The sequence below is a fragment of the Polaromonas sp. genome (assembly GCF_029945895.1).
In the GTDB taxonomy this organism is placed as follows: Bacteria; Pseudomonadota; Gammaproteobacteria; order Burkholderiales; family Burkholderiaceae_C; genus Polaromonas.
On sequence record NZ_JAQSDL010000043.1, the window covers coordinates 227,937 to 281,252 of the forward strand.

The following is a 53,316-nucleotide window of genomic DNA, read 5'->3' on the forward strand; positions in this document are numbered from 1 at the left end:
CGCCACCCGCGGCAACATCGAAGTAACTATCACCCTGGTCTGAGCCAAGCGATGAACAGGCGTCTGATTCCCCACGCCGCCGTTGCCCTGGTGGCGATTGAACATGTCTATATCCTGATTCTGGAAATGTTCTTCTGGAACAAACCACTCGGGATGAAAACCTTCAATCTCACGCAGGAGTTTGCCGATGCGAGCCAGGCCCTGGCGGCCAACCAGGGGCTGTACAACGGCTTTCTCGCGGCGGGCCTTTTCTTCGGGCTGTTCACGGGCAACCGCACGTTCAAGCTTTTCTTCCTGGCGTGCGTGATCGTGGCTGGCGTCTTTGGGGCAGCCACGGCCGCACCGAAGATCTTCTTTACCCAGGCCCTGCCTGCGATCATCGCGCTGGTATTGGTCCTGTGGCTGGACAGGCCTGCGGCCAGAAATTAGGCGCCCCTGTCGCCAAAGCGGCCCGCCGGTCTTGAACCGGCGGGCTTTTTCGCTTAAGTTGCCGACATGAGCACCACCACCTTTCTTGTTCGCAAAAACGATCTGGCCAACACGCGGCTGGCAACGGCACAAGACACGCCACTGGCCGATGGCCAGGTGCGTGTGCGGGTCGAAGCCTTTGCACTGACGTCCAACAACATCACTTACGCCGCCTTTGGCGACGCGATGAACTACTGGCAGTTCTTCCCCACCGGCGAAGAAGGCTGGGGCACCATCCCGGTCTGGGGTTTTGGCAGTGTGGTGCAGTCGCTGCACCCGGGTGTGGCGGTGGGCGAGCGGCTGTACGGCTACTACCCCATGGCCTCGGCCACCGTGCTCACGCCCGCGCGCCTGAACACCGCCGGTTTTCACGACGGCGCGCCGCACCGGCGCGAACTGCACCCTGTCTACAACCAGTATCTGCGCTGCAGTGCCGACCCGTTTTACACACCCGAGACCGAAGACATCCAGGCCTTGCTGCGGCCGCTGTTCATCACCTCCTTCCTGATTGACGACTTTCTGGCCGACAACGATTTTTTCGGCGCCCGGACCATGCTGCTGTCCAGCGCATCGAGCAAGACCGCTTACGGCACAGCCTTCCAGCTGGCCCAGCGCCCCGGTATCGAAGTCATCGGCCTGACCTCCCCGGGCAATGTCGCCTTTTGCGAAAGCCTGGGTTGCTACAGCCGGGTGCTGACGTATGAGCAGCTCGACCAGATTTCTGCCGATGCGCCGTGCATTTACGTGGACTTTGCCGGCAACGCCGGGCTGCGCCTTGCCATCCACAGCCGCTTTGCGAACCTGAAGTACAGCTGCTCCATAGGCGGCACCCATGTGGCCGAGCTTGGCGGCGCCCGGGATCTGCCGGGTCCGCGCGCCACCCTGTTTTTTGCGCCGGCGCAGATCAAGAAGCGCAGCGCCGACTGGGGCGCGGAGGGTCTGGGCCAGCGCCTGGTGCAGGCGTGGCAGACGTTCAGCCAGCGCGCGACACAATCACCCTCGCCCTGGCTGATCACACAGCACCACCAGGGCGCGGCCGCCGTCGCCGCGGCCTACCAGCAGGTGCTGGCCGGCCAGGGCGACCCGCACATCGGGCATATCCTGACGCTCTGACGCGTCCGGGGGCAAGGTCAGGTCGCTATTATTTCAATAGCTGCTTGCGCATACCCATCAAGGGCTGGAGCCACTTTTTACTTGAAATTTCGGGGCAGATCCGGATTACAACGACAATGGGGGCATGACCGAACAACCCCTGGCCGCGCCGACCCCGGAGGCCGTCCATGCCTACGAAAAACTCACGCCCGACGTGGTGCTGGACGCGCTGGCCAGCGTGGGTCTGTATGGCGACGGCCGGCTGATGGCGCTGTCCAGCTACGAAAACCGCGTCTACCAGGTCCACCTGGAAGCGCCGGCGGGCACGGGCTCTGCGGCGGGTGACATCGTGGTCGTCAAGTTCTACCGGCCCGGGCGCTGGAGCGACCCGCAGATTCTCGAAGAACATGAATTTGCCGCCGAACTGATGGCGGCGGAAATTCCCGTCGTGGGCGCCCTGGCGCTGGGCGGAAGCACCCTGCACCACTTCAACGGCTTCAGCTTCAGCGTCTCGCCGCGCCGCGGCGGCCGGCGGCCCGAGCTGGAGGATTTCAGCGTGCTCGAATGGATTGGCCGCTTCCTGGCGCGCATCCACACGGTCGGCAGCGCCACGCCCTTCAAACACCGGCCCGCGCTGACCCTGCAGACCTTTGGTTTGGCCAGCCGCGACCTGCTGCTGGCGGGCAACCACCTGCCGCTGGACATGGAATCGCGCTGGCTCAAGGCCTTTGAAGAAGCCATGAACGTGGCACAAGCGGTTTTTGAAAGCGTAGGAGACATCCGCACACTGCGCCTGCACGGCGACTGCCACCCCGGCAACATCCTGTGGACGCCCGAGGGCCTGGAAGGCGCCGGCCCGCACTTTGTCGACCTCGACGACGCACGCAGCGGCCCGGCGGTGCAGGACTTGTGGATGTTGCTCTCCGGGGAGCGCGCGCAGTGTCTGCAGCAACTCGGCGCCCTGGTGGATGGGTACGAGGAATTCCGCGAGTTCGATCGCCGCGAGCTGGCGCTGATCGAGCCGCTGCGCACCCTGCGCCTGGTGCACTACAGCGCCTGGCTGGCCCAGCGCTGGCACGACCCGATCTTCCCGATCAACTTCCCCTGGTTCGGCTCCAGCGACTACTGGAAAGGCCAGGTCAACATGCTGGAAGAACAGACGGAAGCCATGCAGGAAGCGCCGCTGGTGGCGTAATAATTTTCCAGATCCATTTTCGGGAGAAACCATGTCCGCCGAATCCTCTGCCCACACCATTCGCCGCCTGAAAACCGTCACCGACAGCCAGTTGCAGTCGCTGGCCAGGCTGCTGATCGATTGTGTGGAAGGTGGCGCCTCCGTGAGTTTCATGCATCCCCTGCCCATGTCCAGGGCTCTGGCCTTCTGGCGCGGTGTGGCGGACAGCGCAGCCCGGAGTGAACGGGCGCTGCTGGTGGCCGAAGATGGCGCAGGCATCGTGGGTACCGTGCAGGTGGTGCTGGATCAGCCCGAGAATCAACCGCACCGCGCCGACGTGGCAAAAATGCTGGTGCATCGCCGGGCGCGGCGCCAGGGTCTGGGTGAAGCACTGATGCAGGCTGCCGAGCAGGTGGCGCGCGAATATGGCAAAACCCTGCTGGTGCTGGACACTGCCAGCGATGATGCCGAGCGACTCTATGCGCGGCTGGGCTGGCAACGCTGCGGGGTGATTCCGGGTTACGCGCTTTTCCCGAACGGCGAGCCGTGCGATACGACTTACTTCTACCGCTCGCTCAACCACTGAATTCGGCCCATCGCTGCCCATGCCAGAGAGCAAAACGGAATCCGCCCCAGACCGACCACTCTGGAAGACCTTTCTGGTTTTCCTCAGCCCGCTGATCCTGACCAACATGCTGAACGCCCTGTCGGGCACGCTCAACAACATTTATGTGGGGCAGATGCTGGGTGTCGGTGCACTGGCGGCCGTCGCCAGTTTCTTCCCCCTGCTGCTGTTTTTCATTTCCTTCGTGATCGGCCTGGGTGCAGGCGCATCCGTTCTGACCGGCCAAGCCTGGGGCGCCAGGGATGTCGACAAGGTGCGTGCCATTGCCGGCACGGTACTTTGCGCAGGCTTTTTGCTTGGCGTGGTGGTCGGGCTGTGCGGCATGCTGCTGGCCGAGCCCATCATGCGCCTGCTGGGCACGCCGGCGGATGTGCTGCCCCAGGCCATCGCCTATGCCCGGGTGATGATGGCTGCCTTGCCGCTGATGTTTGTCTCCATGCTGACAGCAGCGGTGCTCCGCGGCGTGGGCGATACCGTCACCCCCCTGTTGTCGCTGGCGGTCTCCTCGAGCATCATTCTCATGCTGACCCCGGCCCTGATCCAGGGATGGTTCGGCCTGCCGGCACTGGGCGTGACCGGCGGTGCCTGGGCCACGCTGGTGTCGATGGCGCTGGCCCTGCTCTGGGTGGCCTGGTACCTGAAGCGGCGCGGCCGGACCATTGCACCGGACAAGGATTTCTGGCGGCATGTGCGTCTTCAAAGGAAATTCCTGAAGCCCGTCGTCCGGCTGGGCTTTCCCACCGGGCTGTTCTTCATCACCGGCTCAGTGGCAGACCTCGCCCTGTTGCGCCTGGTCAACGGCTATGGCTCCCATGCCACGGCCGCCTGGGGAGCCGTCAGCCAGGTCATGGCCTATGTCCAGTTTCCCGCCATGTCGATCGCGATTGCGGCGTCGGTGCTGGCGGCGCAGGCCATCGGTGCGGGACGGCTGCACCAGATCGACAGCGTGACCCGCGTCGGGCTGGGCATGAACATCGCCATCACCGGCGGTCTGGCAGTGGGCGTGCTGGTGTTTGCGAGGACCATCGTCGGGCTGTTCATCACCGACCCGGCGGTGGTCACCCTGGCGGCCGGGCTGCTGCACATCACCGTGTGGGCCAGCCTGATTTTCGGCCTGGCCAGTGTGTTCACGTCCGTCATGCGCGCCAGCGGCACGGTGCTGGTGCCCACGCTCATCTCGCTGGGCTGCCTGAGCCTGTTGCTGTTCCCGCTGGGCTGGGCGTTCAGCCAGACTTTCGGGCTGCGCGGCATCTGGATGAGTTACCCAGCCACCTACGCGGTAGCACTGCTGCTGCAGACGGCCTACTTCTTCGTGGTGTGGAAGAAGAAATCGATTCGAAAAATGGTGTGAGCTGTCCGCCGCGGCGCTAACGGATGCGCGGCGGCGCCTGCAACTGCCCGGGCGTGGTGAAGTAGGCGGCGGTGCTGCCCGCGCGCGCCTTCGCCTGCGCCAGTTCGTGCCGAGCCACGGTGCGCAAATGCACCTCGTCGGGCCCGTCCATCAGGTGCAGGGCCCGGCCCCAGGTCCAGAAATAGGCCAGCGGGGTATCGGGTGACAGGCCCATGGCACCGAAGGCCTGCATGGCACGGTCTACCACCCGCGTCTGCAGCCGCGCTGCCACCACCTTGATCGCAGCCACGCGTGCGCGCAGTTGCGCCGCGTCATCCTTGCCTTCGTCAAGCGCCCAGGCCGCGTGAAGAATCAGCAGGCGCGCCTGGTCGATCTCGATGCGCGACTCGGCCATCCACTCCTGCACGTTGGAAAAATCCGAAAGGTATTTCCCGAAGGCCTGGCGCTCCAGCGTGCGCTCCGTGGCCAGCTCCAGTGCCAGCTCGCACTGGCCGATGGTGCGCATGCAGTGGTGCACCCGCCCGGGCCCGAGCCGTGCCTGCGCCATGGCAAAACCCTCGCCCCAGCCGCCCAGCAGGTGGTCCAGTGGTACGCGCACGTCGCGCAGCAGAATTTCACAATGCCCTTCAGGCGCATGGTGGTGAACCACGGAAATATTGCGCAACACCTGTAGACCCGGCGTGTTCATGGGCACCAGCACCATGCTGTGCCGGTGGTGCGCGCCGGCCGGCTCACCCTCGCCTTGCGCTTCGTCATTACGGCACATGACGACCAGCAACCGGCAGTTCGGGTGCGCAGCACCCGTGATGAACCACTTGCGGCCGTTGAGTACCAGTTGGCCACCCTCGCGCCGCACGGTGGTCTGCAGATTGGTCGGGTCGGACGAAGCCACGTCGGGCTCGGACATCGCAAAGGCAGACCGGATGCGGCCCTCCAGCAGCGGCCTCAGCCACTGAGCGCGCTGGCCGGGCGTGGCAAAGCGGTGCAGCAGTTCCATGTTGCCGGTGTCGGGGGCGCTGCAATTGAACACCTCCGCGGCCCAGGGCAGTCGGCCCATGGTCTCCGCCAGTGGCGCATAGTCAAGGTGGCCCAGGCGCGTGCCGGGCTCGTCCTCCTGCAGGCCGGGCAAAAACAGGTTCCACAAGCCCGCCTCGCGTGCCAGAGCCTTGAGGCCTTCGAGAAAAAGCGGCGGATAAATCCCCTCCTGCACCGAGCGATGCCAGGCTGCGTTGTAGGGCAGCAGGTATTGCTGCATGAAGGCTTCGAGCTGTTGACGCAGCGCCAGCGCCCTGGGAGAGTGATTGAAGTCCATGAGGCATTGTGCGATTCGGGTCATCCGCTGTCAGAACGCAGGCGACACCGCGCCCTTCACAGCCCCAGGGACTGAAAGATCCCGTCCATGCGCGCCTGCACCGCCGGGTCCATGACGATGGGACGACCCCATTCGCGCTGGGTTTCGCCGGGCCATTTGTTCGTCGCGTCCAGTCCCATCTTGCTGCCCAGACCGCTCACTGGCGAGGCGAAGTCCAGGTAGTCGATAGGGGTGTTTTCTATCAACATGGTGTCGCGCGCCGGGTCCATGCGGGTGGTCAGGGCCCAGACCACCTCGCGCCAGTCGCGCACATCCACGTCATCGTCCACCACGACCACCAACTTGGTGTACATGAACTGGCGCAAATGGCTCCACACGCCCATCATCACGCGCCGTGCGTGGCCAGGGTAGGCCTTCTTGATGCGCACCAGGGCCATGCGGTAGCTGCAGCCTTCCGGCGGCAGGTAGAAGTCGGTGATTTCGGGAAACTGTCTCTGCAGCAGGGGAATGAACAGCTCGTTCAGGGCCATGCCGAGCACGGCAGGCTCGTCCGGTGGTTTGCCGGTGTAGGTGGAGTGGTAAATCGGGTCGCGCCGCAAGGTGATGCGGTCCACCGTGAACACCGGAAACGAGGCCTGCTCGTTGTAATACCCCGTGTGGTCGCCGAAGGGGCCTTCCAGCGCGTGCTGGTAGCCGGTGGCGTGGCCGGCATCCGGATAGATGTGGCCCTCGAGCACGATCTCGGCGGTGGCCGGAACACGCAAACCGCTGCCCAGCGCCTGCACGACGTCGGTGCGTGCGCCGCGCAGCAGGCCGGCGAACTGGTACTCGGACAGGCTGTCGGGGACCGGGGTCACCGCGCCGAGGATGGTGGCCGGATCAGCTCCCAGGGCAACGGCCACGGGATAAGGCTGGCCCGGGTTCGCCGCCCCATGGTCGCGAAAATCGAGTGCGCCGCCGCGGTGCGCCAGCCAGCGCATGATGAGCTGGTTGCGTGAGAGCACCTGCTGGCGGTAAATGCCCAGGTTCTGCCGTGGCTTGTGCGGCCCCTGGGTGATCACCAGGCCCCAGGTGATCAGGGGTGCGATGTCGCCGGGCCAACAGTGTTGCACCGGCAGGCGCGCCAGATCGACATCAGCACCTTCCCAGACCACATCCTGGCAGGGCGCTGAACGCAATTCACGCGGCGCCATGTGCCACAGGGTTTTGAGCAGCCCGCCCAGGCCGAGCATGTCTTTCAGCCCTTTGGGCGCCTCAGGCTCCTTGAGGGCGGCAAGCACCTCGCCAAAGGAACGCAGCGCGCGCAGGTCGCTCACACCCATGGCGCGCGCCACACGCGCAGGCGTGCCGAACAGGTTGGCCAGCACCGGCATGTGATGTCCGGTGGGTTGTTCGAACAACAGGGCCGGTCCGCCAGCGCGCAGGACGCGGTCGCACAGTACCGTCATTTCCAGGTGCGGCGACACTGGCTCGGCCACGCGGCGCAGGTCGCCTGTCTGCTCGAGCTGGGCCATGAAATCGCGCAGGTCGCGGTAGCGCATGGGTCAGGTTCCGGCCGTGGCCGGAGACCGTCCGTCCCAGCGCGGGGCCAGGTCGTGCGGCAGGTCCAGCAGGTCCAGCACACGCGCCACGCTGCCGTCCACCAACTCCGCCACCGACTGCGGGCGCTGGTAGAACGCCGGCATGGGCGGACAGATAATGGCGCCCATTTCGGTCGCGCTGACCATGTTGCGCAGGTGACCCAGGTGCAGCGGTGATTCGCGCACCATCAGCACCAGCCGTCGGCGCTCCTTTAGCACCACATCGGCGGCGCGCGTGATGAGGTTGTCCGCCAGCCCGTGCGCCACGGCGGCCAGCGTACGCATTGAACACGGCGCCACCACCATGGCACTGCATAAAAAAGAGCCGCTGGCAATGGAGGCGCCCACATCGTACGCATCGTGCACCTGGTCGGCCAGGGCTTCGACGGCGACGCGGTTCATGCCCTGTTCCTGGTCGAGGTTGCGCCAGCCCGCGTCGGACACCACCAGGTGGGCTTCGATCTCCGCCATGGCATGAAGCACCTGCAGCAGGCGCGTGCCGTACACCGCGCCGCTGGCCCCGGAAATCGCCACAATGATCCGGCGGGGTGAAAGTGCGCGGTCACCGGGGGTCATGCTCGCCCGTTCCTGTGGCGGCAGCCCCGCTACCGGGAGGGGCCGCACGCAGCGGCGCCGCCAGCAGGTCGGCCGCCACCCGCTCGAGCACCAGCGCCGCCTGCGCGGGATCGAAGTCCTCATGCGTGCGTTTTTTGACACCGTATTGCTGAAGCGGGTAATGCCGGTCAGCCGTGATGCCATGGCGCGCCAGCACACTTTTCACGCAGGCCAGCGGGCAGCCGTCGAGTGCGATGACGGGCCGCCCGGATCGCACGATTTTCATCAGATGCGGCACGTCGCCACCCACCCCGGCAATGCAGGACATCTCGGCGACGCCGCGCCTGTCCAGCTGCAGCGCCACCTGGTTGGCCAGCTGCGCGGCGCTGGAGCATCCCGAACAGGAATAGACCAGCGGCAAACTGCGCCTATCCTCAGTCATGGTTTTTTCCTGCATGCTGACGCGGGCCGACACCGGCCGACCGTTGCCGTGGCCCCAGGCGTGCCAGCAGCTGGAGCGGCGCCCACTGCTGCAGGTCGAGCACCGGCAACTCCAGGGCATCGAGCGCGTTCTTGACGACCAGGCCCAGTTCGGTGTCGCCCTCCATGGCAAGGCGGCGGCTGAAAAAGAGCGTGTCCGGGTCTTCCTGGCGCTGCGCCAGGCGCATGAAATCGTGGGCGCTGGCACTGATAGCCAGGTCGGTGATCTGCTGCCGGGGACAGGCGGCAAAGCGCTGCCCTGTCCAGGAAAAATCAAACGTCAGGCGCGCGTCACGCACGTGGATGCGAAGCTTCTTGTGCAGCAGCAGGCGGCCCACATCGGCCGGCAGCTGGTGCGCCAGGCCCAGGTTCAGCGCGCTCACCAGGAGAACCGAGCCGGGATAAGCCGGCAGGCGCTGCAGCAGCGAACCGAGGGCTGGCGGCAAAACAAGGGGAGGAGATGAGGAAAGGGGTTTCATGGTGGTCCGCAGAGTCAGGCCACATACAGCAGCACGGTGATGAAGTGGCAGATGCTGCCGCCCAGCACAAACAGGTGCCACCAGCCGTGGCCGTGGCGCAGCTTGTGGTCAGTGGCGTAAAAACCAATGCCTATGGTGTAGCAAGCGCCGCCCGCGGCCAGCCAGGCAAAGCCCGAAGGCGTCAGGGCGGTCCACAAGGGCGACACCGCCACCAGCGCCAGCCAGCCCATCAGCACATAGATGACCAGGGACAGCACACGCGCGCCCTTGGCCAGCCAGATTTCCTGCACGATGCCCAGCAGCGCCAGGCTCCACACCACGCCCAGCAAGGACCAGCCCCAGGCGCCGCGCAGCGACACCAGCGCAAATGGCGTGTAGCTGCCTGCAATCAGCAGGTAGATCGAGCAGTGGTCAAACTTGCGCAGCACGTTTTTGGCGCGGCCGCGCACGCTGTGATACAGCGTGGAAAAAACGTACAGCGCGACGAGCATGGCACCGTAGATGCTGAAGCTCACAATTTTCCAGGGGTCACCCACGAAGCCGGCGGGCACGATCAGTGCGGCCGAACCCGCCACCGCCAATCCGGCACCGACGAGGTGGCTGATGCTGTTGAAACGTTCACCGTGGTACATCGTTGTCAGCCCTCAGCCCGTCACCGCGAAAGCCACCTGCTCCAGACCGGGGCGGCCGTGCCAGTAGCCATTGCAGCCCTTCTCCGGCATGAGGGCCTGCATGCGCGCCAGCGCCTCCTGCGGCGTCAGCACCTGCTTGCGTGCTGCATCGAACAGGGCGATCACCTCTGCCATGTGCTGCGCCTGCGGACTCAGGCGGATCACATCCACGTCCGCAGCACGCATGTCCTCCAGCGCATCGACCAGGTTGTAGACGCGGGCCGACTGGGTCTGCGTGCCGTTGAGCACCAGGAACTCCTCGCTCTCGCGGGTTCTGAGCATCAGGCCGTCCGGGTGGTCGAGGCAACTGAAGCGGCAGTCGTCCTTGGGCAGGTTGCGTTGCCGCGCGGTAAAGCAGCGCGCCGAGTAGGCCAGCGGCATGCGTCCATAGGCAAACACCTCGGTCTCCAGTCCGGACGGGCGGTCCTGCTGCAACAGCGCAAGATCACCTTGCTTCATCTCCAGCGGCATGACCCAGCGGCTCGCGCCCAGCGACGCCATCCATTGCAGCGAAGCCTGGTTGTACAGGTTGAGATGCGGGCCGGCCACAAACGGCAACTTGCCCGCCAGGCGGTGGACGGCACCCATGTCATTGGCCTCGACCCGAAAATCGCCATTGGCCGTGATCCTGTGCATGGTGCCCACATCGCTGCCCGACTCCAGCAGCACCTGGGTTGAAAGCACCACCTCCTTGCCAGCAGAGCGCAGGCGGGCCGCGATGTCCAGCCAGTCGGCCAGGCGCAACTCATGACGCCGCGAACACACGGTCTCGCCGAGGTAGACCACGTCCACCGGCGTCCCAGCGATGGCGTCGTAGAAATTGAAGACAGTCTGCCGCTGCCAGTAGTACAGCAATGGCCCCAGAGCGATTTTCATGGTGCGGATTTCCATCATTTCCAGGGTCGGTGGTAAGCGCCCAGCGTGTGTTGCTGCCCTTCGGCGACCTGGTCGAGGCTGGCCATCCAGCTGGTTTTTGGTGCGTAACGATGCGGGTTGGCAACACAATGGTCGATCGCCTCGCGCCAGACTCGCGTTACCTGCGCCACATAAGCAAGGCTGCGCTGGCGACCCTCGATCTTGATGGCGCGCACACCCATCTTCATGAGCTGGGGTAGCAGTTCGAGCGTGTTCAGGCTGGCAGGCTCCTCAATGGCGTAATAACTCTCGTCATCACCCACGTCGAAGCGTCCTTTGCACAGCGTGGGATAGCCGGCATTCTCACCGCCGGCATATCGGTCTATCAGCACACCGCCCAGACGCGATTCCAGGCCCTGCGGTGTTTCCTGCCAGCGCACGGACCTGGCCGGCGAACATACGCCGTGCGTGTTGGGAGATTCGCCCGTCACATAGGACGAAAGCGCGCAGCGCCCCTCCACCATCACACACAGGCTGCCAAACCCAAACACCTCGATCTCCACCGGTGTCTTGTCAATGACCTGCCGCACCTGTTCCAGCGACAACACACGCGGCAACACCGCGCGAACGACGCCGAACTGCTCGCGGTAGAAGTTGATGGCCTCGTAGTTGGTGGCCGAACCCTGCACCGAGAGATGCAGGCGCAGCGCCGGATAACGCAAGGCGGCGTACTGCATGAGCCCGGGGTCCGCCAGGATCACGGCATCCACCCCCAGGTCCACAGCCTGATCCAGCGCCGCGCGCCAGGGACCGGGGTTGGCGGCCTGCGGATAGGTGTTGAGCGCCATGAAGACCTTGCAGCCGCGCTCGTGGGCATACCGGACGCCCGTGGCAATGGCGGCCTCGTCGAAATTGAGGCCGGCGAAATTGCGCGCATTGGTCGCGTCGCGCAGGCCCAGATAGACACAGCTGGCGCCGTTGTCCACCGCGGCCTTCAGGGCCGGCAGGCTGCCGGCCGGGCAGACCAGTTCCGGCGCGATGGAATGAGACAGGGCAGATTCGGCGAGAGGTGTGGAGTGGGTCATGCAGGCAGCGATCGGACGTCGGCCCCGAACGGAGCCGTCACAGCGCACGACCATACGTCAATCCTTCCAGATACTTTCTGATCCCCGTCAAGAAATGGGCTCAAGACCTTCAAGGCGGGAAGCAGCGCCGCACGCCGGGATAAAACCTGTTGGTAGACAGGGGTGAGTTGATCAGTCGTGCATTTGACCTGAATCAACAGGGGAATTGTCATTGCTCGAACTTATAGATGTATTATAGATGCACCTTATAAATCGTCCTTGTTTTTACTTGTTATCGAATGGAGTCTCCATGAGCCATACCTCTGCCCCTGCCGCGCTAGACATCCGCACTCTCCCGCCCCGCGAGCGCCATTCCCTGATCTTCTCGACCTTCAGCCAGCTCAGCGCCGGCCAGGCCATGGAATTGATCAACGACCATGACCCCCAGCCGCTTCGTCACCAGTTCCAGGCCGAATGGCCAGGCAAGTTCAGCTGGTCCTACCTGGAACAGGGACCGGCCACCTGGCGCGTGGCCATCACCCGGCTGGCACCTGCGCACAGCGACGGTCAATGCTGCGGATCCTGCGGCGGCGCCTGATCCCCTTAAAGAAACCAGAAGGAATATGCGATGAAAAACAACAACATGCTGTGGCGCTGGCTCGGCTTCATCTTTGTCCTGTCGTTTGGGGCCCTGGGTTACCTTGGCGTACAGATCTACCTGACAGCCCCTCCCATCCCCAAGGCCGTCGTCACCACCTCGGGGGAGGTACTTTTTACCGGCGAGCAGGTCCAGAAAGGCCAGCAGGTCTGGCTGGCCAGCGGCGGCCAGCAGCAAGGCAGCGTCTGGGGCCACGGCGCCTACCTGGCGCCGGACTGGTCGGCCGACTGGCTGCACCGCGAAGCCGTGGCGCTCCAGACCATCCATACGCAGGCATTGCGCAAGGATCCGGCGGCCATCACGGCGTCGGATCGAGGCGCGGTCGATGCTGCGCTGAAGGAGGAAATGCGGCGCAACACCTATGACCCCACCAGCGAAACCGTCACCGTGTCACGCGACCGTGCACAGGCAATCCGTGAAGTGGCGAGTCACTACAGCGCACTGTTCGGCAGCGATGTTCTGCTGGACAAGCTGCGTGACCAGTATGCAATGACGGGCAACCTGCTACCCGACGCGGCGGATCGCCACGCGCTCGCCGCCTTCTTTTTCTGGACGTCCTGGGCCGCGACCACCGACCGGCCGGGCGAGGAGAACCTGTCTTACACCAGCAACTGGCCACACGAGCCGCTGGTCGGCAACAAGATGACCGACTCTGCCGCGATCTGGTCGATGGTCAGCATCGTCCTGCTGCTCGGTGCGATCGCCGCCATGTTGTGGCTGCACGGCAGCCAGCGCCATGAGCCGGAGGCTCTGCCGCCCAAGGCCGATCCTTTGCTGGGCGCCGTCGCCACACCCTCGATGAAGGCGACGCGCAAGTACTTCTTTGCCGTGGTCGGTCTCATGCTGCTGCAGATTGCCATGGGCGTGGTCACGGCGCACTACGCCGTTGAAGGCCAGTCCTTCTTTGGCTTCCCGCTCGCGGAAGTGCTGCCCTATGTCGTGAGCCGTACCGTGCATACGCAAATCGGCATCTTCTGGATCGCCACCGCCTGGCTGGCCACCGGTCTCTACATCGCCCCACTGCTGGCGGGACGGGAACCCAAGATGCAAAAGCTCGGCGTGGACGTTCTGTTCTGGGCCCTGATTGCCATCGTGGTCGGGTCGACCGTGACCGGCTGGCTGGGCACGCTGCAGCACCGCGGCGTGGACTTCAGTTTCTGGATCGGCAATCAGGGGCTGGAATTCACCAGCATGGGCCGTGTCTGGCAAATCCTGCTGTTCGTGGGCCTGCTGTTCTGGGTGTTTCTGCTCGGCCGCGCGCTCTGGCCTGCGCTGAAGAAGCCTTCGGAAACCCGCGGTCTGATCGCCATGGTCTTCCTGTCGGCCACCTGCATCGGCGGCTTCTATGCAACGTCGCTGACCTGGGGACAGAACACGCATTACTCGATGGTCGAGTACTGGCGCTGGTGGCTGGTTCACCTGTGGGTGGAAGGCTTCTTTGAAGTGTTCGCCACCGCGGTGGTTGCGCTGATCTTCACCAAGCTGGGACTGGTTCGCACCGAAAGCGCCAACCGCGCCATCATCGCCGAGACCATCGTGTTCCTGTTCGGCGGCATCCTGGGCACGCTCCATCACCTCTATTTCACCGGTACGCCCACTTCGGTGATCGCCGTCGGTGCGGTGTTCTCGGCGCTTGAAGTCGTCCCCCTGACGCTGATCGGCCTGGAAGCCCTGCAGACCTACCGCCGTTCCAACGCCCTGCCGTGGCTGGCCGCCTACAAGTGGCCTGTCATGTGTTTTGTTGCAGTCGGCTTCTGGAACACCGTCGGTGCCGGCCTGCTCGGCTTCGCCATCAACCCGCCCGCCTCGCTCTACTATGTACAGGGTCTGAACATGACTGCAGCCCACGGCCACGCCGCTCTGTTCGGTGTCTACGGCATGCTTGGCATCGGCCTCATGCTGTTCTGCCTGCGCGGCCTGTATGCGCGCCATCTGCACGCCGACAACATCCTCAAGCCGGCCTTCTGGAGCCTCAACATCGGCCTGGCGATGATGGTCTTCCTGTCGCTGCTGCCGGCCGGTATTTACCAGGCCTGGGCCAGCGTGAGCAAAGGCCTGTGGTACGCCCGCTCGCCGGAAATCATCCACTCACCCGTGATGGAAACCCTGGTCTGGATGCGGGTGCCGGGCGACATCCTGTTCGCCATCGGCGCAGTCCTGCTGGCCTGGTATGCCGTCCGCCTTCTGCGGCGTCCAGCGGCTCAACCTGCCAACGCCCTTACCGCCAAGGCAGTGGCCGGTCTCTGACCTCCCTCGAAAGGCCGGCCGCACCGGCCTTTCGTCTCTTTCTACTTTTTTTATAGGAGCTTTCACCATGAGCGAGATCCAGACCCTCCACAACGTCTACCCCTTCGACGCCCGCGGTGTCGCCAAACGGTTCCGCCACGCGGCCATTTTCGGCGCACTGGAAAGCCTGCACCCCGGCGAAACCATGCGTTTCGTCAACGACCACGATCCCCTGCCCCTGCTGGGCCAGCTGCAACAGGCCTTCGGTGAAAAACTGGGCATCGACTACGTGCGGCGCGAACCAGGGGAAATCGTGATCGACTTCCAGGTACGCGGCTGAGGCCTTACATTCACCCTATGAAACTTACCGCCTTTACCGACTACAGCTTGCGTGTGCTGATCTATCTGGCCGCGCAGCCCGAGAAACGCGCCACGATTGCCGAAATTGCGACCTCGTTCGACGTGTCGGAAAATCATCTGACCAAGGTGGTGCATCTGCTCGGCAAAAAAGGCTGGCTGGCCAATGTGCGCGGCAAGGGCGGCGGGCTCGAACTGGCCATGCCGCCCGAACTGGTCGGTGTTGGCGCGGTGGTGCGCCAGACCGAGGGCGCGGCTGTGGTGGCCGAATGTTTTTCCGATGAGACCAACCATTGCGCGATCACCCGCATCTGCCGGCTGCGTGGTGTGCTCGGTGAAGCGGTCGAGGCTTTCTACGCCGTGCTGGACCGCTACACCCTGGCCGACCTGGTCCAGAACCGTCAGTCGCTGGCCAAGGTGCTGTTTATTGACAGGAATGCACCCAGCCCGGCCACCAAGCGCGCCGCTTGAGTGCTGATACCGGAGCTGCCATGACTGAGCCCAAAGCGCCGTTTCCCTACGAAGGTCCAGAAGCGCTTCGGCAGCCCCTGCTGGAGGCACTGACGCGGGTGGTCGACCCGGAAGTCGCCATGAGCATCGTCGATGTCGGGCTGATCTATGGCGTCACCGTGACCGACGGGAAACTGCATGTCCGGTTGACCATGACATCGGCCGCGTGCCCGGTTGCCGATCTCATCATCGACGAGGTCGAAACAGAGCTGGACCGGGTGGCACCGCCGGAATTGCTGATTGAAGTTGAACTGGTATGGGAACCGCCCTGGTCCGCCGACCGGATGAGCGAGCGCGCAAAGCGCTTCATGCAGTGGTGACCACGTCGCGTCGCACCGGGCAAACGCAACGCCAGACGGCGCCCCGGTGGATCACCCTGGCCATGCGGCCGCTGCTGCTGGGCCTGGTCGCGCTGTCGCTGCTGGCCGGTATCACAGGCGGCCTGCTGCGCGTGGGCGTGGCCCTTCCCGCCCTGCCGGAGGCTGTCTGGCCCGGTCAGGCCGCGCTGTCCCATGCAGCTCTCATGATCTGCGGCTTTCTCGGCACTGTCATCGGCATCGAACGGGCTGTGGCCGTCAAGCTGCGCGCCGCTTTCCTCGCACCGCTGGCCTCGGGGGCAGGGGGCGCATTCCTGCTGCTGGGTCAGACCGGGCCAGGCGCGTGGCTGGGTGTGGGTGCTGCCGCGATTTTTACCGCGGTCAACATTGTGATCGTGCGGCGCCAGCGCGTCGCCCACACCTGGCTGTTGCTGGTCGCGGCAGCAGCGTGGCTGGCCGGCAATCTGCTTTTCGCCACGGGCCAGGGCAGCGTGGCGACGCTGCCCTGGTGGTTCGCCTTTCTCGTGATGACCATTGCCGCCGAGCGCCTGGAAATGACGCGGTTGATGCGCCGGCGCCCGGCAGCGGAATGGTCACTGAAGGCTGTGCTGGCGGCGTTGCTCGCGGGCGCTGCCTGGTCAGCCCTGGCGCCGGTCGCTGGCGGGCTGTTGTACGGCGCAGCGTTGACCCTGCTGGCGCTGTGGCTGGGAATGTTTGACATCGCCCGGCACACCGTCCACGCGCACGGACTCAGCCGTTACATGGCGGTTTGCCTCCTCGGCGGCTATGCCTGGCTGGCCGTGGCTGGCCTAGCGTGGGCCGCCACCGCTCTGGGGCTGCCTTTGCGCGATGCCGCACTGCATGCCCTCGGCCTGGGCTTCATCGTCAGCATGATGATGGGCCATGCACCGGTCATCCTTCCGGCCATTGCGCGCATCAGGCTGCAGTTCGGCAACTTTTTCTATGTGCCGCTGGCCGTGCTGCACTTGTCCCTGCTGATACGCCTGGTCGCTGGAATGGCGGGTAACCCGCTGCGCAGCACCGGCGCACTCTTCAATGCTGTCGCGATGGCACTGTTTGCGGCCACCATCGCCGGCGCTGCCGTGGCCTGGCGTATCCAGCATGGCAGGCCCGACGTCCTGCCCACTCGAAAGACATTTCCATGAAACCGATCACCAAAATCGCGGAGCCCCCCCGCCCATCGCCAGCACCCGCCGGCTGGGCCCTCTGGGACCTCGGCTTTCGCCCGTTTTACCTGCTGGCCAGCGTCTTCGCTGCCTTGTCCATAGGCCTGTGGGCCTTGCAATTCTCCGGTTGGCTGGGCCTGCCTTACCTGAGGGGCCCAATGTGGCACGCCCACGAGATGCTGTTCGGCTTCGCACTGGCCGTGGTGGTCGGTTTCCTTTTCACGGCCGGTCGCAACTGGTCAAACCGGCCGACCCCCACCGGCTGGCCCCTGGCCGCGCTGGCCGCCCTCTGGGTGGCGGGCCGGGTGCTGGTACTCACGCCATTCGGCTGGGCGGCGCTACTGGCCAATGTCGCTTTCCCGCTTGCAGCCGCCATCGCGCTGGCGATTCCTTTCATCGCCGCGCGAAATCGCCGTAACTACTTTTTCGTCGGTTTGTTGCTGCTGATGTCGGCAGCCGTGCTCGGCATTCACCTGGCACAACTTGGCGTCGTACAGCTTCCGGGTTGGGTCGGCATCCAGTTCGCGCTGGACATCATGCTGTTCATCATGGCCGTGATGGGCGGTCGCGTGATTCCCATGTTCACCAACAACGGCGTCCCGGGAGCCCATGCGACGCGCCAGCCAATGCTGGAGAAGGCCGCACTGGGCAGCGTGCTGGTGCTGTTGCTGGCCGACGTCGTGCAACTGCATGGCGCGTGGCTGGCCGCCGTAGCCGGCGTCTGCGCGCTGGTCCACCTTGCCCGCTGGAGCCTGTGGCGCCCCTGGAAGACAGGGCGTGCGCCGCTGGTCTGGGTGCTGCAGGTCGCCTACTTCTGGATCCCGGTGCATCTCGCGCTGCGCGCTTTGGCAGCAGCGGGATGGGTCGCGCCCTCGCTGGCCACGCACGCACTGACGGTAGGCGCCATCGGCGGCCTCATCATCGGCATGATGACGCGTACCGCACGCGGTCACACCGGCCGGCCGTTACGGGCCGACCGCAGCGACGTGGCCTGTTATGTCCTTATCCTGCTCGCGGCGGTGGTGCGCGTGTTCGTGCCGCTCGCCGACCCGGCCTGGATCATCCAGGCGACACTGGGGTCGGCCGCGCTGTGGTCTGCCGGCTTCGCGCTTTATGCCGTGCGCTACTGGCCGGTGCTGACACGACCGCGTATTGACGGGCAGGCTGGTTGACCGCTGACGCTTTAGCCGCAGGGCGCAAAATGGGGCCATGAAACCACCCAAGCGACTGCAGTCATTGATCGAAGAAGGCCTGATTGACACCGTGGTGCGGCAGTTGATGAGCGGCAAGGAGGCCATGGTCTATGTCGTGCGCTGCGGTGACGAAACCCGCTGCGCCAAGATTTACAAAGAGGCCGACCAGCGCAGCTTCCGCCAGGCCGTGGACTACACCGAAAACCGCAAGGTCAAGAACACCCGTCAGGCACGTGCAATGGCCAAAGGGACCCGCTTTGGCCGGCAGGCGGCCGAGGCGGCCTGGCAAAGCGCCGAAGTCGACGCGCTTTACCGCCTCGCCGCCGCCGGTGTTCGCGTGCCCACACCGCACAACTTCTGCGACGGCGTGCTGCTGATGGAGCTGATCACCGACGCGCATGGCGACGCGGCCCCGCGTCTGAACGACGTGGAATTCACGCCGGAGGAGGCGCGCCAACACCATGCCACGCTGCTCAAGGAAGTAGTGCGCATGTTGTGTGCCGGCGTCGTGCACGGCGACCTGTCCGAGTTCAATGTGCTGCTGGCCGCGGACGGCCCGGTGATCATTGACCTGCCGCAGGCGGTCGATGCAGCCGGCAACAACCACGCCAGCCGCATGTTGCTGCGCGATGTGGCCAACCTGCGCAGCTTTTTCGGCCGCTTCGCGCCTGACCTGCTGAGCACCGACTACGGCCATGAAATCTGGGACCTGTACCAGCGCGGCGTGTTGCGACCCGAGACGGTGCTCACCGGCCGCTTCACGCACAAGCTCGGGCCGGTGGACATGGGCGCCGTGATGGGCGAGATCGACGATGCGCGGGCCGAAGAGGCGGCGCGCCGCCTGCGCATGCAGGCGCCCTAGGCCCACGGGGCCAGTTGTCGGACAGACAGGCGCACCCTTTTCGTGTACGGTGGTTCTCAAGGGTGCACATCCCGCGCACCCGAAGGCCCCCATGAACAATCCCCATTACACGCCCCGTACCTTTGGCGACCGCTTCGCCTATGGCTTTGTGCGCTTCCTGCGCTTTTTTGCCGACCTGTTTTTTGCCAAGCGCTACGGTCACCGTGCCATCGTGCTGGAAACCGTCGCCGCCGTTCCCGGCATGGTGGGCGCCACGCTGACGCACCTGCGCTGCCTGCGCCGCATTGAGGACGACAGGGGCTGGATACGCACGTTGATGGACGAGGCCGAGAACGAACGCATGCACCTGATGACGTTCATCAAAATTGCGCAACCCAACTGGTTCGAACGCGGTCTGGTCATCCTCGTGCAGGGCTTCTTCTACAACGCCTACTTCCTGCTGTATCTGATCGCTCCGGGGGTTGCGCATCGGGTGGTCGGGTACTTCGAGGAGGAGGCCTACACCAGCTACACCAATTACCTGGAGCTCATCGACTCGGGCGCTCATGCCAACGTCGCCGCCCCGCAGATCGCCAAGGACTACTGGAAACTTCCCGCCAACGCCACCTTGCGTGACGTGGTGCTGGCGGTTCGGGAAGACGAGGCAGGTCACCGCGACGTGAACCACGGCTTTGCCAACGAGCTTCATGGCGGCGGCGAGCCGCGCCCCGCGTCAAGCTGAAAACGCCCGCAAGCGGAACTCCAGCGCGCCAGTCGGCACGCGTTGCATTCTGTCTGTGAGGCCGAATGGCCGAGGACGGAAAATCGCGGTTCAAGTCGCGCCGTTCAACGACCAGGTAACAGGGTGTTCGCTGACACGGCCCCCACCCGCGCATGCCCAGCATGGAAAGTCTCACGCACATCCGGATCCCTCCAATGCTCACGAACACTCTTCTTGCCCGGCGTCACCTGCTCTGCTGGCTGGCCGCAGGGGTTGCCCTGCCCGCCTCCGCAGCCACCAGCATCCGACGGAGCGCACCGGCCGCCGCCAAAGGCACCAGCGGTGCGACGCTCATGGAGCGGATGAATGCGGCCACTGACAGCCCCGTTCTGGGTTCGGGCGCACGCGGCGAAGCTGTCTTGCGCGCGCAGATCCTGCTCGACCGCGCATGGTTTTCCCCGGGGGAAATTGATGGCGCCTTCGGGACCAACATGCGCCGCATGGTGGTCGCCTTCCAGACCGCCAACGCCCTGAAATCAACCGGCCGCGTGGACTCGGAAACCTGGAAAATGCTGGTTGGTGAAACGTCGGTACCGGTACTGAAGCAATACACCATCACCAAGGAAGACGCCGCGGGTCCGTTCACAAAAACGCCTGCGGACATGATGGAACGAGCCAAACTGAAATCGCTGGACTATGAAACCATCCAGGAGGCGCTCGCCGAGAAATTTCACTGCAGTGCGAAGTGGCTGCGCGACGCCAATCGGGCAAGCAAGTTCGAGCCCGGAGACAACATCATCGTTCCCGCCACGAGCGTTGACAAATCACCGGCTCTGGCAACATCCATTCGTATCGACAAATCGGAACGCGTGCTTTATCTGCTCGACAAGGCCGATCTTCCTGTTGCGGCCTTTCCGGCCAGCATAGGTGGCGCTTCGGACCCGCTGCCCCTGGGTCGCATGGAAATCAGGAATGCGGCGAAGAACCCGGTGTTCACCTACGATCCGGTGTTGCTCAAAAATGCCCGGCAGACCAATGCCAAAACCGACATTCCCGCGGGACCCAACAATCCGGTGGGTGTGTACTGGCTGGGTCTGAGCAAGCCGCACTGGGGCATCCACGGCACACCCGATCCCTCCCGGGTGGGGACGGCCGAAACCAACGGCTGCATTCACCTGACCAACTGGGACGTGCTGCGCCTGGCACAAGTTGTGAAGCCAGGGTTTGCCGTCGACGTCCATGCCTGATCGGCCTGTCCGGAAGTATTGGGGAGGCTGGTTCGCTGCGGCGGCCTTTCTCATGGGCGTCCTTTGGGTGCTCATGCGCCCCGCCTCATCACCCGAGCTGGCGCAGGCAACGCTTCCCGCCCCTGAGGCATCGGCGGCCACCCGGCCAGGGCGTGCAGATCCGACATCTCCCCCCGCAGCGACGGCACCGGCATCGGCGCAAGCTTCCGTTTCCCTGACTGGCATACCGGCGTTGCTGCTGCCCGTGCAGGAAGTTTCCGCGCGAGACCTGCGAGACACCTTCGCCGATGGGCGCGACAGCAACCAGCGTGGTCACGAAGCCATTGACATTCACGCGCCGCGCGGCACGCCCGTACTTGCCGTGGACGACGGGCGCATCGTCAAACTTTTTCTCAGCAAACCTGGCGGCATCACCATTTACCAGTTTGACGCGACCGACAAGCTCGCCTACTACTATGCCCATCTCGACAGATACGCAGAAGGCCTGGCAGAAGGCCAAACGGTGCGCCGTGGCAATGTGATCGGCTATGTCGGCTCCAGCGGCAATGCCAGCCCGGAAGCGCCCCATCTGCACTTTGCCATCTTCCACCTGGGCCCCGAAAAGCAGTGGTGGAAAGGCGAACCGGTCAACCCGTTTGAGCCGCTGGGCGGTACCCGGCGCTGAGCCAGGTCCGCACCGGACGCAAGGTCAAACCAGCAGGGCGTTGACGCGTTTCACGTAAGCCGAGGGGTCATCCGGCAAGCCGCCTTCTGCCAGCAGGGCCTGATCGAACAGGATGTGGGCGAGATCGTCGAAGTGGTCACTTCCTTCGAGCTTCTTGACCAGGGGGTGCTGGGCATTGATTTCCAGAATCGGCTTGACCTCGGGCGCGGCCTGACCGGCCTGCTTGAGCATGCGCGCCAGTTGCGTGGACATGTCGCCTTCCTGCACCACCAGGCAAGCCGGCGAGTCGACCAGCCTTGTCGTGGCGCGCACATCGGAGGCTTTGTCCTTCAAGGCTTCCTTGAGTCTGTCGAGCATGGGCTTGAACTGGGTCTGCGCTTCCTCGGCGGCTTTTTTCTCGTCCTCGTCCTGCAGCTTGCCGAGGTCCACCGCGCCCTTGGCGACCGACTGCAACGGTGTGCCGTCAAACTCGTGCAGGTAGTTGAGCGCCCATTCATCCACCCGGTCGGTCATCAGCAGCACCTCGATGCCCTTCTTGCGGAAGATCTCGAGCTGTGGGCTGTTCTTGCCCGCCGCCTGGGTGTCGGCGGTGATGTAATAAATGGCGTCCTGGCCTTCCTTCATGCGCCCCTTGTAGTCGGCGAAACCCACACTGACGGTGTCGGTCGTTGAGCTGGCAAAACGCAGCAGCTTGGCCAGGCGCTCGCGGTTGGCGAAATCTTCGCCCAGGCCTTCCTTGAGCACGGCGCCGAACTCGCCGTAGAAGGCGGCGAACTTTTCCGGCTCGTTGGCGGCCAGGTCCTCGATCATGGACAACACGCGTTTCGTGCAGCCTTCCCGGATGGCCTTGACGGCCCGGCTTTCCTGCAGCAGCTCGCGCGAGACGTTGAGCGGCAGATCGGACGAATCGACCACACCCTTGACGAAACGCAGGTAGACCGGCAGCAGCGCCTGGGCGTCGTCCATGATGAAGACGCGTTTGACATACAGCTTGACGCCGGCGGCCTTGTCGCGGTTGAACAGGTCCATGGGCGCCTTGGCCGGGATGTAGAGCAGCTGCGTGTATTCGGTGGCGCCTTCGACGCGGTTGTGGGTGCTGGCCAGGGGGCTCTGGCTGTCGTAGCTGATCTGCTTGTAGAACTCGTCGTACTGCTCTTGCGTGATGTCTTTTTTGGCGCGTGTCCACAAAGCCGCCGCCTGGTTCACGGTTTCCCACTCGTCGCTGATGATCATCTCGCCGGGCTGGTCGTTTTCGCCCTCCTTCCACGCTTCCTTTTTCATCAGGATGGGCAGCGAGATATGGTCGGAGTACTTGCTGATGATGCTTTTGAGTTTCCAGGTGTTGAGATACTCGCCGGCGTCGTCCTTCAAATGCAGGATGACACTGGTGCCGCGTTCTGCGCGCTCTATGGTCTCGACCTCGAAGTCCCCGGTACCGGCGCTGCTCCAGCGCACACCTTCAGACGCCGGCAGCCCCGCGCGGCGGCTTTCGACGGTGATCTTGTCGGCGACGATGAAGCCCGAATAAAAGCCGACGCCGAACTGACCGATCAGTTGGGCATCGTTTTTCTGGTCGCCCGAGAGTTTGGCCATGAAGTCGCGCGTACCGCTCTTGGCGATCGTGCCCAGGTGCTCCACGGCTTCGATCTGCGACAGGCCGATGCCGTTGTCGGTGATGGTCAGGGTTTTCGCCGCCTTGTCGAAGCTGACACGCACTTCAAGGTTGGGCGCATCCTCGTACAACTCGGCATTGTTCAGACCCTCAAAACGCAACTTGTCGCAGGCATCCGAGGCATTGGAGACCAGCTCGCGAAGGAAAATATCGGGGTTGGAGTACAGGGAGTGGGTGACCAGCTTGAGCAGCTGGGCGACTTCGGCCTGGAAGGAAAGGGTTTGCTTGCTCATGTGTGGGGTTCTTGAAAATCAGGGGGAATAAACAAACGCCCCTGGAGTTAGGGGCGTCGTCGCATATTTCAAGACCTGATTATCGCGGGTCCGGGATGCGCCCCGGGCCCGCGACCGATGGCGGGCTCAGCCTTCCAGGCCGGTCAGCTCGCCACTCTTGATCTTGCCCAGACGCAGAGCCTGCGCGGCCTCACCACGCACGATGGCGGTGGGCACGGCAGACTTCACGGGCGCGGCCACACGCGAACCGGAGGGAATATTGCTGTAGGTCTTGACTGTGGTGACGGCCTCGGCCACAACTTCAGCGCGGGTGCGGCTGCCCTCGGACTGCAGCGCGAACTGCGAAGCGGGATCGGGCGTTTCTGCGCGCACACCGGTGGAAGCGATGGCGGCAAACGTAGCGACGGCGATAAGGGCGTAAGACTTGTTCATGATGATCTTTCAGTGAGTGGTTGAAACCGGAAAATTCGGTTGGGTCCGTCTCTCGCAAGCTCAAACTTCAACCGTGATCTCACTGTATTTGCGGCAAATTAGGCGATCATGAGCGGAGTCTTAGCTGGCAATGAGCGCCCCGTCTCACAGCGTCTCTACACGCGCCACCAGGCCGCTACGGCCTTCGCGGTTGCGCAGGGTGATGCGCAGGCCGCAACGCCTGGCCGCCGCCTGTGCAATGGCCAGCCCCAGACCGCTGCCACCCGCGTCACTTCCCGGTACCCGGAAAAAGCGGTCGAACACGCGGCCCTGCAGCTCGGGCGGAATACCGGGGCCGGCATCTTCCACTTCGATGAGCAGACGCCCCTGCGCACTCGCGACGCGCACATCCACCACGCTGCCTTGGGGGGCATGGCGCAAGGCATTCTCGATCAGGTTGTCCACAACGCTGCGCAGATCACTCGCGGGACAGTGCAGCATGGCGCCCTCGGCGGATAGCCCGGAGGCGTCCAGCCCCAGATCCATGTTGCGCTGGTCGGCCAGCGTGATCAGCTGGTTGATGCTTTCGTGCAGCACCTGGTGCACATTGACCGGCCCCAAGGCCGGTTCGGCGCCGGCCGACTCATGGCGTGAAAGCTTGAGCAACTGGTCCACCAGCCGCTGCGCCCGCTGGATGCCCGCCTCGAGCTGGGCGAAACGCTGCGCCGGCGCGCCGGTGCACAGGTCGCCGCGCAGGTTTTCGAGCTGCAGGCCGACGGCGGTGATGGGCGTGCGCAACTCATGGGCCGCATCCTGCACAAACCGGCGCTGCGTGGCAAATGCATCGCGCAGCCGCGTCAGCAGGCTGTTGAAGGAAATGACCAGCGGCGCAATTTCACGCGGCACCCGGTCCAGCGGCAGCTCGGCGATGTTGTGTTCGTCCTGCGCCGAGGTCTGGCGGGCGATCGTGCCCACCTCGCGCGAGACCATGGCCACCACGCCCCACAGGATGAGCATCGACAGCGGCAGCAGCAGGATCACGGGCGCGATGGCAGCACCGGCCTGGCCGACGGCGACGTGACGGCGAAACTCGCCGCTTTGCAGCACCTGGATGCGGCGCGATGCCTCGGCCTTGCCCGGCCCGGTGGTGTAGACGCGCCAGCGCTCACCGCCTGTCCTGACGTCCTGAAAACCCGGTGTTGCCAGCAGCGCCATGGCCGATTCCGGCCACGAGTTGAAGCGGGGCTGGCCGGCAGCATCAAACACCTGCACCACATAAGTCCCCAGCTTGTGCACCCGCTCGCGTGTGAGCGGGGGCAACGCGATGTCCTGCTCCTGCGCCGCCATGGACTCGGCCAGCAACTCCATCTGGTTGTCCATGAAGGTGCTGGCCATGCGCAGATAGCTCCAGTAGGCAAAACCCGCCGAAGCGGCGCCCACCAGCAAGAACACCGGCACCAGCCAGAGCAGCAGCGCCCGGCGCAACGAGCACAGCCGCCCAGCGGGGAAAACGTGAAACATCATGCCGGGTCTCCGGAGGCTGTGGTTGCGGCCTGTGGCGCCGCCGCCAGCGCAGGTGAGGCTGCCGGTGGAGCGGCCGCAATGCGCCAGCCGAGCCCGCGCACGTTGCGGATGGTGTCCGCGCCCAGTTTCTTGCGCATGCCGTGGATCAGCACGTCCACCGCATTGCTCATGACTTCTTCGCCCCAGCCGTAAATCCGGTTTTCAAGCTGGTCGCGCGACAGGATGGCGCCCGGCCGTTCCAGCAAGGCGTGAAGCAGCGCGTACTCGCGCGCCGACAGCGCCGAGGCTTCGCCGTTGACCAGCACCTCGCGGGTGGTCAGGTCCAGTTGCACCACGGCGTTGCCGATCACCGAATGCGCGCTGCCGTCACGCCGCCGGATGACCGCACGCATGCGCGCCAGCAGCTCGCGAAACTCGTAGGGCTTGAGAAGGTAGTCGTCGGCCCCCAGATCCAGCCCGGCAATGCGGTCGTCCAGGCCATCACGCGCGGTGAGCACCAGCACCGGCGTGGCATCCCCGCGGACACGGGCCTGGCGCAACACCTCGAGACCATCGCGCCTGGGCAGGCCCAGGTCCAGCAACACACAGGCGTAAGCGCCATCGGCCAGCGCGCTTTGCGCCAGCAGGCCGTCACGCACCCAGTCCACCGACCAGCCATTGGTCTCCAGCGCCTGCTGCAGGCTGCGGCCGATCATGTCGTCGTCTTCCACCAGCAGAACGCGCATCAGGCCTCCCCGTGCCGCGGCGTCAGGCCTTCCCAGCGCGCCTGCCGTCTGGCCGCATGCAGCAGCAGGACGCCGGCACACAACAGGGCGGCCATGCCGGCCAGGTTCAGGTAGAAGGCGGTGGTCGCGCTGAAGCCGGGCATGGCCAGCGCAATCCCGACAAAACCGGCCTGGCTGAGCAGCCCCGTCGCCACCACGGCCGGCCGGAGGGCCCGCACCAGCACGGCGCCCATCAGCGCAGCGGCCAGCACGGCAATCAGGAACCGGTGGTGCAGAAGCAGCGGCAGCGCCGCGCCGTCTGCTGGCGGCAAGGCGAGCAGGACCCACACGGCGCTCACACCGGCGGCTAGCAGAATGGCGCGGGCAACACGTTCGGCAAAGGTGTCCATGGCGGGCAGAGGGTGGTGGTGGAGTGGGTATCTTCGCCGGACTGAATTAGCCTTGAATTAGCGCGGCACGCGGATGAGGAGGCGGACGCGGGCGGCGACCTGAAGGCTCACGTCAGCCAGCGCCTGAGCTGCTGGTAAACCGGCTGGCTGTGCAACAGGGCGATGTGGCCGGTGGCGGCCACCACCCATTGCCGGTCCGCCGGGAAATCCAGGCAGCGCGCCGGTTCCGCATGCTGGCCCAGCGCGCTGGCCACCGGCACCAGGCCGTCGCCGAGGGCGGCGTCAAGCCTGCGCCCTGTGGTTGCCGCCGCCGGAAGCTCAGCCAATGTGGCGGCCACCGCAAAACAGGCGACGCCGGAAGGCAGCGGCAAGGGCTGGCGCGTGTCTGACCCGCCGGCAAACCGGTCAACGCCCTGCCAGTCGGCCGGCAATACATTGCCGTGCCGCAAATCGGTGATGCCCGCGCTGCGGAGCTGCCCAATTTTTGCAAACGGGCGGGTCAGCGGATTGCTGCCAAGCACGGTGTCCACCCAGCTCCCGACTTTTTCCAGCGGCGCGCCATGGTGCGGCGTGCCCAGAAAAACCAGGTGTCGCAGCCGGCCCGGCCAGTGCATGCCCTGCGCCGTTGCGCTGTGGCAGGCACTGCGTGCCACCAGGCCGCCCATGCTGTGCGTCAGCAGGCTCAGGGTCTCGACCTCCTGCGGCCAGGCCTGCAGCAATTGCTCCATCAACGCAGCGAGTTGCCCGCCATTGACCGAGGTGTGCAGGCCGGTGTTGTAGTGCAGGTAGACCGGGGTGTAGCCGAGCTCCTGTGCGAGCCCCGTCCCGTAGTCCTGGCTGTGGCCCTGCAGCGCATCGGCCGGGTGGTCCGCGCGCCACTGCAGGTCGTTCATGCACAGGCCGTGCACCAGCAGCAGGATCTTGCCGGTCGCGCGCGGCAGGCGCTGCGCCAGTTCGAGTTTGTCCATGGGCAACGACCGGCCATCATGGCGCACGCTCATGGGGATCGCCAGCGGGTTGGCGGTGTCCAGCAACTGGTCGCCGAGCACGCCATTGAGCGCCGAAAGCAGGGCTTCGCGCTGCGGCGACGAAGTTTGCTGCCCCTGCCTGGGCCCGACCCTCGACAACAGGGCATTGACCGTGCCGCCCGCCAGACGCGTCACACCCCTGACGCTGCCGTAGACCAGGCCGGTGATGCCGCTTTTGCGAACACCCGAGGTACCCGCCGCGCGGTCCACAAACTTCTGCCCGGCGGCGCCAAAGGGTGCGGCGACCGCCTTGTAGACATTGCCCTGCACCTTCTCGACCAGCTCGGTGATGCCCAACGTGCCCTGGGTGGCGAGCTGGGCAAGACCCCGGATGTCGGACAGGTGCAGGTGGTGGCGCCAATCGGCCAGAAGGGCCCGCGCGAGGCGGGGCGACGATGGGGTGGTCATGCGGCCATTGTCGCGGTCGCCGCTGACGGCGTCCACCCGCATCGTTTTTGATTCGTTTGATGAATAAAAACAGGCTTGAGCCCAACAGGGACGGGCGCAAGCAGCTCCTGAAACAGGAGCAATTCAGACTCAAAACCGTTCGTGCGGCGCCAGGTAGCGCCACTGGCCGACCGGCAGATGGCCGAGGTTGACCATGCCGATGCGCACCCGTTTGAGGCCTGTCACAAACAGCCCGACCTGCTCGCACATGCGGCGGATCTGGCGCTTCTTGCCTTCCTTGAGCACGAAGCGCAGCTGCTCCGGGTTTTGCCATTCGACGCGCGCCGGCCTCAAAGGCTCGCCATCCAGGCTCAGGCCGTGGCGCAACAAGGCGAGTTTTTCCGGTGGAAACACGGCCTGGACGTTGACGGTCTCGGCGCCTTGTTCAGCCTGGTAAGTGACACGCACCAGGTATTCCTTTTCGATCTCCGAGTCCTCGCCGATCAGCTGCCGCGCGACGCGGCCGTCCTGCGTGAGCACCAGCAGCCCGATCGAGTCGATGTCAAGCCGGCCGGCCGGCGCCAGGCCGCGCAGTTGTTCATGGCCCCAGCGCATGCGGCTGTTGCATTCGCGCCAGCGGTTTTGCGGCTGTACCAGCACCACGGCGGGTTCGTGCCCGTCTTCGGCCTGGCCACTGACATAACCGACCGGCTTGTTGATCAGGATGGTGACCTGCTGGCGCTGGTACTGCTCGGCTTCACGTGCCACCTCGATGCGGGCGTTGGCCGCCACCGGCTGGCCCATGACCGCCGGCTGGCCGTCCACGCGGACCCAGCCGCGCGAAATCCAGTCGTCGGCCTCGCGGCGTGAACACAGGCCGAGTTCGGCCATGCGTTTATTCAGGCGGACCGTCAGCGCAGGGGCGCCCGGGGCGGCCACGGCCTTGGGAATGCGCACCGCCGCGCCGGGGGCAGGGGGTTTAGGGGGTGGGGGGGAAGTGGGTTCAGCCATGACGAGCCCATTTTAGGGCGGTATCGCCCGGGCCAGTGCCGCCGGCCGTTCAGTACCGATTGCAGGGAGGCAATTTTTTGCTATGGAATCAATAGCTGCCTGCGCAATAGGGAAAAGGGCCAGGGCCCGTATTTACTGAATAACGCTGTTACGCAGCGCCTCCAGGTCCAGCACACGCAAACCGCCGTATTCAATACGGATCGTGCCCTGCGTCTGCAGGTTGGACAGCGCCTCGTTCACGCGCTGACGCGACAACCCCACGAGGTAGGCCATTTCCTGCTGGGTAATGCGCAGGATTTCGCCGACGCCCGGGTACAGCACCGGGTTGAAGAGCGCCGCCAGGCTGCGGGCGACACGCAGATCAGGGTTGGCCAGGCGATCAATTTCGCGCGCGGCAATGAACTGCCCCAGACGCTCGTTGAGCTGGTTCATCACGAAGCGGTTGAAGCCGATCGAGTGGTCCAGCAGCCAGTGAAAGGCGTCGACCGGCAGGCCGGCCACCACGCTTTTTCGCAGCGCCTGGATGTTGTAGCGGTAGGGCTCGCGCTTGAGCGCCGTCCCCTCCCCAAACCATCCGCCCGGCGGCAATCCGGCAAAAGTCATGGTGATCCCCTGGGCGTTGTCGCTGCTCATCTTGAGCAGGCCTTCAACCACGCCGAACCAGTAGGTCACCGGCTTGCCGACACGGCACACATAGTCGCCGGCTGCGGCGTCGCCCACCTGCAGCTGCGCGACCGCGCGCGCGCGCTCATCGGGCAACAACTGCCACAGCCAGGGAATGCCCTCCTGCTCTTCGGGGGTGGGCGTCCTGCGGCGCTGGTGGAGGGTCAGGTCAGTAGACACGGGTCACCAAGGTGGGGTGAAGAAATCCCCCCGGGAAACTCCGGAGGGGGCACACCCTTGAATTGTCGTCGAACAGACATTTTATTGTCAATCTGCCGCCTAGCATCTGGCCACTCAAATTTCAACCTCCAGCCAGGACCCCCCATGACCCTCACTCCCCCCTCCACGTCCCCTCACGGGCATGCTGCGACATGCGCCCCACGGGCCAACCCACTGACACGCCGCAGCGTGCTGGGCGCGCTCGCGGCGCTGCCCGCGGCCTTTCATGCATCCCTGCGTGCCGACAACACCGCCCCCCTGAAAATTGCGCAGTCCACGGCGCTCAGCGGCCCGCTCGGGGAACTGGGCCAGGCCATGCACCAGGGCGCCAAGGCATGTTTTGCGGCGATCAATGCCAAAGGCGGTGTGAACGGCCGGCCCATCGAACTCGCCGCGGTCGATGACGGCTACGACGTCAAGCGCGCGCTCGCCAATGTGAAGGGGTTCATTGAAGACCGCAACAACTTCGCGCTCTTCAATTGCATGGGCACACCCATGATCGAGGCCATGCTGCCTCAAGTGATTGAATCGGGCATTCCGTTTTTTGCCCCCTTTTCTGGCGCCCTGTCAGCGCGCCCCAAAAATGCCCGCAATGTGTTCAACATCCGCGCCAGTTATGCGGATGAGGCCGAGCAGCTGGTGCAGCACCTCGCAACCATCGGCATCAAGCGCATCGCGATCGTCTACCAGAACAACTCCTTCGGCAAGGAAGTGTTCGATGCCACCCAGCGCTCCATGACACGGCACAAGCTCGATGCCACCGCCATCGTGACCGTGGAGAACAATTCCTCGGATGCCGGCGCAGCCGCGGCCAAGGTCGCCACCTCGAACCCGGAGGCGGTGCTGGTCGGCCTGGCGGGCAAACCCACCGTCGACTTTGTCAAGGCGATGCGCATGCACCGAAAGGGGCTGCCGCTGTATGCCCTCTCCATCATGGGTGCGGCCGCCACCCTCAAGGCCATGGGAGACGATGCGACCGGCATCGCCATTTCCCAGGTCGTGCCCCTGCCGAACGCCACCGTGGTGCCCGTCGTTCGCGATTTCCAGCAAGCCTGGAAGGCTGCCGGCGTGACACTGGCGCCGTCGCATCTGGCGCTGGAGGGGTATATCAATGCCCGGGTCTTCGCCGAGGCCCTCCGGCTTGCGGGACGCAACCCGACACGCAGCGGCTTTATAGACAGCACCTGGAACCTCAAACGCTACGACCTGGGCGGTTTCGAAGTGAGCTTCAGCGATTCGGCGACGAACGCTTCTCGCTTCGTCGAACTCACCATGGTTTCGCGCGACGGCCGCTTTATCCGATAACAGGGCCGCCCCCGGGGACACCCCACTAGGACTTACCCGGAAATTGTCGTCGCAATGACACCGTAACGTCAAAGGCAGTCCTACTATTCATTTCAACCGACGGCTTTGCCTGAACGGGAAGCCGCACTGAACACTGGAGACAAGGTACCGAATGCAGACCACCTTCCCCCGATTGCTGCTGAAACACGCCGCAGAGCGCCCCACGGCGCCGGCCATGCGCGAGAAGGAATACGGCATCTGGCAGGCGCACAGCTGGGCCGACATGGCCGCGCTGGTGGAACACATCGCCTGCGGCCTGCACCAGGCCGGCCTGCAGCGCGGTGAACACATGGTCGTGGTGGGCGCGAATCGGCCCCGGCTGTACGCCACCATGCTGGCGGCGCAGTCGCTGGGCGCGATTGCCGTGCCACTTTACCAGGACGCCGTCGGTGCCGAATGTGTGTTTCCCATCAACAATGCGGAAGTGCGCTTTGCGATGGTCGAAGACCAGGAACAGGTCGACAAACTCATGGACATCCGCGAGCAGTGCCCGCAGTTGGCCCACATCATTTACGACGACCCGCGCGGACTGCGCAACTACAACGAGCCGGGCCTGGTCGCCCTCGACGCGCTGATCGCTTCGGGCCAGGCCCTGGCCGCCAGCCAGCCGGCGTTTTTCAGGGACCAGGTCGAACAGGCGCATCCGGACGACGTGGCCGCCATGTTCTTCACCTCGGGCACCACCGGCAACCCCAAGGGCGTGGTGCACACGCACAACACCCTGCTCGACCGCGCCGAAGCCGGCGCAGAGTTCGACAAGCTGACCAGCCACGAGGAAGTGCTGGCCTACCTGCCGCCGGCCTGGATCGGCCAGAACATCTTCAGCTACGCCCAGTGGCTGTGCTGCGGTTATGTGGTCAATTGCCCCGAAAACGCGAGCACCGTCACCATCGACCTGAAGGAAGTCGGCCCAACCTACTATTTCGCGCCGCCGCGGGTGTTTGAGGGCCTGCTGACCAGCGTGATGATCCGCATGGAAGACGCAGGCCTGCTCAAGCGCAAGATGTTTCACTTCTTCATGGATGTGGCCAAACGCGTGGGCCCGGCCCTGATGGACGGCCAGCCGGTGGGCGCCGGCGACCGGCTGCTCTACGCGCTGGGCCAGGTTTTGGCTTACGGTCCGCTGCGCAACAACCTGGGCTTCAGCCGGGTGCGTGTGGCCTACACGGCCGGTGAAGCGATTGGCCCGGACCTGTTCACCTTCTACCGCTCCATCGGCATCAACCTCAAGCAGCTTTACGGCTCGACCGAAACGGCCGTGTTTGTCTGCCTGCAGCCGGACAACCAGGCGCGCGCCGACACGGTGGGCGTGCCGATCAAGGGTGTGGAAATCAAGGTGGCCGACAACGGCGAAATCCTCGTCAAGTCCGCCGGCCTGCTCAAGGGTTATTACAAGAACCCGGCCGCCACGGCCGAGGTGCTGACGGCCGACGGCTGGTACCACACCAGCGATGCGGGCTTTCTCGATGCCAGCGGCCACCTCAAGATCATCGACCGCGTCAAGGACGTGGGCCGCATCCGGGGCGGCGCCAACGACGGCGCCATGTTTGCACCCAAGTACGTCGAGAACAAGCTGAAATTTTTTCCGCATATCAAGGAAGTGGTGGCCTATGGCGACGGCCGCGAAAAAGTCTGCGTCATGATCAACATCGACTTCGACGCGGTCGGCAACTGGGCCGAGCGGCGCAACCTGCCTTATGCCGGTTATACCGACCTGGCGCAAAAGCCCGAGGTCTACCAGCTGATCAAGGAATGTGTCGAAAAGGTCAACGCCGACCTGAGCGCCGACGTCCTGCTCGCGGGCTCGCAGATCAGCCGCTTTCTGGTGCTGCACAAAGAGCTCGACGCCGACGATGGCGAGCTGACCCGTACCAACAAGGTACGCCGCGGCTTCATCGGCGACAAATACCAGCCGCTGGTCGATGCCCTCTACAGCGGAAAGACCGAGCAATTCATTGAAACCGTCGTCAAGTTTGAGGACGGCCGCAGCGGCAGCGTCAGCGCCACACTCAAGATCAGCGACACCCAGACCTTTGCACCGGTGAAGGCAGCAGCATGACTACCAGCCGAAAGACCAGTTCAAGCCGCGGAACCGGCTTTGCCGGGCCGCAGGCGGGCGGCCCCCTCGGGGGGCAGCGCAGTACACGCAGTGACAGGCGTGGGGGCACACAATGACCAAAAAAATCGGCGACGTCATTCTCGACGTTCACAACATCAGTTTGAGCTTCGGCGGCGTGAAAGCCCTCTCTGATATTTCCTTCAACGTGAAGGAGCACGAGATCCGCGCCATCATTGGCCCCAACGGCGCCGGTAAAAGCTCCATGCTCAACTGCATCAACGGCGTCTACACGCCGCAGCAGGGCTCGATCACTTTTCGCGGCCAGACCTTCAAACACATGAACAGCCACCAGGTGGCCGTCATGGGTGTGGCGCGCACCTTCCAGAACCTGGCACTGTTCAAGGGCATGAGTGTGCTCGACAACATCATGACCGGGCGCAACCTGAAGATCAAAAGCAACCTGCTGCTGCAGGCGCTGCGCATCGGCCCGGCCCAGAAGGAAGAGTTCAGACACCGCGAAGCCGTGGAAAAGATCATCGACTTCCTGGAAATCCAGGCCTATCGCAAGACGCCGGTCGGGCAACTTCCCTACGGCCTGCAAAAACGCGTGGACCTGGGCCGTGCACTGGCGATGGAGCCGCAGGTGCTGTTGCTCGACGAACCGATGGCCGGCATGAACGTGGAAGAAAAACAGGACATGTGCCGCTTCGTGCTCGACGTCAACGACGAGTTCGGCACCACCGTGGTCCTGATCGAACACGACATGGGGGTGGTGATGGACATTTCCGACCGTGTCGTGGTGCTCGACTACGGCAAGAAGATCGGCGACGGCACCCCCGACGAAGTCCGCAACAACCCGGACGTGATCAAGGCTTACCTCGGAACCAGCCACTAACCATGTACAACAAGCAACACGCAGACTCTTTCTTTTCCAGCGGCCGCGACGGAACCGGCTTTGCCGGACCGAATGCGGCGTCCCCTGGAAGGGGAGAAGCAGCTACGCGCAGCGAGCCCGCAACAGGGGTGAGGTAAATCTGATGGCTTTTTTCTTAGAGACTCTTCTTGGCGGCCTGATGGTCGGCATGCTTTATTCCCTGGTCGCGCTGGGCTTTGTGCTGATCTACAAGGCTTCGGGCGTGTTCAACTTCGCGCAGGGCGCGATGGTGCTGTTTGCCGCACTGGCCATGGCCCGCCTGTCCGAGTGGATTCCACAATGGACCGGCATAGACAACAAGTGGCTGGGCAATATCCTGGCCTTTGCTGTGGCCGGCCTGCTGATGTTTGCCGTGGCCTGGCTGATCGAACGCCTGGTGCTGCGCCACCTGGTCAATCAGGAGGCGGCCACCCTGCTGATGGCAACACTGGGCATTGCCTACTTCCTCGACGGCCTGGGCCAGACCATGTTCGGCAGCAATGTCTACAACCTGGACATCGGCATGCCCAAAGATCCGATCTTCGTGTTCGATTCGGTGTTCCCCGGCGGACTCCTGATCAACAAGGAAGACCTGATCGCCGCGGCGATTGCGACCGGGCTGGTGGCACTGCTGAGCCTGTTCTTTCAGAAAACCTCCACCGGGCGCGCGCTGCGCGCCGTGGCCGACGACCACCAGGCGGCCCAGTCCATCGGCATCCCGCTCAACCGCATCTGGGTCATCGTCTGGTGCGTGGCCGGCGTGGTGGCCCTGGTGGCCGGCATGATCTGGGGCAGCAAGCTCGGCGTGCAGTTTTCGCTGACCACCCTGGCGCTGCGGGCCCTGCCGGTGGTCATTCTGGGGGGGCTGACCTCGGTGCCCGGCGCCATCATTGGCGGACTGATCATTGGCGTCGGCGAAAAACTCTCGGAAGTGTTCCTCGGCCCCTACGTCGGCGGCGGCATCGAGATCTGGTTCGCCTATGTGCTGGCGCTGGTCTTCCTGCTGTTCCGCCCGCAAGGCCTGTTCGGTGAAAAGATCATCGATCGCGTATGACTATGAAGCCCCCACGGTCGTTCGCTTCGCGTAACTCCCTGCCCCCCGAGGGGGCCGCTGCGCCTGCGGCCCGGCAAAGCCGGTTCCGCGGCCCCCGCTTGAATAAAGCCCCAGTACGTCCTTACCGTTAAAGCATCCTATGTTCTACAGAGAAAACGGCCAATTCAGAACCAGCTACCAGGCTGACCAGCAGATCTTTCCGATCCTGCAGGACCGCATAGCCATTGCGCTGCTGCTGGCCGTGGCCTTTGTCGCCGTGCCGCTGCTGGCCAGCGACTACCTGATGCGGGCCATTCTGATCCCCTTCCTGATTTTCTCGCTGGCCGCCGTCGGCGTGAACATCCTCGTCGGTTACTGCGGGCAGATCTCGCTGGGCTCGGGCGCCTTCATGGCCGTAGGCGCCTACGGTGCCTACAACTTCTTCGTGCGGATTCCAGGCCTGCCCCTGATCCCGGCGCTGATCCTCGGCGGTCTCTGCGCCATGTTCTTCGGCATTCTTTTCGGCCTGCCCAGCCTGCGCGTACGCGGCCTGTACCTGGCCGTGGCCACGCTGGCAGCCCAGTTTTTCGCAGACTGGATGTTTCTGCGCATCAAATGGTTCACGCTGGACACGCCTTCGGGCTCGGTGGCGGTCTCGAACCTGCAGGTGTTCGGCCTGCCGCTGGAAAGCGCCGTGAGCAAGTACCTGTTCTGCCTGGCCATCCTGGCCGTGGTGGCGCTGCTGGCCAAGAACCTGGTGCGCGGCGCGATCGGCCGTGAATGGATGGCGATCCGTGACATGGACGTGGCGGCGGCAGTGATCGGCATCCGGCCCATGTACGCCAAGCTCAGCGCCTTCGCGGTCAGCTCCTTCATCATTGGTGTCGCGGGCGCGCTGTGGGCCTTCATCTACCTGGGCGCCTGGGAGCCCTCGGCTTTCTCGGTGGACTACTCGTTCCGCCTGCTGTTCATGGTGATCATCGGCGGGCTGGGCTCCATCATGGGCGCTTTCTTCGGCGCGGCCTTCATCACGGTGCTGCCGATTGCGCTGAACCAGTTCCTGCCTTTTGTTGCCGGTCTGATAGGCATCAGCATCACCACCACAGCGGTATCCCATGCGGAACTGATGATTTTCGGCGGGCTGATCGTCTGGTTCCTGATCGTCGAGCCGCATGGACTGGCCAAGTTGTGGTCAACCGGCAAGCAGAAGATGCGGCTGTGGCCCTTTCCGCACTGAAGGGTGGCAGCGAACCAGACATGGGGCCTGCGCCGTCCGAATGTTTAACGAGGTGTCCGTTTTTTCAGGTGTTTTTTTAATTTTTAGGAGACAACAATGAAAGTTCGCAATTTGTTACTGGCAGCGGCAGTTCTTGCCACTGGCGCATCGTCCGTCGTGACGACCAGCGCATGGGCCCAGGCCAAGGAACAGTACCTGCCGGTGCTGTCCTATCGCACGGGTCCCTACGCCCCCAATGGCACACCCACCGCCAACGGCATCGTCGATTACTACAAGCTCGTCAACGCGCGCGGCGGCATCAACGGCGTGAAGCTGATCTTCGAGGAATGCGAGACCGGCTATGACACAGCCCGCAGCGTCGAATGTTATGAACGCCTGAAGGGCAAAAACGGCGGTGCCGCACTGATCCACCCCTGGTCTACTGGCGCAACCTTTGCACTCACGGAAAAGGCCCCCACCGACAAGATCCCGCTCATCACCACCGGTTACGGCCGCAGCGAGAGCGCAGACGGCACCGTGTTCAAGTGGAACTTCCCGTTGCTGGGCACCTACTGGGTGGCTGCGGACGCCATCATCCAGGCCATCGGCAAGAAGGAGGGGGGCCTGGACAAACTCAAGGGCAAGAAGATCGCCCTCGTCTACCACGACAGTCCGTTCGGCAAGGAGCCGATTCCTCTGCTGCAGGAGCGCAGCAAGATGCATGGCTTCGAGCTGCAGCTGCTGCCCGTGACGGCACCTGGCGTCGAGCAAAAGGCCACCTGGCTGCAGATCCGGCAGGCCAAGCCCGACTACACACTGCTGTGGGGCTGGGGCGTGATGAACTCCACCGCGCTCAAGGAAGCACAGGCCACCGGCTACCCGCGCGAGAAGATGTACGGTGTGTGGTGGTCCGGTGCCGAACCCGATGTCAAGGACGTCGGCCAGGGCGCCAAGGGCTACAACGCCGTCACGCTGCAGCATGGCGCCGACAAGAACGCACCCATCGTCAAGGAAATCCTCGCCAAACTGCATGACAAGGGTCAGGGCACGGGACCCAGGGACGAAGTGGGCGAGGTGCTGTACCTGCGCGGCGTGGTCAGCGCAGCCGTGGGTATCGAAGGCATACGCGCCGCACAGGAGCGTTACGGCAAGGGCAAGGTCATGACCGGCGAACAAGTGCGCTGGGGACTGGAGAACCTGAACCTGACGCAGGCCAAGCTCGACGCGCTGGGCTTCAAGGGTGTCCTGCGCCCGATCAGCACCTCGTGTGCCGATCACGTGGGTGCAGGTGCGGCCCGCATCCACACCTGGAATGGCAGCAAGTGGGAATTCACCACCGACTGGCTGGAAGCCGACCAGCAGATCATCAAGCCCCTGGTGAAAGCCACGGCCAGCAAGTACGCCGCCGAAAAGAAGCTGACACCCCGCACGCCGGCGGATTGCCAGTCCTGATCTGAAGAAACCGCCCTTTCCTGCAAAGGAAAGGGCAGCGGCTCACCGGAGCCGCCAATCGACAGACCTGCCTGCAGGCCTGTCGATTGGTAGAGAGAGAAACAAACATGAACACACCCAACATCGTTCTCAACGTCAATGGCATCGAGGTCATCTACAACCACGTGATCCTGGTGCTCAAGGGCGTGTCCCTGCAAGTCCCGGAAGGACGCATCGTGGCCATCCTGGGCGGCAATGGCGCTGGCAAGACCACCACTCTGCGGGCCATCTCCAACCTGCTGCAGGGCGAGCGCGGTGCGGTCACCAAGGGCTCGATCGAGCTGCGCGGCGAACGCATCGAAAACCTGTCTCCAGCCGACCTGGTGCAACGCGGTGTCGTTCAGGTCATGGAAGGCCGGCACTGCTTCGCTCACCTGACGATTGAGGAAAACCTGCTGACCGGCGCCTACACGCGCAAAAGCAAGGCCGAAGTGGCGGCCAACCTCGAGAAGGTCTACAACTATTTCCCGCGCCTGAAAACACGGCGTACCTCACAGGCGGCCTACACCTCGGGCGGCGAGCAGCAGATGTGTGCCATCGGCCGTGCGCTGATGGCCAACCCCAGCATGGTGCTGCTCGACGAGCCCTCGATGGGACTGGCGCCGCAGATCGTCGAGGAAGTCTTCAACATTGTGAAAGACCTCAACCAGAAGGAAAAAGTGACCTTCCTGCTGGCCGAGCAGAACACCAACATGGCCCTGAAATACGCCGATTACGGCTACATCATGGAAAGCGGCCGTATCGTGATGGACGGTCAGGCCAGTGATCTGGCGAACAACGAAGACGTCAAGGAGTTTTACCTGGGCGTCGGCGGCGGCGAACGCAAGAGCTTCAAGGACGTCAAGAGCTACAAGCGCCGCAAGCGCTGGCTGGCATGAAGCCCCCACGGTTGCTCACTGCGTGTAGCGCCCTGCCCCCCGCAGGGGCGCTGCGCCTGCGGTCCGGCAAAGCCGGTCCCGCGGCCCCTGCTGGTAAAGAGGGGAGCCCAACGCTCCCTCGGAGATCTTATGACTGAGTATTACGACGCCCTGGAGACACGGGAACCGGCCGCCCGCGAGACCCAGCTGATGGCAGCGCTGCCGACGCAGGTGGCGCATGCGCAAAAAGCAGCACCGGCATTCGGCGCCATTCTGGCGGGGATTGAAGCAGGTGAAGTCATCTCGCGCCAGGCGCTGGCGCGGCTGCCGGTCACACGCAAGCACGAGCTGCTGGCGCGGCAGCAGGCGTCCCGCAGCACCGACGCGTTTGGCGGTTTTTCCACGCTGCTGCGCGGCCCCAGGATGCCGCGCATTTTTTCCTCCCCTGGTCCGATCTATGAGCCCGACGGCACCGCCCCCGACTATTGGCGTGCCGCCCGCGCCCTGTTCGCCGCAGGTTTTCGCGCCGGCGAGCTGGCCCACAACGCGTTCAGTTACCACATGACCCCGGGTGCCTTCATCATGGAATCCGGTGCGCATGCGATTGGCTGCAGCGTTTTTCCGGCCGGCGTGGGGCAGACCGAACAGCAGCTCCAGGCGATTGCCGAACTCCGGCCCGATGCCTACATGGGAACGCCCAGTTTCCTGCGCATCCTGGTCGAGAAAGCGATTGAGACCGGCAGCGACATTTCCAGCCTCCGCAAGGGCCTGACGGGTGGTGAGGCGCTTCCACCCAGCCTGCGCGACTGGTTTGCCGGGCACGGCCTGGCGGTCTACCAGAGCTACGCCACCGCCGACCTGGGGCTGATCGCCTACGAAACTTCCGCGCGGGAAGGCCTGGTGCTGGACGAGGGCGTGATCGTGGAAATTGTCCGTCCCGGCACCGGCGACCCCGTGCCTGAAGGAGAGGTCGGCGAGCTGGTGGTCACCACCCTGAACCCCGACTACCCGCTGATCCGCTTCGGCACAGGCGACCTGTCGGCGATACTGCCTGGCGCCTGTCCCACCGGGCGAACCAACACCCGTATCAAGGGCTGGATGGGCCGGGCCGACCAGACCACAAAAATCCGGGGCATGTTTGTGCATCCGGGCCAGGTGGCCGACATCACCCGGCGTTTTCCCGAGGTTCTCAAGGCGCGCCTGGTCGTCACGGGTGAGATGGCCAGCGACAGCATGACGCTCAAGGTGGAAGCGGCCGCCATACCGCAAGGGCTGGAAGGCCGGATCAGCGAGGCGATCCGCGAGGTGACCAAGTTGCGCGGTGACGTCGAGCTGATGGCGCCGGGCAGTCTGCCCAACGATGGCAAGGTCATTGAGGACGCCCGGAGTTACAAGTAGAGCCCCCACGTTCGCGCACTGCGTGTCGCTCTCTGCCCCCCGAGGGGGCTGCGTGCTGCGGCTCCGAGCCTGCAGGCGCAGGCTTGGACGGCACGCAGAGGGGATGCGTCTCGCGTCCCGGCGGCCTGCAAGGCCTGCGCCTGCGGGCCGGCAAAGCCGGACCCGCGGCCCCTGCTTGAAAAGAGAGCCTCTCCCTCGGTGCTTCGTGCTTCCTGGGACTTGGCGAGGGATGCCCCCCAAAGGTGCGTCGCGGAGCGCGTGAGGACTTGCCCTTACGTAGTTCCCGCGATGGAAGCGACCCCGTCGGGTTCTACACTCTCTGGGTACATTTCCAAGGAGACTTTGATGAAACGCCTGTTAGTCCTCGCCGCTGCTGCGACGGCACTGTTCGCCAACGCCCAGACCTACCCCGGCTCCAAACCGGTGTCCATTGTGGTGCCTTTTGCAGCCGGCGGTCCGACCGACCGGGTGGCGCGCGACCTGGCCGAAGCCATGCGCAAGAACATGCCCGGCTCCAATTTCGTCGTCGAGAACGTCAACGGCGCCGGCGGCACGATTGCCGCCACCAAGGTCGCCAAAGCCACCCCGGACGGCCACACCCTGCTGCTGCACCATATCGGCATGGCTTCGGCCCCCGCGCTGTACCGCAAGCTGCAATACAAGCCGCTGGAGGACTTCGAGTACCTGGGCATGATCAATGAGGTGCCGATGACGCTCATTGGCAAGCCCCAGTTGCCGGCCAACACCTACCGTGACTTCGAGAACTACATCAAGGCCAACGCCGGCAAGCTCAACATTGCCCATGCCGGCCTGGGTTCAGCCTCGCACCTGTGCGGCCTGATGTGGCAAGCGGCGATCAACGCCAAGGAAGCCATGACCACCATTCCCTTCGGCGGCACCGGCCCGGCCATGAATGCGCTGGTGGGCGGCCAGGTCGACCTGATGTGTGACCAGACCACCAACACCACCGGCCAGATCGAGGCCGGACGTGTCAAGGCCTTTGCGGTCACCACCGCCAAGCCATTGAGCAAACACAAGCTGCTCAAGGACTATCCGTCCCTGCAGGACATGGGCCTGAAGGGTTTCAACCTGACCATCTGGCATGGCCTGTACGCGCCCAAAGGCACGCCACCGGCCATTCAGGCCCAGCTGAACACGGCGCTCAAACTCGCATTGAAAGACCCCGACTTCATCAAGAAGCAGGAAGGTCTGGGCGCAATCGTTGTCACCGACAATCGCGTCGAACCCGCCGCACACAAGGCCTTTGTGGCCTCGGAAATCGCCAAGCTCAAGCCGGTGATCGAAGCCGCCGGCAAGTTCGCCGACTGATTTCGGCACCACCGCCTGAAACAAAAGGCCGCCGGGCGCAAGCCAGGCGGCTTTTTTGTTGCGGGCCGGGATTGCACCGATTGAAGCACCCGAGTTGTCGCGCTAAGGTAAGACCCATCCCTTTGACCTACTGCAACAGGAACCCCGCATCATGCCAATCTTCAAGAAAAATCGCCGTCTGGCCCTTTCCAGCATTGCGCTGGCAGCTACTATTTTTATAGCACTTCCGGTGGCCGCACAAACCACCTGGCCGACCAAGCCGGTGCGCATCGTCGTGCCGTTTGCGCCCGGTGGCACCACCGACATCCTGGCCCGCGCAGTGGCGCCCGAGTTGACAAAAGCTTTCGGTCAGCCCTTCATCGTGGACAACCGGGCCGGTGCCGGCGGCAATGTCGGCGCCGACCTCGTCGCCAAATCACCTGGCGACGGCTACACCCTGCTGATGGGCACGGTGGGCACCCACGGCATCAACAAATCCATCTACGCGAAGATGCCGTTTGATCCGCAAAAGGACTTTGCACCGATCACGCTGGTGGCCGGCGTGCCCAATGTGATGGTGATGAATACCGAGAAGGCCGCGAAGCTGGGCATCAACAGCGTGGCTGATTTTGTGAAATACGCCAAGGCCCATCCCGGCCAGTTCAGCATGGCGTCCAGCGGCAACGGTACCTCCATTCACCTGGCCGGCGAACTTTTCAAGTCACAGACCGGAATTTTCATGACGCACATTCCCTACCGCGGTTCCGGCCCCGCCCTGCTGGACCTGATCGGCGGCAACGTCGATGTGATGTTCGACAACCTGCCCTCGGCCATGCCACAAATCAAGGGCGGCAAGCTCAAGGCCTTTGCCGTGACCAGCGCCCAGCGCTCGACGGCCATGCCCGAGTTGCCCACGGTGGAAGAAGCCGGCAAGCTCAAGGGGTTTGAGGCCAGCAGCTGGTTTGGCCTGCTGGCGCCGGCAGGCACGCCCCCCGACGTGGTCAGCCGCATCCAGCAGGAGGTGGCCAAGGCCCTGGCAACACCGGCCATCAAGGAAAAAATGCTGGCCCAGGGCGCCATCCCCAGCGGCAACACCCCACAGGAATTCGCCAAACTGATCGACACCGAAATCACCAAGTGGGCTCTGGTGGTGAAAGCGTCCGGAGCCAAGGTCGATTAACGAGGGGCGCGTGCCCCGGGAGGAAAACTCTTTTCAAGCAGGGGCCGCGGATCTGGCTTTGCCAGTCCGCAGGCGCAGGCCTTGCAGGCCGCCGGGACGCGAGACGCATCCCCTCTGCGTGCCGTCCAAGCCTGCACCTGCAGGCTCGGAGCCGCAGCACGCAGCCCCCTCGGGGGGGGCAGCGCAGTACGCGAAGCGAAAAGCGTGGGGGCAGTATTTCTAGACCCCCCAGACCACTTCGTGACCCGCCTTGTGGTTGCGCTCCAGCATGTCGATGAAGGGCACGACGCGCTGGCGCAGGCCCAGCCCCTCTCCGGGAACCGGGGCTTCGGCCTGCTGGTCGTGCGATTCCTCGAGCGCGACAGCGGCGTGCAAGGCCGCGATGGCCGCCGGCATCTGCTCCGGCAGGATGATGCCCTTGGGACCGGCCTCCTTGCCGATGATCTCCAGCATGCGCCGGCCATTGGCCTCCAGCATGATCAGGTCACCGGACGCCTTGGACTTGAACTTGTACAGCATGGCAGCTCCTTTTTTTGCATGAACAGGAATGATTATGAGCGCGTCTGCGAAGCGCGGCTGTAGGCAGCCAGCCCGTTCATGCGCCGGCCCCGTGACGCAAAATAGGCGGCTATGTTCAATATCCCCACTGTTCAAAAGCCCGCCGCTCAGGGACTGAGCCAGGACGGCCTGAGTTTGCTTTCTGCCGCCGACCTGCCAGGCACACTGTCCCTTCCGTCTGGCTGGGACGGTCAATGGTCCAGCCTGGCCGCCTCCTGGGACAAGCTGCCGCCCGATGCCCATCTCAAGGATGGCGGCCACTACCGCCGGCGCCGGCACAGCTGCTTTGTTCAAGAGCTGCCCGGTGGGCAGTTGCAACAGACGCCGCACCGCGCCCACTGGCAGCCCGTCGACTACAACGCCCTGCACGGCGGCTTTGAGCGCTGGTTCGAACCGGTCGAGCCGGCCGTCGCCGCCGCGCCGGCGTGGACGGCCCTGCTGGGCGCCCTGGGGCAGCTGTTCGCCGAGGTTCGCCCGGTGCCGCGCTGGTACATCGAAGCCCACCAGTTCCGCATCGACACCGCAGGCGGTGTGGGCCGTCCGACGCCGGAAGGTGCGCACCGCGACGGCGTGGACTTCGTGGTGGTGATGCTGGTGGCGCGCCGTGGCGTCAAGGGCGGCGAGAGCCGGGTGTTCGACGCCAACGGTCCGCACGGCTTGCGTTTTGTCATGCAGGAGCCGCTGACCACGCTGTTGCTGGACGACGCCCGGGTGATCCATGAAACCACGCCCATCCTGCCGCTCGATGGTGCGGCGCGGGACGGCTACCGCGACACCCTGGTGCTGACATACCGGGCGGGTGACTTTCAGTCCCCCTGGAAATAGAGCCCCCACGTTCGCTCACTGCGTGTAGCTCTCTGCCCCGCGAGGGGGCGCTGCGCCTGCGGGCCGGCAAAGCAGGACCCGCGGCCCCTGCTGGTGAAGAGGGATCCCCACGTTCGTTCACTGCGTGTACTTCGCTGCCCCCGAGGGGGCTGCGTGCCGCGGCTCCGAGCCTGCAGGTGCAGGCTTGGACGGCACGCAGGGGGGATGCGTCTCGCATCCCGGCGGCCTGCAAGGCCTGCGCCTGCGGCCCGGCAAAGCCGGACCCGCGGCCCCTGCTTGAAAAAGAGCGGCCTCGCCTGCGGCGGTTGCGGCCGCACGCAGACCTTCGGGGTCAGCGTTAACCATGACGCCCTGCAGCACAAAATCGCTTGACGAAAATAGTTTAAACCTAAACAATTAAGACTCGATCAATCAACGTGAACGGTCTTTTCCATGCGCATCCTTTGCCTGGGCGGCGGACCCGCCGGTTTGTACTTTGCGGTGCTGATGAAGCTGCAGAATCCGGCCAACCAGATCACGGTGGTGGAACGCAACCGCCCGTTTGACACTTTCGGCTGGGGCGTGGTGTTGTCGGACCAGACGCTGGGCAACCTGCAGGTGGCCGACCCCGTCAGCGCGCAGCTGATTGGTGACGCGTTCAACCACTGGGATGACATCGAAGTGTTTTTCAAGGGCCGCTCGGTGCGCTCGGGCGGTCACGGCTTTTGCGGCATAGGCCGCAAGCGCCTGCTCAATATCCTGCAGGATCGTTGCATCGAGCTGGGTGTCGATCTGGTGTTTGAAACCGATGTGCAGGACGACCAGGCCATCACGGAAAAGTACCAGGCTGATCTGGTGATCGCCAGCGACGGCCTGAACAGCCGCATCCGCAACCGCTACGCCGACACCTTCAAGCCCGATATCGACCTGCGCGCCTGCCGTTTTGTCTGGCTGGGCACCCACAAAACCTTCGACGCCTTCACCTTTGCCTTCGAGCAGACCGAACACGGCTGGTTCGCCGCGCACGCCTACAAGTTCGATGACAACACCTCCACCTTCATCGTCGAGACGCCCGAGGCGGTCTGGAAGGCCCATGGGCTGGACCAGATGAGCCAGGAAGAAGGCATTGCCTTCTGCGAAAAGCTGTTCGCGAAATACCTGGACGGCAACGCCCTGATGAACAACGCCACCCATGTGCGCGGGTCGGCGATCTGGATCCGCTTTCCGCGCGTGGTCTGCGAGCACTGGGTGCACCACGAAACCATTGCCGGCAAGGACGTGCCCATCGTGTTGATGGGCGACGCCGCGCACACAGCGCATTTCTCGATCGGCAGCGGCACCAAGCTGGCGCTGGAAGATGCGATCGAGCTGAGCCGCTGCTTTGCGCAACACCCGGCTGCGGACCAAGCCCTGCAGGCCTATGAAGCCGTGCGCTCGGTCGAAGTCCTGAAAATCCAGAACGCGGCGCGCAACTCGACCGAGTGGTTTGAAAACGTCGACCGCTACAGCGGCCTGGACGCCGAACAGTTCTTTTACTCGCTGCTGACGCGTTCGCAGCGCATCAGCCACGAGAACCTGCGCGTGCGCGATGCCTCCTGGCTGCAGGGTTACGAGCAGTGGCTGGCCAATTCGGGCCGCGCCGCGAAGGGCCGCCCCGAGCAAGCGACGGCTCCCTCGGGGGGCAGCGCAGCACACGCAGTGGCCAGCGTGGGGGCCACATCTGCGCCACCACCGATGTTGCTGCCGCTCAAGGTGCGAGAACTGACCCTGAAAAACCGCATCGTGGTATCCCCCATGGCCACCTACAGCGCCGAGGGCGGCCTGCCGCAGGACTTCCATCTGGTGCACCTGGGCGCGCGCGCACTGGGCGGTGCGGCCATGGTGTTTGCCGAAATGACCGCCCCCTGCCCCGAGGGCCGCATCACGCCGGGCTGTCCGGGCTTGTGGAATGAAGCGCAGATGCTGGCCTGGAAACGCATTGTCGATTTTGCGCATCGCTCGGGCGAAGGCGTGGCCATGGGCATGCAGCTGGGCCACAGCGGGCCCAAAGGCTCGACGCAGCTGGGTTGGGAGGCGCCCGACGAGCCCCTGCCCGCAGGCAACTGGCCGCTGCTGGCGGCCAGTGCCGTGCCGTACGGACCGACCAACGCCACGCCGGCGGCCATGACGCGGGACGACATGGACCGCATCAAGGCGCAGTTTGTGGCTTCGACGCGGTATGCCGCGCAGGCCGGTTTCGACTGGCTGGAGCTGCATTGCGCGCACGGCTACCTGTTGTCGAGTTTCATCACGCCACTGACCAACCAGCGCGGCGACGAGTACGGCGGCTCGCTGGAAAACCGCTGCCGCTATCCGCTGGAAGTTTTTGCGGCCATGCGTGCTGTCTGGCCCGCAGATCGGCCGATGAGCGTGCGCATTTCGGCCCATGACTGGGCACCGGGCGGCAACACGGCCGACGACGCAGTGGCGATTGCGCGCCTGTTCAAGGCGGCAGGTTGCGACTTCATCGACGTTTCCTCGGGCCAGACCACGCGCGCGGCCAAGCCGGTGTACGGCCGCATGTACCAGACGCCGTTTGCAGACCGCATCCGCAACGAGGTCGGCATCCAGACGATTGCCGTCGGCGCGATTTCCGAGGTGGACCACGTCAACAGCATCATTGCCGCCGGGCGCGCGGACCTGTGCGCCATTGCGCGACCGCATCTGGCCGACCCGGCCTGGACCCTGCACGAAGCGGCCAAGCTGCAGAGCCGCGCAGTGGACTGGCCGAAACCCTACCTCAGCGGGCGGGACCAGATGTACCGCGAACTTTCAAAGCAAAAGCAGGCCTGAGCCCTTGTCTGGAAAGCGCCAGCAGCTATCAAATCAATAGTGAATCAGGAGAGATGCCATGGACATGGAAGCACGAGGCCACCGCGAACACCCGGAAGCGCTGCGCCTGTGGTTGCGCCTGCTGACCTGCACACAGCTGATTGAAAAGCATGTGCGCGGCCAACTGCGCGAACAGTTCGACACCACCCTGCCGCGCTTCGATCTGATGGCGCAGCTCGAGCGCAATCCCGACGGGCTGAAGATGAACGAGCTGTCGCGCCGCATGATGGTCACTGGCGGCAACGTCACCGGCATCACCGACCAGCTGGTGGCCGAAGGGCTGGTGGAACGCATGGACGTCGAAGGCGACCGCCGCGCCTACCGCGTGCGCCTGACCACACGCGGCCGCAAGACCTTTGACGAGATGGCTCGCCAGCATGAAGGCTGGATCGTCCAGGCCTTTGGCGGCCTGTCGCCGCGCGAAATCGACACCCTGCACAAGCTGCTGGGCAAAGTCAAACAGCACCAGACCGATCTGAACCAGGAAATGGAAAACGCATGAAACACTACATTGGCCCCAGCAACCCCATGCACGCGCAGTTCAATGCGCTGGCCGGCTACCAGGCACGCCACTTTGCCTATGCTTTTGATGCCGGTGTGGCCACCCTGAGCCTGAACCGGCCGGAGCGCAAGAACCCGCTGACGTTTGACTCCTATGCCGAGCTGCGCGACCTGTTTCGCGCACTGAACAGCGCCACCGACGTCAAGGTGATTGTGCTGACCGGCGCCGGGGGCAACTTCTGCTCGGGCGGTGATGTGCATGAAATCATCGGTCCGCTGACCAGGATGGCCATGCCGGAACTGCTGGAATTCACCCGCATGACCGGCGACCTGGTCAAGGCCATGCGCCTGTGTCCACAGCCCATCGTCGCCGCGATCGACGGCATCTGCGCGGGGGCCGGTGCGATGATGGCGCTGGCCGCCGACATGCGCCTGGGCACCGCGCAGGCCAAAACCGCTTTCCTGTTCACGCGCGTGGGACTGGCCGGCGCCGACATGGGTGCCTGCGCGCTGCTGCCGCGCCTGATCGGCCAGGGCCGTGCGTCCGAACTGCTGTTCACCGGCCGTGCCATGACGGCGCAGGAAGGCCTGCAGTGGGGCTTTTTCAACGCCCTGCATGAACCCGCCGAGCTGCTGGGCAAGGCGCAGGCACTGGCCGCCGATCTGGCCGCCGGCCCGACCTTTGCCCACGGCATGACCAAAACCATGCTGCACCAGGAGTGGGCCATGACCCTGGACCAGGCGATTGAAGCCGAAGCCCAGGCGCAGGCGATCTGCATGCAGACGAAAGACTTCACGCGCGCCTATGAAGCCTTTGCCGGCAAACAGAAACCGGTGTTCCAGGGAGACTGATGTGAAAGCCGACACCCGACACCTGGCAATGCCATTTTTTGGCGATGCGCATCGCGCCCTGGGCGAGCAACTCGCGGCCTGGGTACCCGCCCAGCAAGTTGACGAAAGTGACGACAGACGCGCCTGCAAGGAGTGGGTGCGCCTGCTCGGAGACGGCGGCTGGCTGCGCTACTGCGTTCCCGCCAGTGCCGGCGGTGCCATGGACAAGCTCGATTCGCGCGCGCTGGTGATCCTGCGCGAAACCCTGGCGTTTCACTCGCCCCTGGCCGACTTTGCGTTTGCCATGCAGGGCCTGGGCAGCGGCGCCATCACCCTGGCCGGCACACCGGCGCAGCAGGCGGCCTACCTGCCCGCAGTCGCACGCGGCGACAAGATCGCCGCCTTTGCGCTGAGTGAACCCGACGCGGGGTCGGACGCCGGCGCCATGACGACCAGCGCCGACCCGTCTGACGGCGGCTGGGCTCTCAATGGCAGCAAGACCTGGATCAGTAACGGCGACATCGCCGACTTTTACGTGACCTTCGCCAAGACCGACCGCGAAGCCGGCACTCGCGGCATCACCGCCTTCATCGTGGACGCCGGCAACCTCGGCCTGGACAGCAGCGAACACATCGCGGTGATGGCGCCGCATCCGCTGGCCACACTGAAGTTTGCGCATTGCAGGCTTCCCGGCGAGGCGCAACTGGGCGCGCTCAATGGCGGCTTCAAGCTGGCGATGCAGACGCTGGACATCTTCCGCGCTTCGGTCGCCGCTGCCGCGCTGGGCATGGCGCGCCGCGCGCTGGCGGAGGCCGTCCGCTTTTCGCGCGAGCGCAAGATGTTCGGCCAGACCCTGGCCGACTTTCAGCTCACGCAGGCCAAGATCGGCGAGATGGCAGCACTGATCGATGCTGCCGCCCTGCTGACCTACCGCGCCGCCTGGCTGCGCGACGACAGCGAAGCCAGCGGTGCCGGCAAACGTGTCACCGCAGAGGCGGCGATGGCCAAGATGACTGCGACTGAAAACGCCCAGCGCGTGATTGACATGGCCCTGCAGATGCACGGCGGCCTGGGAGTGAAAGTCGGCACCAAGGTGGAAAGCCTGTACCGCGACATCCGCTCTCTGCGCATTTACGAAGGTGCGACCGAGGTCCAGCAATTGATCATTGGAAAGGCGGTCTTGCAGTCATGAGCATCCCCTCCCACCCTTCCGTGCAGACCGACCGCTTTGTGCACGACCGCCTGCCGCCTGCGGACCAGTGGCCGCAGATGCGCTACGACTTGCCCGAGCTGCAGATTTCCGCGCAGGCCAACCTGGTCGATGTGCTGTTCGAGCGTGCTGACCAGCGCGGCCTGTCGGACCGACCCTTCCTGCGCTCCGACAAGATCGTCCTGAGTTATGCCGACGCCCACGACCGGGTCAGGCACATCGCCCAGGTCCTGACCGAAGACCTGCAGCTGGTGCCCGGCAACCGCGTGTTGCTGCGCGGCGGCAACACCATCGGCATGGCGCTGGCCTGGCTGGGGGTGGTCAAGGCCGGGCTGGTGGCCGTGGCCACCATGCCGTTGCTGCGCGCCAAGGAGCTCGGCGAAATCATCGCCAAGTCCCAGGCCACGGTGGCCCTGTGTGATGCCAGCCTGCTGGCCGAGTTGCAGGCCGCGCGGGACCTGAACCCGACGCTCGCCACCATTGTTCCCTTCAACCTGAACGAACCCGGCTCGCTCGCCGTGCGTGCCGCCGGCAAGAACGGCGACTTCGCGCCCAGCCGGACCTCGGCGGACGACATCGCGATGATGGCCTTCACCTCCGGCACCACGGGCACGCCAAAAGCCGCGGTGCACACGCACCGCGACGTACTCGCCGCCTGCGAGGCCTGGCCGCGCCATGTGCTCCAGGCCACCCCGGACGACATCGTGATGGGCTCGCCGCCGCTGGCCTTCACCTTCGGCCTGGGCGGCATGCTGATCTTCCCGATGTGGGCGGGCGCCTCGGTCTATTACCCCGGCATTGCCTACACGCCGGAGGCCATGGTCAAGCTCATCAACGAAGTGGGCGCCACCATCTGCTACACCGCGCCCACCTTCTACCGCCAGATGGCCGCCTTCGCGAAGCAGCATGGCGTACCGACGCTGCGCATCTGCGTCAGCGCCGGCGAGGGCCTGCCCGACGCCACGCGCCAGCTCTGGAAAGACGCGACCGGCATCGAGATGACGGACGGCATAGGCGCAACCGAAATGTTCCACATCTTCATTTCCGCCGCGCCGGAGGAAGTTCGTCGTGGTGCCATCGGCAAGGTCGTGCCCGGTTACACGGCGAAGGTCGTGGATGACGAGGGCCATGAAGTCCCGCGCGGCACCATCGGCAAACTGGCGGTCATCGGACCCACCGGCTGCCGCTACCTCGACGATGAGCGTCAGGCAAAGTATGTGAAAGACGGCTGGAACTACCCGGGCGACGCCTTCCTGCAGGACGCCGACGGCTACTTCTTCTTCCAGTCCCGGGCCGACGACATGATCATCACCTCGGGCTACAACGTGGGGGGTCCCGAAGTGGAAGATGCCCTGCTCAAACACCCGGCGGTGGCCGAATGCGGCGTGATCGGCGAACCCGACGAGGAACGCGGCATGGTCGTCAAGGCCTTTGTCGTGCTCAAGCCCGGTCAGGAAGCCGGCGAAGCCATGACCCGGCTGCTGCAGGATCACGTGAAAACCACGCTGGCGCCGTTCAAGTACCCCCGCCGGATCGAGTTCGTGAGCAGCCTGCCGCGCACGGAGACCGGGAAACTCCAGCGCTTCAAGCTGCGCCAGAAATGAGACCGGCATGAAGTTCACCACCCAAAAGCTGATCCGCTTTCACCACTGCGACCCCGCAGGCATTGTTTTTTACCCGCAATACTTTTATCTGCTGCATGAGGCGCAGGAAGATTTTCTGGCCCACATCGGCTTTCCCGAGCACGAGATGATTGCCGGTGGCCTGGGCGTGCCCATCGTGGACATGAAGACCGAGTTTCTCGGCATGTGCCGCTATGGCGACAAGGTCGACATCGAGCTCAGCCTGACCCGTCTGGGCCACACCAGCATCGGCATGAACTATGAAATTCATAGCGCGTCACGCACTGAAGACAAGGGCCAGAGCCTTAAACTGCGTGCAAACTCGGTGGTCGTCTGCGCCGAGATCCCCAACGGCAAGGCGTTGCGCATCCCTGATGGATGGCGCGAAGCGATGCTGCCTTATCTGCAAACACCCCTGGAAGAAAAGTCATGATGAAACTATTGCAGCCGGACGGCTGGGCCGCCCCCCGGGGTTATGCCAACGGCGTGATGGCCAGAGGCGCGCTGATTTTCGTGGGCGGACAGATCGGCTGGAACGCACAGCAACAATTTGAAAGCGACGACTTCATCGTCCAGACCCGCCAGGCCCTGCAAAACATCCTGGCGGTGCTGCAGGCCGGCGGTGCGGGGCCGGAGCACATGGCGCGCATGACCTGGTATGTGGTGGACCGCGTGGAATACATCGCACGGCTCAAGGAGCTGGGCACGGTGTACCGCGAAGTGATGGGCAAGAACTTTCCGGCCATGACCTGCGTGGAAGTCTCCGCCCTGGTGGAAGAGCGCGCCCGCATCGAAATTGAAGTGACGGCGGTCCTGCCGGATTGAGCAGGTGGCCCTTGCCCCGAAAGCCGGCAGAGACGCAGGCCGGCCGACGGAGTTTCAGGGATTTTGGGCTTAAGATGAGGCTGGATTGGCAACGTTGATGTCGACGTGGCTGGAGACCTACATGAACCCCCTCCGACTCACACTCACCAGGCTTTCATTTCATGGCTGATCAGACATCCGGTTTCAAGCAGACCACACCCGGACCCGAATTCGGCCTGGCCGAAGCCCAGCGCCGAATGCAGCAGCAGCTGATGGAAATGACCGGGGTGGCCCAATCCGTCTTCCACCTGGAGACCCAGCAGCTCAGCTGGAACCCGCGCGCCTATCAGCTGTTTGGCCTGCCTGCGGGCACCCCCATGACGCTGGAAACAGCCATGGGCCTGGTGTATCCGGACGACCTGGACCTGCTGGTCAGGGCACGCGACCAGTTGCGCAAGAGCCCGGGCGCGATCGAACTGGACTACCGCGTCATCCGCCCCGATGGCGGCTTGGTAGACGTGCATGCCCTGCTCTATCTGGAGTCCGACGCCCAGGGCCGACCGCTGGCCTATATCGAAATGAGCCTGGACGTGACCGAGCGCAAACGGGTGGAAAACGCCCTGCTCCAGTCTGCGCGGCTGTGCCGGGCACTGGACCTGGTGTCCACCGATGGTTACTGGGAGCAGGGCGCCGCTGTGCAGGGCGCCAGCCCGGCAGACACACTGTCGGCACCCCTGCAGATTCCCAAGGCCGCCAGCCACGGCTTGCAACGCAAAATGCGGGTGCTGTATGTCGAGGACAACATGTACAACCTCATGCTGTTTGACGACGTGATGCGAACACGCGACGACGTTGAGGTACGCATGGCACAAAACGGTGCCCAGGGCTTTGAGGTGGCCGGCAGCTGGTTGCCTGATGTGCTGGTGCTCGATGGCCGCCTGCCGGACACCCACGGGATTGATCTGCTCAAACGCATTCGGGAGATCCCAGGCTTGCGGTCAACGCCGGCCTTCATGTGTTCGGCCGACACCCAGCCTGAGCACAAGATCCTTGCCGAGCAGGCGGGATTCTCCGGTTATTGGACCAAGCCGGTGGACTTTGACAAGGTGTTCGACGAACTCGACCGGGTGGCAGGCGAAACCGATCTGGGCTAGGAACCTGCTCTGGCGCCTGTTGGTGAGTGCACACCCCGGGTGAACCGACCCAGGACGCCGCGCTCGCCGACGCGGACGGCCCGCAGGGAAGCCTGCCGCACATGCACTCCTTCTGACAAATCTTCGCCCGTCGCCGGATCGCTCGGGGAATTACTGGATGCCCTGCACCGGCGTCACGGAGCTCTCACGCACGATCAGCCAGCGGTCACCCACCCGGACCCATTGCAGGGTTTTGGTCACCACGTCCCGGTAGTTGGCCGAGCGGTAGGTCTG

Annotated in this window: 53 protein-coding genes (1 of these 53 cut by a window edge); 36 read left to right on the top strand and 17 right to left on the bottom strand. The window is 64.4% G+C overall.

What is annotated here, in order from left to right; all coding sequences use genetic code 11:
- The 6 genes from PSV33_RS06390 to PSV33_RS06415 all read left to right on the top strand — a co-directional run.
- A protein-coding gene (locus tag PSV33_RS06390; RefSeq protein ID WP_300559954.1) for an organic hydroperoxide resistance protein crosses the window boundary here: on the top strand, positions 1–43 show its 3' end. The gene continues 377 nt to the left of window position 1, outside the view; the window shows 43 of its 420 coding nt (coding positions 378–420); its start codon lies beyond the left edge, outside the window; it ends in the stop codon at positions 41–43.
- Positions 44–51: 8 nt separating this feature from the next.
- Positions 52–429, top strand: a complete 378-nt coding sequence (locus PSV33_RS06395; RefSeq protein ID WP_300559955.1) for a DUF1304 domain-containing protein — start codon at positions 52–54, stop codon at positions 427–429.
- 66 nt (positions 430–495) lie between these two features.
- Positions 496–1,581, top strand: a complete 1,086-nt coding sequence (locus tag PSV33_RS06400; protein ID WP_300559956.1) for a DUF2855 family protein — start codon at positions 496–498, stop codon at positions 1,579–1,581.
- A 124-nt stretch (positions 1,582–1,705) separates the two neighbouring features.
- Positions 1,706–2,755, top strand: coding sequence for a serine/threonine protein kinase (locus PSV33_RS06405; protein WP_300559957.1), 1,050 nt, complete (start codon positions 1,706–1,708; stop codon positions 2,753–2,755).
- A 31-nt stretch (positions 2,756–2,786) separates the two neighbouring features.
- On the top strand, positions 2,787–3,320 hold the full coding sequence (locus tag PSV33_RS06410) for a GNAT family N-acetyltransferase (RefSeq protein ID WP_300559958.1): 534 nt from the start codon (positions 2,787–2,789) through the stop codon (positions 3,318–3,320).
- Between the two features lie 19 nt (positions 3,321–3,339).
- Positions 3,340–4,710, top strand: coding sequence for an MATE family efflux transporter (locus tag PSV33_RS06415; RefSeq protein ID WP_300559959.1), 1,371 nt, complete (start codon positions 3,340–3,342; stop codon positions 4,708–4,710).
- Positions 4,711–4,726: 16 nt separating this feature from the next.
- On the opposite strand, the gene PSV33_RS06420 is transcribed toward PSV33_RS06415, so the two are convergent.
- Genes PSV33_RS06420 through PSV33_RS06455 form a run of 8 tightly spaced genes read right to left on the bottom strand, consistent with a single transcriptional unit; the run spans position 4,727 to position 11,727 of the window.
- Positions 4,727–6,022, bottom strand: coding sequence for an acyl-CoA dehydrogenase family protein (locus PSV33_RS06420; protein ID WP_300559960.1), 1,296 nt, complete (start codon positions 6,020–6,022; stop codon positions 4,727–4,729).
- Between the two features lie 56 nt (positions 6,023–6,078).
- A complete protein-coding gene (gene ubiD, locus PSV33_RS06425) occupies positions 6,079–7,563 on the bottom strand; it encodes a 4-hydroxy-3-polyprenylbenzoate decarboxylase (RefSeq protein ID WP_300559961.1) in 1,485 nt (494 codons plus the stop codon).
- 3 nt (positions 7,564–7,566) lie between these two features.
- Entirely contained in the window at positions 7,567–8,178 is a 612-nt protein-coding gene (locus PSV33_RS06430) for a UbiX family flavin prenyltransferase (protein ID WP_300559962.1), read from the bottom strand.
- The gene (locus tag PSV33_RS06435) at positions 8,165–8,599 is read right to left on the bottom strand and encodes a putative zinc-binding protein (RefSeq protein WP_300559963.1); all 435 of its coding nucleotides are present in this window, start codon (positions 8,597–8,599) and stop codon (positions 8,165–8,167) included. Before PSV33_RS06435 ends, PSV33_RS06430 begins: the two co-directional genes overlap by 14 nt.
- Positions 8,592–9,116 (bottom strand): SCP2 sterol-binding domain-containing protein, encoded by a 525-nt coding sequence (locus PSV33_RS06440; protein ID WP_300559964.1) that lies wholly within the window; start codon positions 9,114–9,116, stop codon positions 8,592–8,594. The genes PSV33_RS06435 and PSV33_RS06440 overlap by 8 nt, the downstream gene beginning before the upstream one ends.
- Before the next feature lie 14 nt (positions 9,117–9,130).
- Positions 9,131–9,748 (bottom strand): hemolysin III family protein, encoded by a 618-nt coding sequence (locus tag PSV33_RS06445; RefSeq protein ID WP_300559965.1) that lies wholly within the window; start codon positions 9,746–9,748, stop codon positions 9,131–9,133.
- Between the two features lie 12 nt (positions 9,749–9,760).
- Positions 9,761–10,663: a U32 family peptidase gene (locus PSV33_RS06450; protein WP_300559966.1), complete on the bottom strand. Its 903-nt coding sequence runs from the start codon at positions 10,661–10,663 to the stop codon at positions 9,761–9,763.
- A gap of 14 nt (positions 10,664–10,677) precedes the next feature.
- Entirely contained in the window at positions 10,678–11,727 is a 1,050-nt protein-coding gene (locus tag PSV33_RS06455; protein WP_300559967.1) for a peptidase U32 family protein, read from the bottom strand.
- Positions 11,728–12,016: 289 nt separating this feature from the next.
- Between PSV33_RS06455 and PSV33_RS06460 the strand changes: the two genes are divergently transcribed.
- From PSV33_RS06460 to PSV33_RS06510, 11 genes are all read left to right on the top strand, one after another.
- Positions 12,017–12,304, top strand: coding sequence for a DUF2249 domain-containing protein (locus PSV33_RS06460; protein WP_300559968.1), 288 nt, complete (start codon positions 12,017–12,019; stop codon positions 12,302–12,304).
- 30 nt (positions 12,305–12,334) lie between these two features.
- Positions 12,335–14,611: a nitric-oxide reductase large subunit gene (locus tag PSV33_RS06465; RefSeq protein WP_300559969.1), complete on the top strand. Its 2,277-nt coding sequence runs from the start codon at positions 12,335–12,337 to the stop codon at positions 14,609–14,611.
- 67 nt (positions 14,612–14,678) lie between these two features.
- Positions 14,679–14,930 carry a DUF2249 domain-containing protein gene (locus tag PSV33_RS06470; protein ID WP_300559970.1) on the top strand — a complete coding sequence of 84 codons (252 nt, stop codon included), beginning with the start codon at positions 14,679–14,681 and terminating at the stop codon, positions 14,928–14,930.
- 17 nt (positions 14,931–14,947) lie between these two features.
- Positions 14,948–15,418, top strand: coding sequence for an Rrf2 family transcriptional regulator (locus PSV33_RS06475; protein ID WP_300559971.1), 471 nt, complete (start codon positions 14,948–14,950; stop codon positions 15,416–15,418).
- A 20-nt stretch (positions 15,419–15,438) separates the two neighbouring features.
- On the top strand, positions 15,439–15,777 hold the full coding sequence (locus tag PSV33_RS06480; RefSeq protein WP_300559972.1) for a metal-sulfur cluster assembly factor: 339 nt from the start codon (positions 15,439–15,441) through the stop codon (positions 15,775–15,777).
- Positions 15,774–16,940 (top strand): hypothetical protein, encoded by a 1,167-nt coding sequence (locus tag PSV33_RS06485; protein ID WP_300559973.1) that lies wholly within the window; start codon positions 15,774–15,776, stop codon positions 16,938–16,940. Before PSV33_RS06480 ends, PSV33_RS06485 begins: the two co-directional genes overlap by 4 nt.
- Entirely contained in the window at positions 16,937–18,133 is a 1,197-nt protein-coding gene (locus PSV33_RS06490) for an NnrS family protein (RefSeq protein ID WP_300559974.1), read from the top strand. The genes PSV33_RS06485 and PSV33_RS06490 overlap by 4 nt, the downstream gene beginning before the upstream one ends.
- 37 nt (positions 18,134–18,170) lie before the next feature.
- Complete coding sequence (locus PSV33_RS06495) at positions 18,171–19,016, top strand: PA4780 family RIO1-like protein kinase (RefSeq protein ID WP_300559975.1); 846 nt, start codon at positions 18,171–18,173, stop codon at positions 19,014–19,016.
- 91 nt (positions 19,017–19,107) lie between these two features.
- Positions 19,108–19,737 (top strand): alternative oxidase, encoded by a 630-nt coding sequence (locus PSV33_RS06500; protein ID WP_300559976.1) that lies wholly within the window; start codon positions 19,108–19,110, stop codon positions 19,735–19,737.
- 194 nt (positions 19,738–19,931) lie between these two features.
- Positions 19,932–20,963: a L,D-transpeptidase family protein gene (locus PSV33_RS06505; RefSeq protein ID WP_300559977.1), complete on the top strand. Its 1,032-nt coding sequence runs from the start codon at positions 19,932–19,934 to the stop codon at positions 20,961–20,963.
- 244 nt (positions 20,964–21,207) lie between these two features.
- On the top strand, positions 21,208–21,627 hold the full coding sequence (locus PSV33_RS06510) for a M23 family metallopeptidase (RefSeq protein WP_300559978.1): 420 nt from the start codon (positions 21,208–21,210) through the stop codon (positions 21,625–21,627).
- Between the two features lie 24 nt (positions 21,628–21,651).
- Here the strand turns inward: PSV33_RS06510 and htpG are convergent, their stop codons facing one another.
- From htpG to PSV33_RS06550, 8 genes are all read right to left on the bottom strand, one after another.
- The gene (gene htpG, locus PSV33_RS06515) at positions 21,652–23,532 is read right to left on the bottom strand and encodes a molecular chaperone HtpG (RefSeq protein ID WP_300559979.1); all 1,881 of its coding nucleotides are present in this window, start codon (positions 23,530–23,532) and stop codon (positions 21,652–21,654) included.
- A 126-nt stretch (positions 23,533–23,658) separates the two neighbouring features.
- Positions 23,659–23,964 (bottom strand): DUF4148 domain-containing protein, encoded by a 306-nt coding sequence (locus PSV33_RS06520; protein WP_300559980.1) that lies wholly within the window; start codon positions 23,962–23,964, stop codon positions 23,659–23,661.
- Between the two features lie 144 nt (positions 23,965–24,108).
- The gene (locus PSV33_RS06525; RefSeq protein WP_300559982.1) at positions 24,109–25,467 is read right to left on the bottom strand and encodes an ATP-binding protein; all 1,359 of its coding nucleotides are present in this window, start codon (positions 25,465–25,467) and stop codon (positions 24,109–24,111) included.
- Positions 25,464–26,192, bottom strand: coding sequence for a response regulator transcription factor (locus PSV33_RS06530; protein WP_300559984.1), 729 nt, complete (start codon positions 26,190–26,192; stop codon positions 25,464–25,466). Before PSV33_RS06530 ends, PSV33_RS06525 begins: the two co-directional genes overlap by 4 nt.
- Positions 26,192–26,581 carry a hypothetical protein gene (locus tag PSV33_RS06535; RefSeq protein ID WP_300559986.1) on the bottom strand — a complete coding sequence of 130 codons (390 nt, stop codon included), beginning with the start codon at positions 26,579–26,581 and terminating at the stop codon, positions 26,192–26,194. The genes PSV33_RS06530 and PSV33_RS06535 overlap by 1 nt, the downstream gene beginning before the upstream one ends.
- Before the next feature lie 107 nt (positions 26,582–26,688).
- Positions 26,689–28,017, bottom strand: coding sequence for an alpha/beta hydrolase (locus PSV33_RS06540; protein ID WP_300559988.1), 1,329 nt, complete (start codon positions 28,015–28,017; stop codon positions 26,689–26,691).
- Between the two features lie 129 nt (positions 28,018–28,146).
- Complete coding sequence (locus PSV33_RS06545; RefSeq protein WP_300559989.1) at positions 28,147–29,007, bottom strand: pseudouridine synthase; 861 nt, start codon at positions 29,005–29,007, stop codon at positions 28,147–28,149.
- A gap of 132 nt (positions 29,008–29,139) precedes the next feature.
- The gene (locus PSV33_RS06550) at positions 29,140–29,850 is read right to left on the bottom strand and encodes a Crp/Fnr family transcriptional regulator (RefSeq protein ID WP_300559991.1); all 711 of its coding nucleotides are present in this window, start codon (positions 29,848–29,850) and stop codon (positions 29,140–29,142) included.
- Between the two features lie 144 nt (positions 29,851–29,994).
- Between PSV33_RS06550 and PSV33_RS06555 the strand changes: the two genes are divergently transcribed.
- The 10 genes from PSV33_RS06555 (at position 29,995) to PSV33_RS06600 (ending at position 42,688) form a co-directional block, all read left to right on the top strand.
- Positions 29,995–31,194 carry an ABC transporter substrate-binding protein gene (locus tag PSV33_RS06555; protein WP_300559993.1) on the top strand — a complete coding sequence of 400 codons (1,200 nt, stop codon included), beginning with the start codon at positions 29,995–29,997 and terminating at the stop codon, positions 31,192–31,194.
- A gap of 151 nt (positions 31,195–31,345) precedes the next feature.
- On the top strand, positions 31,346–33,292 hold the full coding sequence (locus PSV33_RS06560) for an AMP-binding protein (RefSeq protein WP_300559995.1): 1,947 nt from the start codon (positions 31,346–31,348) through the stop codon (positions 33,290–33,292).
- Positions 33,293–33,404: 112 nt separating this feature from the next.
- Positions 33,405–34,187 carry an ABC transporter ATP-binding protein gene (locus tag PSV33_RS06565; protein ID WP_300559997.1) on the top strand — a complete coding sequence of 261 codons (783 nt, stop codon included), beginning with the start codon at positions 33,405–33,407 and terminating at the stop codon, positions 34,185–34,187.
- A gap of 142 nt (positions 34,188–34,329) precedes the next feature.
- Positions 34,330–35,259: a branched-chain amino acid ABC transporter permease gene (locus PSV33_RS06570; protein ID WP_300559999.1), complete on the top strand. Its 930-nt coding sequence runs from the start codon at positions 34,330–34,332 to the stop codon at positions 35,257–35,259.
- Positions 35,260–35,398: 139 nt separating this feature from the next.
- Positions 35,399–36,475, top strand: coding sequence for a branched-chain amino acid ABC transporter permease (locus PSV33_RS06575; protein ID WP_300560000.1), 1,077 nt, complete (start codon positions 35,399–35,401; stop codon positions 36,473–36,475).
- Positions 36,476–36,571: 96 nt separating this feature from the next.
- Positions 36,572–37,906, top strand: coding sequence for an ABC transporter substrate-binding protein (locus PSV33_RS06580; protein WP_300517293.1), 1,335 nt, complete (start codon positions 36,572–36,574; stop codon positions 37,904–37,906).
- Positions 37,907–38,013: 107 nt separating this feature from the next.
- Positions 38,014–38,823, top strand: coding sequence for an ABC transporter ATP-binding protein (locus PSV33_RS06585; RefSeq protein WP_300560001.1), 810 nt, complete (start codon positions 38,014–38,016; stop codon positions 38,821–38,823).
- 129 nt (positions 38,824–38,952) lie between these two features.
- On the top strand, positions 38,953–40,200 hold the full coding sequence (locus tag PSV33_RS06590) for an AMP-binding protein (protein ID WP_300560003.1): 1,248 nt from the start codon (positions 38,953–38,955) through the stop codon (positions 40,198–40,200).
- A 345-nt stretch (positions 40,201–40,545) separates the two neighbouring features.
- Positions 40,546–41,529, top strand: coding sequence for a tripartite tricarboxylate transporter substrate-binding protein (locus PSV33_RS06595; protein WP_300560005.1), 984 nt, complete (start codon positions 40,546–40,548; stop codon positions 41,527–41,529).
- Positions 41,530–41,680: 151 nt separating this feature from the next.
- The gene (locus tag PSV33_RS06600) at positions 41,681–42,688 is read left to right on the top strand and encodes a tripartite tricarboxylate transporter substrate binding protein (protein WP_300560006.1); all 1,008 of its coding nucleotides are present in this window, start codon (positions 41,681–41,683) and stop codon (positions 42,686–42,688) included.
- Between the two features lie 219 nt (positions 42,689–42,907).
- Here PSV33_RS06600 and PSV33_RS06605 read toward each other — a convergent pair whose 3' ends face one another.
- Entirely contained in the window at positions 42,908–43,207 is a 300-nt protein-coding gene (locus PSV33_RS06605) for a DUF1840 domain-containing protein (protein ID WP_300560008.1), read from the bottom strand.
- 111 nt (positions 43,208–43,318) lie between these two features.
- On the opposite strand from PSV33_RS06605, the gene PSV33_RS06610 reads away from it, so the two are divergent.
- From PSV33_RS06610 to PSV33_RS06650, 9 genes are all read left to right on the top strand, one after another.
- On the top strand, positions 43,319–44,071 hold the full coding sequence (locus tag PSV33_RS06610) for a 2OG-Fe dioxygenase family protein (RefSeq protein ID WP_300560009.1): 753 nt from the start codon (positions 43,319–43,321) through the stop codon (positions 44,069–44,071).
- Positions 44,072–44,503: 432 nt separating this feature from the next.
- Positions 44,504–46,882: a bifunctional salicylyl-CoA 5-hydroxylase/oxidoreductase gene (locus tag PSV33_RS06615; RefSeq protein WP_300560011.1), complete on the top strand. Its 2,379-nt coding sequence runs from the start codon at positions 44,504–44,506 to the stop codon at positions 46,880–46,882.
- Between the two features lie 58 nt (positions 46,883–46,940).
- Positions 46,941–47,423: a MarR family transcriptional regulator gene (locus PSV33_RS06620; RefSeq protein WP_300560013.1), complete on the top strand. Its 483-nt coding sequence runs from the start codon at positions 46,941–46,943 to the stop codon at positions 47,421–47,423.
- The gene (locus tag PSV33_RS06625) at positions 47,420–48,274 is read left to right on the top strand and encodes an enoyl-CoA hydratase family protein (protein WP_300560015.1); all 855 of its coding nucleotides are present in this window, start codon (positions 47,420–47,422) and stop codon (positions 48,272–48,274) included. Before PSV33_RS06620 ends, PSV33_RS06625 begins: the two co-directional genes overlap by 4 nt.
- Positions 48,228–49,445 (top strand): acyl-CoA dehydrogenase family protein, encoded by a 1,218-nt coding sequence (locus PSV33_RS06630; protein WP_300560017.1) that lies wholly within the window; start codon positions 48,228–48,230, stop codon positions 49,443–49,445. Before PSV33_RS06625 ends, PSV33_RS06630 begins: the two co-directional genes overlap by 47 nt.
- A complete protein-coding gene (locus PSV33_RS06635; RefSeq protein WP_300560019.1) occupies positions 49,442–51,067 on the top strand; it encodes an AMP-binding protein in 1,626 nt (541 codons plus the stop codon). Before PSV33_RS06630 ends, PSV33_RS06635 begins: the two co-directional genes overlap by 4 nt.
- A 7-nt stretch (positions 51,068–51,074) precedes the next feature.
- Entirely contained in the window at positions 51,075–51,518 is a 444-nt protein-coding gene (locus PSV33_RS06640) for a thioesterase family protein (protein ID WP_300560021.1), read from the top strand.
- Positions 51,515–51,910 carry a RidA family protein gene (locus tag PSV33_RS06645; RefSeq protein WP_300560022.1) on the top strand — a complete coding sequence of 132 codons (396 nt, stop codon included), beginning with the start codon at positions 51,515–51,517 and terminating at the stop codon, positions 51,908–51,910. The genes PSV33_RS06640 and PSV33_RS06645 overlap by 4 nt, the downstream gene beginning before the upstream one ends.
- Positions 51,911–52,071: 161 nt before the next feature.
- The gene (locus PSV33_RS06650; protein ID WP_300560023.1) at positions 52,072–53,043 is read left to right on the top strand and encodes a response regulator; all 972 of its coding nucleotides are present in this window, start codon (positions 52,072–52,074) and stop codon (positions 53,041–53,043) included.
- Positions 53,044–53,316: the final 273 nt, after the last annotated feature.

Bases quoted from the DNA above. Each gene is read 5' to 3' on its own strand.
- PSV33_RS06395 (WP_300559955.1), top strand. From the start codon at position 52: ATGAACAGGCGTCTGATTCCCCACGCCGCCGTTGCCCTGGTGGCGATT.
- PSV33_RS06400 (WP_300559956.1), top strand. From the start codon at position 496: ATGAGCACCACCACCTTTCTTGTTCGCAAAAACGATCTGGCCAACACG.
- PSV33_RS06405 (WP_300559957.1), top strand. From the start codon at position 1,706: ATGACCGAACAACCCCTGGCCGCGCCGACCCCGGAGGCCGTCCATGCC.
- PSV33_RS06410 (WP_300559958.1), top strand. From the start codon at position 2,787: ATGTCCGCCGAATCCTCTGCCCACACCATTCGCCGCCTGAAAACCGTC.
- PSV33_RS06415 (WP_300559959.1), top strand. From the start codon at position 3,340: ATGCCAGAGAGCAAAACGGAATCCGCCCCAGACCGACCACTCTGGAAG.
- PSV33_RS06420 (WP_300559960.1), bottom strand. From the start codon at position 6,022: ATGGACTTCAATCACTCTCCCAGGGCGCTGGCGCTGCGTCAACAGCTC.
- ubiD (WP_300559961.1), bottom strand. From the start codon at position 7,563: ATGCGCTACCGCGACCTGCGCGATTTCATGGCCCAGCTCGAGCAGACA.
- PSV33_RS06430 (WP_300559962.1), bottom strand. From the start codon at position 8,178: ATGACCCCCGGTGACCGCGCACTTTCACCCCGCCGGATCATTGTGGCG.
- PSV33_RS06435 (WP_300559963.1), bottom strand. From the start codon at position 8,599: ATGACTGAGGATAGGCGCAGTTTGCCGCTGGTCTATTCCTGTTCGGGA.
- PSV33_RS06440 (WP_300559964.1), bottom strand. From the start codon at position 9,116: ATGAAACCCCTTTCCTCATCTCCTCCCCTTGTTTTGCCGCCAGCCCTC.
- PSV33_RS06445 (WP_300559965.1), bottom strand. From the start codon at position 9,748: ATGTACCACGGTGAACGTTTCAACAGCATCAGCCACCTCGTCGGTGCC.
- PSV33_RS06450 (WP_300559966.1), bottom strand. From the start codon at position 10,663: ATGAAAATCGCTCTGGGGCCATTGCTGTACTACTGGCAGCGGCAGACT.
- PSV33_RS06455 (WP_300559967.1), bottom strand. From the start codon at position 11,727: ATGACCCACTCCACACCTCTCGCCGAATCTGCCCTGTCTCATTCCATC.
- PSV33_RS06460 (WP_300559968.1), top strand. From the start codon at position 12,017: ATGAGCCATACCTCTGCCCCTGCCGCGCTAGACATCCGCACTCTCCCG.
- PSV33_RS06465 (WP_300559969.1), top strand. From the start codon at position 12,335: ATGAAAAACAACAACATGCTGTGGCGCTGGCTCGGCTTCATCTTTGTC.
- PSV33_RS06470 (WP_300559970.1), top strand. From the start codon at position 14,679: ATGAGCGAGATCCAGACCCTCCACAACGTCTACCCCTTCGACGCCCGC.
- PSV33_RS06475 (WP_300559971.1), top strand. From the start codon at position 14,948: ATGAAACTTACCGCCTTTACCGACTACAGCTTGCGTGTGCTGATCTAT.
- PSV33_RS06480 (WP_300559972.1), top strand. From the start codon at position 15,439: ATGACTGAGCCCAAAGCGCCGTTTCCCTACGAAGGTCCAGAAGCGCTT.
- PSV33_RS06490 (WP_300559974.1), top strand. From the start codon at position 16,937: ATGAAACCGATCACCAAAATCGCGGAGCCCCCCCGCCCATCGCCAGCA.
- PSV33_RS06495 (WP_300559975.1), top strand. From the start codon at position 18,171: ATGAAACCACCCAAGCGACTGCAGTCATTGATCGAAGAAGGCCTGATT.
- PSV33_RS06500 (WP_300559976.1), top strand. From the start codon at position 19,108: ATGAACAATCCCCATTACACGCCCCGTACCTTTGGCGACCGCTTCGCC.
- PSV33_RS06505 (WP_300559977.1), top strand. From the start codon at position 19,932: ATGCTCACGAACACTCTTCTTGCCCGGCGTCACCTGCTCTGCTGGCTG.
- htpG (WP_300559979.1), bottom strand. From the start codon at position 23,532: ATGAGCAAGCAAACCCTTTCCTTCCAGGCCGAAGTCGCCCAGCTGCTC.
- PSV33_RS06520 (WP_300559980.1), bottom strand. From the start codon at position 23,964: ATGAACAAGTCTTACGCCCTTATCGCCGTCGCTACGTTTGCCGCCATC.
- PSV33_RS06525 (WP_300559982.1), bottom strand. From the start codon at position 25,467: ATGATGTTTCACGTTTTCCCCGCTGGGCGGCTGTGCTCGTTGCGCCGG.
- PSV33_RS06530 (WP_300559984.1), bottom strand. From the start codon at position 26,192: ATGCGCGTTCTGCTGGTGGAAGACGACGACATGATCGGCCGCAGCCTG.
- PSV33_RS06535 (WP_300559986.1), bottom strand. From the start codon at position 26,581: ATGGACACCTTTGCCGAACGTGTTGCCCGCGCCATTCTGCTAGCCGCC.
- PSV33_RS06540 (WP_300559988.1), bottom strand. From the start codon at position 28,017: ATGACCACCCCATCGTCGCCCCGCCTCGCGCGGGCCCTTCTGGCCGAT.
- PSV33_RS06545 (WP_300559989.1), bottom strand. From the start codon at position 29,007: ATGGCTGAACCCACTTCCCCCCCACCCCCTAAACCCCCTGCCCCCGGC.
- PSV33_RS06555 (WP_300559993.1), top strand. From the start codon at position 29,995: ATGACCCTCACTCCCCCCTCCACGTCCCCTCACGGGCATGCTGCGACA.
- PSV33_RS06560 (WP_300559995.1), top strand. From the start codon at position 31,346: ATGCAGACCACCTTCCCCCGATTGCTGCTGAAACACGCCGCAGAGCGC.
- PSV33_RS06565 (WP_300559997.1), top strand. From the start codon at position 33,405: ATGACCAAAAAAATCGGCGACGTCATTCTCGACGTTCACAACATCAGT.
- PSV33_RS06570 (WP_300559999.1), top strand. From the start codon at position 34,330: ATGGCTTTTTTCTTAGAGACTCTTCTTGGCGGCCTGATGGTCGGCATG.
- PSV33_RS06575 (WP_300560000.1), top strand. From the start codon at position 35,399: ATGTTCTACAGAGAAAACGGCCAATTCAGAACCAGCTACCAGGCTGAC.
- PSV33_RS06580 (WP_300517293.1), top strand. From the start codon at position 36,572: ATGAAAGTTCGCAATTTGTTACTGGCAGCGGCAGTTCTTGCCACTGGC.
- PSV33_RS06585 (WP_300560001.1), top strand. From the start codon at position 38,014: ATGAACACACCCAACATCGTTCTCAACGTCAATGGCATCGAGGTCATC.
- PSV33_RS06590 (WP_300560003.1), top strand. From the start codon at position 38,953: ATGACTGAGTATTACGACGCCCTGGAGACACGGGAACCGGCCGCCCGC.
- PSV33_RS06595 (WP_300560005.1), top strand. From the start codon at position 40,546: ATGAAACGCCTGTTAGTCCTCGCCGCTGCTGCGACGGCACTGTTCGCC.
- PSV33_RS06600 (WP_300560006.1), top strand. From the start codon at position 41,681: ATGCCAATCTTCAAGAAAAATCGCCGTCTGGCCCTTTCCAGCATTGCG.
- PSV33_RS06605 (WP_300560008.1), bottom strand. From the start codon at position 43,207: ATGCTGTACAAGTTCAAGTCCAAGGCGTCCGGTGACCTGATCATGCTG.
- PSV33_RS06610 (WP_300560009.1), top strand. From the start codon at position 43,319: ATGTTCAATATCCCCACTGTTCAAAAGCCCGCCGCTCAGGGACTGAGC.
- PSV33_RS06615 (WP_300560011.1), top strand. From the start codon at position 44,504: ATGCGCATCCTTTGCCTGGGCGGCGGACCCGCCGGTTTGTACTTTGCG.
- PSV33_RS06620 (WP_300560013.1), top strand. From the start codon at position 46,941: ATGGACATGGAAGCACGAGGCCACCGCGAACACCCGGAAGCGCTGCGC.
- PSV33_RS06625 (WP_300560015.1), top strand. From the start codon at position 47,420: ATGAAACACTACATTGGCCCCAGCAACCCCATGCACGCGCAGTTCAAT.
- PSV33_RS06630 (WP_300560017.1), top strand. From the start codon at position 48,228: ATGAAGCCTTTGCCGGCAAACAGAAACCGGTGTTCCAGGGAGACTGAT.
- PSV33_RS06635 (WP_300560019.1), top strand. From the start codon at position 49,442: ATGAGCATCCCCTCCCACCCTTCCGTGCAGACCGACCGCTTTGTGCAC.
- PSV33_RS06640 (WP_300560021.1), top strand. From the start codon at position 51,075: ATGAAGTTCACCACCCAAAAGCTGATCCGCTTTCACCACTGCGACCCC.
- PSV33_RS06645 (WP_300560022.1), top strand. From the start codon at position 51,515: ATGATGAAACTATTGCAGCCGGACGGCTGGGCCGCCCCCCGGGGTTAT.
- PSV33_RS06650 (WP_300560023.1), top strand. From the start codon at position 52,072: ATGGCTGATCAGACATCCGGTTTCAAGCAGACCACACCCGGACCCGAA.